At 47.4% G+C, this 57,671-nt stretch carries 46 protein-coding genes and 1 riboswitch (2 of these 47 running past the window's edge); of the genes, 23 read left to right on the top strand and 23 right to left on the bottom strand.

From position 1 onward, the window contains the following. The 6 genes from H8710_RS10425 to H8710_RS10400 all read right to left on the bottom strand — a co-directional run. Positions 1–21: the 5' end (the start) of an energy-coupling factor transporter transmembrane component T family protein gene (locus tag H8710_RS10425; protein WP_249295460.1), read on the bottom strand. The gene continues 705 nt to the left of window position 1, outside the view; the window shows 21 of its 726 coding nt (coding positions 1–21); the start codon lies at positions 19–21; its stop codon lies beyond the left edge, outside the window. After that, entirely contained in the window at positions 18–1,508 is a 1,491-nt protein-coding gene (locus H8710_RS10420; RefSeq protein WP_249295459.1) for an ABC transporter ATP-binding protein, read from the bottom strand. Before H8710_RS10420 ends, H8710_RS10425 begins: the two co-directional genes overlap by 4 nt. Continuing rightward, positions 1,505–2,107, bottom strand: coding sequence for an ECF transporter S component (locus tag H8710_RS10415; RefSeq protein WP_249295458.1), 603 nt, complete (start codon positions 2,105–2,107; stop codon positions 1,505–1,507). The genes H8710_RS10420 and H8710_RS10415 overlap by 4 nt, the downstream gene beginning before the upstream one ends. Positions 2,108–2,119: 12 nt before the next feature. Continuing rightward, complete coding sequence (locus H8710_RS10410) at positions 2,120–2,740, bottom strand: YkoF family thiamine/hydroxymethylpyrimidine-binding protein (protein ID WP_249295457.1); 621 nt, start codon at positions 2,738–2,740, stop codon at positions 2,120–2,122. A gap of 40 nt (positions 2,741–2,780) precedes the next feature. After that, positions 2,781–2,890, bottom strand: a riboswitch (TPP riboswitch). Between the two features lie 201 nt (positions 2,891–3,091). Then, positions 3,092–3,865 (bottom strand): type III pantothenate kinase, encoded by a 774-nt coding sequence (locus H8710_RS10405; protein ID WP_249295456.1) that lies wholly within the window; start codon positions 3,863–3,865, stop codon positions 3,092–3,094. Positions 3,866–3,890: 25 nt separating this feature from the next. Next, positions 3,891–4,538, bottom strand: a complete 648-nt coding sequence (locus H8710_RS10400) for an ECF transporter S component (protein ID WP_249295455.1) — start codon at positions 4,536–4,538, stop codon at positions 3,891–3,893. A gap of 325 nt (positions 4,539–4,863) precedes the next feature. On the opposite strand from H8710_RS10400, the gene coaBC reads away from it, so the two are divergent. The 5 genes from coaBC (at position 4,864) to H8710_RS10375 (ending at position 12,370) form a co-directional block, all read left to right on the top strand. Then, complete coding sequence (gene coaBC / locus H8710_RS10395) at positions 4,864–6,066, top strand: bifunctional phosphopantothenoylcysteine decarboxylase/phosphopantothenate--cysteine ligase CoaBC (RefSeq protein ID WP_249295454.1); 1,203 nt, start codon at positions 4,864–4,866, stop codon at positions 6,064–6,066. A gap of 158 nt (positions 6,067–6,224) precedes the next feature. Beyond that, positions 6,225–8,030, top strand: a complete 1,806-nt coding sequence (lepA, locus tag H8710_RS10390; protein WP_249295453.1) for a translation elongation factor 4 — start codon at positions 6,225–6,227, stop codon at positions 8,028–8,030. Between the two features lie 51 nt (positions 8,031–8,081). Continuing rightward, the gene (gene hemW / locus H8710_RS10385; RefSeq protein ID WP_249295452.1) at positions 8,082–9,173 is read left to right on the top strand and encodes a radical SAM family heme chaperone HemW; all 1,092 of its coding nucleotides are present in this window, start codon (positions 8,082–8,084) and stop codon (positions 9,171–9,173) included. 224 nt (positions 9,174–9,397) lie between these two features. Then, positions 9,398–11,185 carry a M23 family metallopeptidase gene (locus H8710_RS10380; RefSeq protein WP_249295451.1) on the top strand — a complete coding sequence of 596 codons (1,788 nt, stop codon included), beginning with the start codon at positions 9,398–9,400 and terminating at the stop codon, positions 11,183–11,185. A 180-nt stretch (positions 11,186–11,365) separates the two neighbouring features. Then, a complete protein-coding gene (locus H8710_RS10375) occupies positions 11,366–12,370 on the top strand; it encodes a CPBP family intramembrane glutamic endopeptidase (protein ID WP_249295450.1) in 1,005 nt (334 codons plus the stop codon). A gap of 119 nt (positions 12,371–12,489) precedes the next feature. Here the strand turns inward: H8710_RS10375 and H8710_RS10370 are convergent, their stop codons facing one another. From H8710_RS10370 to mtaB, 3 genes are all read right to left on the bottom strand, one after another. After that, entirely contained in the window at positions 12,490–13,785 is a 1,296-nt protein-coding gene (locus tag H8710_RS10370) for a cation:proton antiporter (protein ID WP_249295449.1), read from the bottom strand. Between the two features lie 332 nt (positions 13,786–14,117). Then, positions 14,118–17,834 (bottom strand): phosphoribosylformylglycinamidine synthase, encoded by a 3,717-nt coding sequence (locus tag H8710_RS10365; protein ID WP_249295448.1) that lies wholly within the window; start codon positions 17,832–17,834, stop codon positions 14,118–14,120. A 50-nt stretch (positions 17,835–17,884) separates the two neighbouring features. Further along, positions 17,885–19,174 (bottom strand): tRNA (N(6)-L-threonylcarbamoyladenosine(37)-C(2))-methylthiotransferase MtaB, encoded by a 1,290-nt coding sequence (gene mtaB / locus H8710_RS10360; protein WP_249295447.1) that lies wholly within the window; start codon positions 19,172–19,174, stop codon positions 17,885–17,887. A gap of 281 nt (positions 19,175–19,455) precedes the next feature. Here mtaB and H8710_RS10355 point away from each other — a divergent pair, with 281 nt between their 5' ends. The 4 genes from H8710_RS10355 to H8710_RS10340 all read left to right on the top strand — a co-directional run bounded on the left by H8710_RS10355 (position 19,456) and on the right by H8710_RS10340 (position 23,047). After that, a complete protein-coding gene (locus H8710_RS10355) occupies positions 19,456–19,686 on the top strand; it encodes an HPr family phosphocarrier protein (RefSeq protein ID WP_249295446.1) in 231 nt (76 codons plus the stop codon). Between the two features lie 200 nt (positions 19,687–19,886). Continuing rightward, complete coding sequence (locus H8710_RS10350; protein ID WP_249295445.1) at positions 19,887–21,074, top strand: D-alanyl-D-alanine carboxypeptidase family protein; 1,188 nt, start codon at positions 19,887–19,889, stop codon at positions 21,072–21,074. Positions 21,075–21,219: 145 nt separating this feature from the next. Further along, positions 21,220–22,560: a glucose-6-phosphate isomerase gene (locus tag H8710_RS10345; protein WP_249295444.1), complete on the top strand. Its 1,341-nt coding sequence runs from the start codon at positions 21,220–21,222 to the stop codon at positions 22,558–22,560. A 76-nt stretch (positions 22,561–22,636) separates the two neighbouring features. Then, positions 22,637–23,047 (top strand): hypothetical protein, encoded by a 411-nt coding sequence (locus H8710_RS10340; RefSeq protein WP_249295443.1) that lies wholly within the window; start codon positions 22,637–22,639, stop codon positions 23,045–23,047. 50 nt (positions 23,048–23,097) lie between these two features. On the opposite strand, the gene spoVG is transcribed toward H8710_RS10340, so the two are convergent. Further along, positions 23,098–23,403, bottom strand: coding sequence for a septation regulator SpoVG (gene spoVG / locus H8710_RS10335; RefSeq protein ID WP_249295442.1), 306 nt, complete (start codon positions 23,401–23,403; stop codon positions 23,098–23,100). Between the two features lie 242 nt (positions 23,404–23,645). On the opposite strand from spoVG, the gene H8710_RS10330 reads away from it, so the two are divergent. From H8710_RS10330 to H8710_RS10295, 8 genes are all read left to right on the top strand, one after another. After that, the gene (locus tag H8710_RS10330) at positions 23,646–24,197 is read left to right on the top strand and encodes a DUF6106 family protein (RefSeq protein WP_249295441.1); all 552 of its coding nucleotides are present in this window, start codon (positions 23,646–23,648) and stop codon (positions 24,195–24,197) included. An 81-nt stretch (positions 24,198–24,278) separates the two neighbouring features. After that, positions 24,279–25,811 (top strand): NAD(P)H-hydrate dehydratase, encoded by a 1,533-nt coding sequence (locus H8710_RS10325; protein WP_249295440.1) that lies wholly within the window; start codon positions 24,279–24,281, stop codon positions 25,809–25,811. Between the two features lie 70 nt (positions 25,812–25,881). Then, complete coding sequence (locus tag H8710_RS10320) at positions 25,882–26,430, top strand: hypothetical protein (RefSeq protein WP_249295439.1); 549 nt, start codon at positions 25,882–25,884, stop codon at positions 26,428–26,430. A 281-nt stretch (positions 26,431–26,711) separates the two neighbouring features. Beyond that, on the top strand, positions 26,712–27,410 hold the full coding sequence (locus H8710_RS10315) for a response regulator transcription factor (protein WP_249295438.1): 699 nt from the start codon (positions 26,712–26,714) through the stop codon (positions 27,408–27,410). Positions 27,411–27,555: 145 nt separating this feature from the next. Further along, positions 27,556–29,094 carry a sensor histidine kinase gene (locus H8710_RS10310; RefSeq protein WP_249295437.1) on the top strand — a complete coding sequence of 513 codons (1,539 nt, stop codon included), beginning with the start codon at positions 27,556–27,558 and terminating at the stop codon, positions 29,092–29,094. A gap of 95 nt (positions 29,095–29,189) precedes the next feature. Next, positions 29,190–30,671 (top strand): S1C family serine protease, encoded by a 1,482-nt coding sequence (locus H8710_RS10305; protein WP_249295436.1) that lies wholly within the window; start codon positions 29,190–29,192, stop codon positions 30,669–30,671. A 233-nt stretch (positions 30,672–30,904) separates the two neighbouring features. Then, the gene (locus H8710_RS10300; RefSeq protein WP_249295435.1) at positions 30,905–31,408 is read left to right on the top strand and encodes a flavin reductase family protein; all 504 of its coding nucleotides are present in this window, start codon (positions 30,905–30,907) and stop codon (positions 31,406–31,408) included. Beyond that, entirely contained in the window at positions 31,405–32,271 is an 867-nt protein-coding gene (locus H8710_RS10295) for an RluA family pseudouridine synthase (RefSeq protein WP_249295434.1), read from the top strand. The genes H8710_RS10300 and H8710_RS10295 overlap by 4 nt, the downstream gene beginning before the upstream one ends. A gap of 53 nt (positions 32,272–32,324) precedes the next feature. Here H8710_RS10295 and tadA read toward each other — a convergent pair whose 3' ends face one another. Both tadA and H8710_RS10285 read right to left on the bottom strand, forming a co-directional pair. Next, positions 32,325–32,819: a tRNA adenosine(34) deaminase TadA gene (gene tadA, locus H8710_RS10290; protein WP_283242860.1), complete on the bottom strand. Its 495-nt coding sequence runs from the start codon at positions 32,817–32,819 to the stop codon at positions 32,325–32,327. Between the two features lie 24 nt (positions 32,820–32,843). Continuing rightward, positions 32,844–33,902: a CPBP family intramembrane glutamic endopeptidase gene (locus tag H8710_RS10285; RefSeq protein ID WP_249295433.1), complete on the bottom strand. Its 1,059-nt coding sequence runs from the start codon at positions 33,900–33,902 to the stop codon at positions 32,844–32,846. A gap of 529 nt (positions 33,903–34,431) precedes the next feature. On the opposite strand from H8710_RS10285, the gene H8710_RS10280 reads away from it, so the two are divergent. Further along, a complete protein-coding gene (locus tag H8710_RS10280; protein ID WP_249295432.1) occupies positions 34,432–36,432 on the top strand; it encodes a fructose-1,6-bisphosphatase in 2,001 nt (666 codons plus the stop codon). Between the two features lie 31 nt (positions 36,433–36,463). Next, entirely contained in the window at positions 36,464–36,883 is a 420-nt protein-coding gene (locus H8710_RS10275) for a DUF2871 domain-containing protein (RefSeq protein WP_249295431.1), read from the top strand. Positions 36,884–36,915: 32 nt separating this feature from the next. On the opposite strand, the gene H8710_RS10270 is transcribed toward H8710_RS10275, so the two are convergent. Both H8710_RS10270 and H8710_RS10265 read right to left on the bottom strand, forming a co-directional pair. Further along, a complete protein-coding gene (locus tag H8710_RS10270; protein ID WP_249295430.1) occupies positions 36,916–37,380 on the bottom strand; it encodes a hypothetical protein in 465 nt (154 codons plus the stop codon). Between the two features lie 121 nt (positions 37,381–37,501). Further along, on the bottom strand, positions 37,502–38,869 hold the full coding sequence (locus H8710_RS10265; RefSeq protein WP_249295429.1) for an MATE family efflux transporter: 1,368 nt from the start codon (positions 38,867–38,869) through the stop codon (positions 37,502–37,504). A 648-nt stretch (positions 38,870–39,517) separates the two neighbouring features. Here H8710_RS10265 and H8710_RS10260 point away from each other — a divergent pair. Then, positions 39,518–40,744 carry a YibE/F family protein gene (locus tag H8710_RS10260; RefSeq protein ID WP_249295428.1) on the top strand — a complete coding sequence of 409 codons (1,227 nt, stop codon included), beginning with the start codon at positions 39,518–39,520 and terminating at the stop codon, positions 40,742–40,744. Positions 40,745–40,837: 93 nt separating this feature from the next. Here H8710_RS10260 and H8710_RS10255 read toward each other — a convergent pair whose 3' ends face one another. Next, the gene (locus H8710_RS10255) at positions 40,838–41,581 is read right to left on the bottom strand and encodes a M23 family metallopeptidase (protein ID WP_249295427.1); all 744 of its coding nucleotides are present in this window, start codon (positions 41,579–41,581) and stop codon (positions 40,838–40,840) included. Between the two features lie 326 nt (positions 41,582–41,907). Here H8710_RS10255 and serC point away from each other — a divergent pair, with 326 nt between their 5' ends. Together serC and H8710_RS10245 are read left to right on the top strand one after the other, a co-directional pair. After that, on the top strand, positions 41,908–42,993 hold the full coding sequence (gene serC / locus H8710_RS10250; RefSeq protein ID WP_249295426.1) for a 3-phosphoserine/phosphohydroxythreonine transaminase: 1,086 nt from the start codon (positions 41,908–41,910) through the stop codon (positions 42,991–42,993). Between the two features lie 35 nt (positions 42,994–43,028). Next, entirely contained in the window at positions 43,029–44,192 is a 1,164-nt protein-coding gene (locus H8710_RS10245; RefSeq protein ID WP_249295425.1) for a phosphoglycerate dehydrogenase, read from the top strand. A 73-nt stretch (positions 44,193–44,265) separates the two neighbouring features. On the opposite strand, the gene H8710_RS10240 is transcribed toward H8710_RS10245, so the two are convergent. From H8710_RS10240 to H8710_RS10225, 4 genes are all read right to left on the bottom strand, one after another. Further along, positions 44,266–45,243, bottom strand: a complete 978-nt coding sequence (locus H8710_RS10240; RefSeq protein WP_249295424.1) for a CPBP family intramembrane glutamic endopeptidase — start codon at positions 45,241–45,243, stop codon at positions 44,266–44,268. A 19-nt stretch (positions 45,244–45,262) separates the two neighbouring features. Further along, entirely contained in the window at positions 45,263–48,241 is a 2,979-nt protein-coding gene (locus H8710_RS10235; protein WP_249295423.1) for a bifunctional diguanylate cyclase/phosphodiesterase, read from the bottom strand. 28 nt (positions 48,242–48,269) lie between these two features. Continuing rightward, positions 48,270–49,736 carry an extracellular solute-binding protein gene (locus H8710_RS10230; protein WP_249295422.1) on the bottom strand — a complete coding sequence of 489 codons (1,467 nt, stop codon included), beginning with the start codon at positions 49,734–49,736 and terminating at the stop codon, positions 48,270–48,272. Positions 49,737–49,867: 131 nt separating this feature from the next. After that, positions 49,868–50,275, bottom strand: a complete 408-nt coding sequence (locus H8710_RS10225) for a DUF3783 domain-containing protein (RefSeq protein ID WP_249295421.1) — start codon at positions 50,273–50,275, stop codon at positions 49,868–49,870. Positions 50,276–50,619: 344 nt separating this feature from the next. Here H8710_RS10225 and H8710_RS10220 point away from each other — a divergent pair, with 344 nt between their 5' ends. Then, on the top strand, positions 50,620–52,515 hold the full coding sequence (locus tag H8710_RS10220) for a hypothetical protein (RefSeq protein ID WP_249295420.1): 1,896 nt from the start codon (positions 50,620–50,622) through the stop codon (positions 52,513–52,515). A 473-nt stretch (positions 52,516–52,988) separates the two neighbouring features. Here H8710_RS10220 and H8710_RS10215 read toward each other — a convergent pair whose 3' ends face one another. From H8710_RS10215 to H8710_RS10200, 4 genes are all read right to left on the bottom strand, one after another. Next, positions 52,989–53,582 carry a rhomboid family intramembrane serine protease gene (locus H8710_RS10215; RefSeq protein WP_249295419.1) on the bottom strand — a complete coding sequence of 198 codons (594 nt, stop codon included), beginning with the start codon at positions 53,580–53,582 and terminating at the stop codon, positions 52,989–52,991. Between the two features lie 134 nt (positions 53,583–53,716). Next, positions 53,717–54,190: an LURP-one-related/scramblase family protein gene (locus H8710_RS10210; RefSeq protein ID WP_249295418.1), complete on the bottom strand. Its 474-nt coding sequence runs from the start codon at positions 54,188–54,190 to the stop codon at positions 53,717–53,719. 50 nt (positions 54,191–54,240) lie between these two features. Then, positions 54,241–55,599 carry a 23S rRNA (uracil(1939)-C(5))-methyltransferase RlmD gene (gene rlmD, locus H8710_RS10205; protein WP_249295417.1) on the bottom strand — a complete coding sequence of 453 codons (1,359 nt, stop codon included), beginning with the start codon at positions 55,597–55,599 and terminating at the stop codon, positions 54,241–54,243. A 172-nt stretch (positions 55,600–55,771) separates the two neighbouring features. After that, positions 55,772–57,671: the 3' portion of a transglycosylase domain-containing protein gene (locus H8710_RS10200; protein ID WP_249295416.1), read on the bottom strand. 353 nt of this gene lie beyond the right edge of the window; the window shows 1,900 of its 2,253 coding nt (coding positions 354–2,253); its start codon lies off the right edge, out of view; the stop codon is at positions 55,772–55,774.

Raw genomic sequence — 57,671 nt, 5'->3', positions numbered from 1 at the left:
TTCCAGGTAGGGCTTCTTCATGCGGAAACCACCTCGCTTTCGATGCTGATACGTATTGGCGTCAGCTTACCGTTTTCCAGCCGGTAAATTTGGTGGGCCCGGCGACAAGCCATCTCTTCGTCGTGTGTGGACAGTATGACCGTCAGATTTTGCTTGCGTACCAACTCTCCCAGCAGATCCATAATTGCTTCACAAGAGCGGTCGTCCTGTCCGTAGGTGGGCTCATCTAAAAGTAGGATCTGCTGGCCGCCCGCAAGCATGGAAAGAACCGCTAAACGCCGTTGCTGTCCCTGACTAAGCATAAAGGGGGAACGATTCCGAGCATTTTTCAATTGGAACTGTTCCAGAAGGGACAGTGCGTTTTCTTCTAACTGTCGCGGTGGCGCCTTTTTACCGGTTCGTTTGAGGCTGAACAATATTTCATCCAACGCGCCCTGAGTTACAAATTGGTTCATGGGATTCTGAAATACGATGCCTGCATTGGTGAAAAGTTCTTTTTTCTTATAACTCCGGACTTCTTTGCCTTGAAACAGTATGTTGCCCTCATATTGACGCAGGCCCAGCATCGCTTCAAACAGTGTGGTTTTGCCCGCTCCGGATTTTCCCAGAATGGCGGTAATGCCTCCGGTAGGGAAGGCAGCCGATGCACCGGAAAGCAACGGCACATCTGCACAAGAAGATTTCCTTCGATTGTCCGCATAAAGGGTCACTTGTTCCAGAATGAATGCCGGCTTACCTGTATTCAATGTGTGTGGTGCCTCACATAAAATATCCTTTTTCCGTTCCGGCACAAAGTCCGTATGCCGCGGCTGAGATAACAGAGAGATGGAGTTGTTTTCTTCCAACCGGACAATTCGGTCGGCAAGGCCTTCCCAGCGCGGCCAATGATGGTCGATGGCCAAAATAGTCAATGTCTTATCCCGATGGAGTTTTTTCAAAAGAAGGATGATTTCCTCGGCTGAGGCCGGGTCCAGGTTGGCAAACGGCTCGTCCAAAATAAGGCAGGCAGCATCCAATGCCAAAATACAGGAAAGCGCCGCTTTTTGCTTTTCCCCGCCGGAAAGGGAGTGGAGAGGGCGGTCAAGAAAGGCATCCATACCGGTCTGGCAGGCGGCCTCCCATGCCCTTGCATCCATACATGCTGGGTCTGCCGCGATATTTTCCAGGCAAAAACGCAGTTCTTCCCGCAGCGTTTTCATACAAAACTGCAGATCGCAGTTTTGAAACATTATGGATAGATGCCGTACCCGCTTGTTTTCCGGCATCTCCAGGATGTTTTCCCCGCGAATTGTGACTGTCCCACTTTGCAAAAAACCGCCATTTTTTGGTAAAAGCCCCGCTAAAATGGACGCTAAAGTGCTTTTTCCGCATCCACTGTCCCCAGTGAGCAAGGTGACGCTCCCTTTGGGGAGTTCCAGCGAAATGTTTTCCAAAACCGGCCGTTTGGACTGTTCACAATATCGGAAGGTCAAGTGTTCGGCGGCAAGCAGTATTTCCTTTTCCATCATTCTTCCTCAATAAGAATGTTTTTTTGGCCCAGGGCGTAACTTCTCAGCACGCCCGCCTTATTAAGGCCGTCAGCGAACAGCTTGGACCCGACAGTGCAGAACAGCAGCGAGCTGAGAAGGCGGATCACAAACATGACAACGAGAAGGGAGGGAGCTAAATCAAAGAATCCGGACCGGACAAAGCCCCATCCAAAGCTCAGTACCGTCGCCCCCAGTGCGGAAAGGCTCATAGAGAGCCAGTCATAGCGTTTGTAGCGAAAGATAGTAAAGCCTATCTCAGCACCTAGCCCCTGCAAAAAACCGGACACAAATACGATAGGACCGTACATATTGCCCAAGAGTACCTCGATAAGGGCGGCCAGCATTTCAGAAACGATGGCGACGCCAGGCTTTTGCAGCACGTAGGCGGCGAAGGTGGACGCCATAAACCAGATGCCAAAAATAATTTCATTGCCAAGCGGGGCCAGCCCCAAAGGGGTGAGTGCCGTCGTCAGAGGAATGGATAGATATACCGCACCAAGGTAAACCACGGCAAAAAACACCGAAACAATTCCTACCATGAGAATATCTTTTAACTGCCACTTAACGTTTATTTTCATCCTTTTTCTCCTTTACTTTGTCGGACTATTGACAGACAGAGTCGCTTCTAATATGTAGTGGGAAATATTCTGCTCGGCGTATTTCATCACTTCGTCAAAGTAATCGAAAATATCGTGGACGTCGCCCTGCAAAACGGTGGCGTAGTGGCTGGATTCCAGGTATACGCCCCGTTCAATGGCAAGGTTTGCAATATGAGCGATATGGCGGATATAATCGTCCATCCCCATGGGATAGAAGGCAAATTTGCAGAGAACCGGAAAGTGTTTATCTGCAATACGTGCCTGGTTCATAAGGACGTTGTCTTCCGAAAGGAAACTGTCAGCGTCGGTGTCGCCGGGGCAGCCTTTAGAAAAAGTCGCTTCCATGACCATGTGGACATCTTGTTGATATGCATTTACAAAACATGCCTTTACGGCGTCGGTCACATGGATCCGTTTGCCCCGATAGATAGTGGAGAGCTTATCAGTAGTGTGCCAGATCTTCCTCGTATCCACCTGTTTGACCGCGTCGAGAATGATGTCAATGTACCGGCCGCTCATGGGACAGAGCACGAATCGGCATCCAGTAATGTCGAGACTGGCGCCTCTGCCGCACCACGGGCAATCTAAATCTTCAAGTTTTTTGTTAGACATAAAAAAATAGCCCCTTTCCTGTACCCGGAAAGAGGCTATTTGCCGCTCACTGTTACACTCCCTTCGCCGGTATTATCCGTATCAGGTTATGCGGGTTAAGGCAAGTTGCCTCTCTCAGCCAGCGTTTCGCCAGCACCCCGGGTTTTTTGTATTCAATTGTACAAAGCAGTCTCCCGCTTTTTCCAACAAATTGTACCATGGTTTTTTTTAATCGTCAACACAGTAACTGTAAAAAAAGCGCCTCGTTTTTCATCATTTAACTGTGCATATTGGCAAATAGCAGTAACGTTTTCCCCATTTTCCCCTGCAAAACGGGAAGAACTCTCCAGCGCACCGGAGAGTTCCTTTCTTTTACTTTTCTGGTGTATTTTTTTGATAAATGAGCCGCAGACCCTTGAGCAGCAAATCGTCGTCCACGATAATTTCCCGCTTACAGTAGGGAACAATACATTTGCTGAGGCCTCCGGTGGCGATGACGGTGGCCTTTTCCCCCAGTTCCTCTTCCACCCGGTCAATGATGCCGTCTAAAGTTGCGGCATTGCCGTAGATGGCGCCGCTTTTCATGCAGTCGATGGTGTTGGTGCCAATGATGCGCTTGGGCGGTTCCAGACTGATGCTCTGAAGCTGAGAAGTACGGGAGGTGAGTGCCTCCTGGGATACTTTTACCCCGGGAACAATCATCCCGCCCAGGTAATTTTTGTTTTTGTCGATAACCGAAACAGTGGTCGCTGTCCCCATATCAAAAATAATAAGGGGCGTCTGATACTGGTGAAGCGCCGCCACGGCATCCACCACCAAATCACTCCCCAGCTGGGCTGGGTTGTCGATTTTGATGTTAAGGCCGGTCTTAAGGCCAGGCCCCACCACCAAGGGAGTGCACCCAATCGCTTTTTCCACCGCCAGTTCCAAAATCTGGATCAGCGGCGGGACCACCGATGAAATAATACTGCCGGAAATACGGCCGGGATCAACGCCGTTTAATTCCATCAGGTTTTTAAAGCTGATGGCGTATTCGTCGTCAGTCCGGCTCCGGTCGGTTGCCAGGCGGCCCACAAAGTATATTTTTTCGTCGTCGAGACAGCCGATGACAATATTGGTGTTTCCTACATCTAATGCTAAAATCATATTGTGTCCATTCCTTTTCTGATCATTATACTCCTGTTTTCCGTTTCTGTACCTTGAACAGTGCCTTGCAAATGGCCACTGTCAAAATTGCTGCCAAAATTGCCTCCGGTACGCCGTTAATACCGATGACTGTCAGGATCACTTTATAAAGAGTGTCCACTTTGACGCCTTTGGCTGCAGCGTAGCTGTCCCCAAAAAGGAAGTATATCAGATTCATGACAAGCAGGGTATTGACCAAAGAACCTGCGAGGCCTGCAATGGTCAGGGACAGCGTTTCTCCGCCTTTACGCTGCTTCATCAACTTTTTGAGTCCAATGTAGACAAAATAAGGTACAATGCCGACTAAAATACGGGGAATAAAACAGATAATGAGGCTCAGGGGATTGCCGGCCCCGTCTCCTACACTGTAAAAAGGCGAAAACACAAAGGAAGTCGCCGTCGGGGAAACGGTGTTTTGGATCAGGCTGGTGACGCCAAAGAGTGCGCCTAAAATGGCGCCTTTTTTCGGTCCCAGCAGAATGGATCCCACGATAACGGGGATGTGGATGATGGTCGCCCTGGTTACTCCAAGCGGGATGTACCCGATAAACGGGGTAAAAGCCAGGATGAAGATGATGGCTCCAAGCAGAGCAAGCTGAACTAGTCCCAAGGTCTTTTCCGATGTTTTTTTCATATAAAATTCCTCCTGCTATTGTTCCAATCTGGATACAATGCAATTTTAGCAGTTTTATTATACCTGCCCCTAGGCGCGAATGCAAGGATTTTATGGAAATCCATAAAAATGTTGTACAAGATTTTTGAATCTGGTATAATAACCTCACAAGCAAACGGCAAAGTGGTTTGCAAAACACCTGAAAGGTGCTTTTTTACCGTTGAAAACGGCATACAGGCCCCTAGGAGCTTGGGAATATGGCGTAATAATCCCAATCCCCAAAGGTTTGATGGAAAATCTTATCATAAATGCACTATATGGCCATCCGGCAAGGGAGAGTGGAGAAATGTTTTATAAGAAAAATGTGCTATTAGGCGTTACCGGTGGGATTGCTGCCTACAAAATTCCCAATCTGGCCAGCATGCTGGCGAAACAAGGGCTCAATGTCCGCGTCATGATGACACCGCATGCAGCTGAATTTATCACGCCTGCCACCTTTGAGGCGCTGACCGGCAACCACTGCCTACTGGACACCTTCGAGCGGACCCAGCCACCGGAAATCCATCATATCGCCTGGGCCAAAGAAGCCGATTGTGTGCTGATCGCCCCCGCTTCCGCTGATGTGATCGGAAAAATCGCAAACGGTATTGCAGATGACATTATCACGTCAACTTTGTTGGCCTGCAGGTGTCCAATCTACATTGCGCCCGCCATGAATACCCGAATGTTCGAAAATCCCATTGTACAGGACAACATCCAAAAACTCCGTCACTACGGCTATCATATCATCACCCCTAATGCCGGCTATCTTGCCTGCGGAGACACAGGGGCGGGAAAAATGCCGGAACCTTCGGAACTTTACGCCTACCTGGAGCAAGAATTGGCCTGCGAAAAGGATATGTCTGGCCTGAAGGTACTGGTGACGGCGGGGGCCACACAGGAGGCTCTTGACCCAGTCCGAATCCTCACCAATCACTCCTCCGGAAAAATGGGCTACGCCGTGGCAAAAGCCGCCGCCCTCCGCGGCGCGGAAGTCACTCTGATTTCGGGTAAAACCAATCTGGCACCGCCCCTTGGCATAAATTTTGTCCCCATTGCCTCAGCAAAAGAGATGTTTGAGGAAGTAAAAAAATTTTATCGAGAGCAGGATATTATTATAAAAGCGGCTGCTGTGGCCGATTACACGCCGGTTTCATTCAGCGAAGAAAAAATTAAGAAATCAGACAACGATCTTTCTATTGAACTAAAACGCACCGACGACATTCTCAGGTTTTTAGGCGAACACCGGCAAAAAGGCCAGATACTCTGCGGATTTTCAATGGAAACGGAACGGATGCTGGAAAATGCGCGGACAAAGCTTCAAAAGAAAAACCTCGATTTAATCGCCGCTAACAATGTCAAAGTGCCGGGAGCGGGATTTGAACGCGATACCAACGTCCTTACACTGATCACCAAAGCACAGGAGACTAAGCTGCCGCTGATGGACAAGGAGGAGGCCGCCCGCTATGTGCTGGATGCTGCTTTGCACCTTTACCGGGAGAAAAAATAGCAATGCTAGAATAGGGAAACTGTTCATACAGTTTCCCTTTACTTTTTTAAAAGGATTATGTTATACTATAGCGTGAAATGTTATTATAAAATGAGACCAGTGGAAAATTCCAATTTTCTTCTTTTAATAACAACATCAGAAACACGAGGTGCATCGATTTGTCAAATAAAACTGACCATATCCGCAATTTCTGCATCATCGCACATATTGACCACGGAAAATCCACTCTGGCCGACCGTATTCTCGAACGGACAAGCACCGTCGCCGCCCGGGAGATGGAAGACCAGCTGTTGGACAACATGGATATCGAACGGGAGCGGGGAATTACCATCAAAGCCCGCGCCGTCAACTTAAATTATACTGCGAACAACGGAAATGTCTACGCCTTTAATCTCATCGACACCCCCGGTCACGTAGACTTCAACTACGAGGTATCCCGTTCCCTCGCCGCCTGCGAAGGGGCGGTTTTAGTAGTGGACGCCTCACAGGGTATTGAGGCGCAGACTTTGGCCAACACCTATCTGGCCGTGGATCACGGGTTAGAGGTGGTGCCGGTCATCAACAAAATCGACCTGCCCTCTGCCGACCCGGAGCGGGTTGCCCATGAAGTTGAAGACGTGATCGGCATTCCGGCGCTAGACGCACCTAGGATTTCCGCCAAGGTAGGCATCGGCATCGAAGAGGTGCTGGAACGCATCGTTACAGATATTCCCGCTCCACAGGGAGACGATGAAGCGCCTTTGCAGGCTTTGATTTTTGACTCCTATTACGACAGTTATAAGGGTGTCATCGTATACATTCGCGTCAAGGAAGGAACTGTGGAACCCGGTGCACGAATCCGGATGATGTCCTCCGGCGCGGAGTTCGACGTGGTGGAAGTTGGGCACATGGGAGCTAAAAACCTCATCCCGTGTGAGGGCCTCTCTGCCGGGGATGTTGGATATATCACCGCCAGTATTAAAAGCGTGGGTGATACCAGTGTGGGCGATACCATCACTAATGCCCTGAATCCCGCTGCTGAGCCGCTTCCCGGCTACCGGCAGGTGAACCCCATGGTCTTCTGCGGCATCTATCCTGCTGATGGTGCCAAATACCCCGACCTCCGCGACGCGCTGGAAAAGCTGCAGCTCAACGACGCTGCCCTTTCCTTTGAACCGGAAACCTCCATCGCGCTGGGTTTCGGCTTTCGCTGCGGATTTTTGGGGCTGCTCCACATGGAAATCATGCAGGAGCGGTTGGAGCGGGAATTCAACCTGGACCTTGTCACCACCGCGCCTTCGGTTATCTATCGCATTACAAAAAGCGACAACTCGGTGGTCTACATCGACAACCCCACCAATTATCCTGACCCTTCCCTGATTCTAGAGGCGGAAGAGCCTATCGTCAAAGCGGATATCCTCACCCCCACCGATTATGTGGGCAGCATTATGGAACTCTGCCAAGAGCGGCGAGGATTTTTCAAAGACATGACCTACATCGAGGAAACCCGTGTGGAAATGCACTACGAGCTGCCCCTCAATGAAATCGTTTACGATTTTTTTGACGCTCTCAAGTCCCGGACCAAAGGATATGCCTCCTTCGATTATGAGCTCATCGGCTACAAGCCGTCAAAGCTTGTAAAGCTGGATATTCTGCTCAATGGAGAAATTGTGGACGCTCTATCGTTTATTGTCCACGAAGACAAAGCCTACGCAAGAGGCCGGAAAATTGCCGAAAACCTCAAGGAAAACATTCCGCGGCAGCTGTTCGAAGTGCCAATTCAGGCGGCAATCGGCGGCAAGATTATCGCCCGAGAGACGGTCAAGGCACTTCGCAAGGATGTGCTGGCCAAATGCTATGGCGGTGACATTACCCGGAAGAAGAAACTTTTAGAAAAACAGAAAGAGGGAAAGAAACGAATGCGCCAGCTGGGCAGCGTGGAAGTCCCTCAAGAAGCCTTTATGGCAGTGCTCAAACTGGATTAATTACCCCGGGCAGGAGAATTTCCTGCCCGTTTTTGTTGGGAGGGAAAAGTTTTGCAGCCCATTGGAATTTATATTCACGTGCCTTTTTGTCGATCCAAGTGCGGTTACTGTGATTTCTATTCCCTGACCCGGGAGGATTTGCGGGAAATCTACGTGAAACGGGTCATCGAAGAAATTTACACTTATGAGAACAAGGGAATTACAGCCGATACCCTGTTTCTCGGCGGAGGAACGCCTTCACTGCTCACTGAATCGGAGGTGGGACGCCTCGTTGACGCCTGTCGACAAATTTTTTCCCTCCGGGGCGAAACTACTATGGAGGCAAACCCGGACAGCGTTTCCCTCAGCTATCTAAAAGCAATTCAAAACGCTGGAATCAACCGGATTTCCTTCGGTGCCCAGTCCGGCGTTGACCAGGAATTGCAGGCGCTGGGCCGGCGGCATAGCACTGAGCAAATTAAACAAGCCGTTATTTGGGCGCGGGAGGCTGGGCTTGACAACCTAAGCCTTGACATTATGGTGGGAATTCCGTACCAAACTTCCGAAACTTTAAAAACAACACTGGATTTTATGACTGAGTTACAGCCAGAGCACCTATCCTGCTATCTGCTTAAAATCGAGGAGGGTACACCCTTTTACCGCCAGCATGCGGAGAATCTATGTGCCGACGAGGACCGCACTGCGGATTTCTACCTGCAAACCGTTGAAATGCTGCAAAACAGCGGCTACTTTCAGTATGAAATCTCAAACTTTTCCAAAATTGGGTATAAAAGCCAGCATAACTTGAAATACTGGCGGTGTAAGGAATACCTTGGGTTTGGTGCCGCTGCCCATTCATTTTTCGGCGGCAAGCGATTTTATCATTCAGCCTCTATTGAGGAGTATCTGACCTTACCGGATTTTGCCATTGTCCCGGATGGAGATGGGGGCGGCATTGATGAGCAAATCCTTTTGCAGCTTCGTCTGTGCGAAGGAGTAAATGTCGAAACTATACCGGATCATACATGGGCAGAACAGCTTTTAATCCGTAGCAAGAAATATCAAAAGGCGGGTTTCATGCAGCTCAACGGAGGTCGGCTTGCTTTTACTCCAGAGGGTTTTTTGGTATCCAACAAAATTTTAGCAGAACTTTTGGCTGATTAGGAATCGAATTGTTACAATTTGATTACAACTCAAACCGTTTACAACGGATTATCCATGGTTATTATGCACAAATTATTGTTCATATTTTGTGCCTCCTGTTGAAATTTTGCATTTATTCCTCCAAATCGGTAACAAAGTGGTTGCAAAAATTAACTTCTATTGTTATAATAATAAAGGTTTTATCGGTGTTACCATTTTGTAATACCAGAAAGGAGATGGTTCCAATGGCTCTCCACTCGAAAGATGGTTGGAGCAAAGCAAAGGAAAATTTAATTTCCGCATCTAAATCCGCAAAAGAACACACCAAGAAATGGTTTTTATATATTAAAGAAAAAACAAAAGCTACTTGTATTGTAGCAGGTACAAAACTCGGTGAGCTCTGCGCCTTTACCGGTGAAGCTGCTTTGATGGACTTGGAAAAAGTACAAGCTGTTTCCCAAAAGAAGGCTCATGTGGTCAAAAAGGTGGCAGCACCAAAGGTTCATATCGCTAAGCATCATGCCAAGCAGAAATGGACTGCAGCGAGCAAAAAACTTTCCGCTCCCTTTGCAAAGCTGAAAAGAGTTCCGCAAATCTTATTGGAAGGTTATCAAAACAATGGATTTTCCGGCGTTTTTCATTCAGTAAAAAATGGTATTCGGAACAACCCCTCTGTCCTTAAGACATTTATCAATTACGCGGCCCCAGTGGTGGGCATTTTCGTACTTGTTCAGGTCGTCGCTTCTTCGATGAACGTGACCTATGCCCTGGCTGTAGAGCAGGATGGCAAAGTCATTGCTTATGTGCAGGATGAGGCCATTTACACTGAAGCACGGAAAGACCTGCAAAATCGTATTGTTAGCACCTCTGACGATCAGATTTTCGAGTTAGATCCCAGTTTTACCGTCGTCAAGGTGGAAAAAGACAGGGTTTCCGACGTACCGGAAGTAACCGATAACTTGATTCAGATGTCCAGTCAGGACATTATGGAAGCACAAGGTCTTTATATTGACGGCGAATTTTATGGCGCCGTTACTGACCAATCTTTGATTCGTTCTATTCTCGACAGCACATTGGACAGCTATCGTTCCGACAATGCCAAGGAAAAGGTCGAGTTTACAAAAAATATCGAATTGAAGGAAGGCCTTTATCTGACAGATAGCATCGTATCCGATGCAGATATGGAAGATCTCCTTCTTTCTGATGTACAGGCGGAAAGAACTTATACCATTCAAAAGGGCGACAGCCCCACGTTGATTGCCGATAAAAATGGTGTTCCTTATGAGCTCTTCAAAGCAATGAACCCCACCATTGAAGAAGAGTGTATGATCGGCGATGAAGCTATTATTGCAAACCAGGAGCCCTTTCTTTCGGTGCGGGTCACCAAAGAAATCACTTATACCGAAGAAATTCCCTACGAAACCGAAGTAACCGAGGATGCCAACAAAAACAAAGGTTATTCCGAAACTGTCCAGAAGGGAGCAAAAGGCTCCAAGGAAGTTACCGCTTCGGTTGAATATGTAAACAACATTGAAGAAAGCCGTGAAATTCTATCTTCTACCGTCACCCAAGAACCGGTAACCGAAAAAATTGTAAAAGGCACTAAGGTTCAAACTGTAGGCCGTTCTTCTTATGTTCCTTCTTCCACCGGGAGCGGAAAGGTAAGCGGAAACTTTATTTGGCCGGTGGGTGGAAATGGCGGCAGAATCAGTTGCTACTATGGCAGTGGCGGCCATCGCGGCCTCGACATCGCGGCAAGCTATGGAACCCCTGTAAGAGCTTCGGCAGCTGGTAAGGTCGTAGTGTCTGGCTGGTATTACAGCTATGGTAAATGTGTTGTTATTGATCATGGAAACGGTGTCCGTACTTTGTATGGCCACAACTCCAGCCTAAATGTATCGGTTGGCCAGTATGTATCCCAGGGACAGCAGATTGCAGGAGTTGGAAGCACCGGTTATTCTACCGGAAATCATTGCCACTTTGAGGTGCAGATTAACGGTGGAACCAGAAACCCTTTAAATTATATTGGATAAAAAAAGCGCCGACACTAAGCTCGGCGCTTTTCAATTATTGATAGTCTTTTTACTGTCTGGCGGGTCAGGAATTGTGTCCGTCGGATTTTCTGTGATGTTCCAGTTGAACCTGCAATAAAATCATAATGGTAAAGTACATATGCTAAAATGGGTCCAAAATACTAAAAAGGCTGGATAAAAATGAAAAAATTATTAAGTAGCCCGATAATCAAAAATAAAAAGGGGCAGGTTCGTTCCGGCTGGATTATTCTATCTGTAATGACAGTATTCTATGCAGCTAATTCTCTGATTCCGTATCTTATTATAGAAGTCTTAAGATACACACTGATATTAACCGGAGATATCAACCCCGTCACTGGATATTATAGCGCCACGGTGGACTGGCTCAATGACACGGTGCTACCGGTGGCTTTACAGATCCTAATGGAAATCATCATGATTGTGGTACCGCTTATTGCCTGGCGCTTTGTTATGAAGCGGCGTATCAAGGAGGTCGGACTCCCCTCGATAGAATCCGGATACAGGGAGGGCGTTGTAGGGATGCTCCTAGGCTTTATTTGCTGTACACTAGTATTTGTTGTCCTTGTGCTGACAGGCCAGGCCACGGTTGAGTCCTGGAAGCCGGAATTTAGCCCGTTGCACTTCTGGTGGCTCTTAACATTGTTATTGGTTGCATTTGGCGAAGAGATTATGAACCGCGCCTTTTTGATGTCCGTGCTAAGGAGAGTGGGCAACATCTACTTTGTTGCACTGGTTCCGTCTATCGTTTTCGGCTTCATTCACTTGTCTAATCCCGGCGTCACGGTTCTTTCTGTACTCAATATCATTTTAATAGGGATTGAATTTTCCTACATGTTCATAAAATCGGGGAATATATGGATGTGTATTGGATACCATCTGACTTGGAATACCTTTCAGGGAATCGTATACGGCATGCCGGTAAGTGGATTGAATATACCTGGGATCATTACTACGAATTTTCCTTCAAACAATTTCCTTAATGGCGGAGAATTTGGGATTGAGGGCGGCTTACTAACAACTGCAGTGAATGTATTGGGATTTTTATTTATTGTATTTTATTACAGAAATTCCAAATATGACTTCATTTCCGACACCACTGTGACAGAATCCTATCATCTCTTTCGGCCTAACAGTAAACATCATGAAGAAATGGAAAAAGAATAATGTGTTTTTCTATGAAAATTTGGAGTATCCATAAAATGCAACTTATGTAGAGATTATAATGGTACGAATTTTCTTCCAGCAAAAAAGCAGGCAGCCCATAAAAAGCTGCCTGCTTCTATTTACTTGGCGTTTTTATCCTTCAATTGGTGATGGGCCTCCAGCAACGATTCTTCCATATAATCGAGCTGTTCCACCTCCTCGTAACTTTCGACCAAAGGACTTTCCTGCAGTTCTGTATATTCCTGTGCACTTGGTTTAAAGGCCAGTTTCAAGAGAATCGGAGTCAAAATGGTCACTAGTACAACGGTCAGGATAACGGGCCCCAAAAAGGCTTCTGGCATGAGATCCATGGCGATGCCTTTATTGGCGACGATCAGCGCTACCTCGCCGCGGCAGATCATGCCTACCCCGATTTGAGTACATTTCAAATTGGAAAAACCGCAGATTTTAGCACCCAATCCGCAACCCACAAGTTTGGAAATCACCGCAACCACTACGAGTAGAATAGTGAAGAGGATAATTTGTGCGTCCATCTTCGGTAAAACCACCTTGATGCCTACACTCGCGAAAAAAATGGGAGTCAGCAGTAGATAAGACAGTGAACTGAATTTCGATTCTATGTACTTCGCTTTCGGTGTATTGGCGATTACAAGGCCGGCTCCGAAGGCACCGATAATATCGGCGACCCCAAAGAAATGCTCCGCACAAAAGGCCATAATCAAGCAAAGGACAAATGCCAAAACGGGAAAGCGATGCAGATCCTTTTTAACCTTGTTGGAGTACCAGGTGAGGAACTTATAGGACAGCAATCCAAAGAGGATAGCAAAAACAAAGAAGCCTATAATTTTAGCAAGCACAATCCAAATGCTGACCTGAGCACCTGCCAAACTAGTGATAATAGTGAGCGCAACCAAGCCTAGCACATCGTCGATTAAAGCAGCAGCCAGAATAGTATTTCCCACCTTGGTGTTCAGTTTGCCCATCTCTTTCAGGGTTTCTACTGTAATGCTGACAGAAGTCGCCGTCAGGATGACACCAATAAAGATATTCTGCAGCAATGTATTGCCGGGATGGGCAAATTCACCTCGATTGAAGAAATAAGCCAATCCTGCACCCATGATGAGCGGTACCAAAACACCGCAGAGGGCCACCCAGAAGCCCGCTTTCCCAGAATTTTTAAGCTCCCGGATATCGGTTCCCATACCGGCCGTGAACATGATGACAATTACGCCCAATTCGGAAAGCTGAGTCAAAAAATCTGTTTCCTGCAAGACATTCAAAACGGCAGGGCCTAAAATAAGGCCGGCAATCAGCGCACCGACCACCTGAGGCATCTGAAATCGCTTGGTAATCAGCCCCAAAATTTTGGTACTGATTAAAATCAGCGCAATATCCAATAAAAATTTGTAGGACATCTCTGTTATTCCTTCCTCTCATCTCCATTATTTTACCACCATATATTATAGCGGAAATGAAAAGTTTCGCAATGGATACCCTTACAAATATTTGCATATATTTCGTAAAATATTGGGATGTTTGCGCTCATATAAACAAAATATGGGGATATATAAAAATAAATATGCAAAAAGAGGAATTCCTAACTTTTTCCTTTTATAATTATGGAAAAAGAACCGATACTACAGTTACACAAAAGATTTCTCAATAAGCGTTTGCAATTTTTTGTGTACTCTGTTTTCTATTAAACAGATGAAAAACCGGCCTCCATTGGGAGGCCGGTTTTATATGGTTATCTGAAATATTCCACACCGCTTTTAAAGATCATCTGGTCTTTGTTGCCGTCAATGTTTTTGGCGATATCGCTTCCGATGCGCTCGCTGTGTGCCATCTTGCCGAGAACGCGGCCATCCGGTGAAGTGATACCCTCAATTGCCATCATAGACTCATTGGGATTGAAACGGATATCATAGGTAGGCTCCCCGTCAAGATTTACATACTGGGTTGCGATTTGACCGTTTGCCGCAAGACTAGCGATCTCTTCAGGAGAGGCAATAAAGCGGCCCTCGCCGTGGGAAATCGGCACTGTATGGTAATCGCCCACATGAGTGTTGTACAGCCAGGGGGATTTGTTAGAAGCGATTCTTGTCGTCACCATCATCGACTGATGCCGGCCAATAGAGTTAAAGGTCAGGGTTGGGGAACTGTCCTCCATTTCAACGATTTCGCCGTAAGGAACAAGTCCTAACTTAACCAGTGCCTGGAAACCGTTGCAGATGCCCAGCATCAGGCCGTCCCGGTTTTTGAGCAAATCGTGGACGCCGTCCTTGATCCGGGGATTGCGGAAAAACGCTGTAATGAATTTGCCGGAGCCGTCCGGCTCATCGCCGCCGGAAAAGCCACCGGGAATCATTATGATCTGGGATTTCTGGATCCGTTTGGCAAACTCTTGAACCGATTCTTCGATGTCGGCGCTGCTAAGGTTCTTCACCACAAACACATCAGCCACGGCACCCGCCTTTTCAAAGGCCCGCTGGGTGTCATACTCGCAGTTGGTGCCTGGAAATACGGGAATCAGCACCCTTGGAGAGGCCGCCTTGACAGCAGGTGTCAGCCTTGTTTTATTTTCGCAGCTAAAAGTCTCAATGATTTCTTTGCTGGTCTCGATGTTGCAGTGGAACACATTTTCCAATTTATTTTCATAAGCGTTTTGCAGTTCAGCCAGAGAAATACGGGTTCCGTCTGCCAGGCGAATGTCAGCGTCCAAACTGGTGACACCAATGACATCCAACTCGTTGACTGCTTTTGAGTTACCATCAAGTTCCACTAAAAAGCCCCCATAAACCGGGTTAAAAAGCTGGGTTTTCTCCACATCTCTGGTGAATTGGAAACCAATCCCGTTTCCAAAAGCCATTTTGGTGACGGCCTCCGCAACGCCGCCAAAGCCTAACGTCCAAACGGCTACAGCCTCTTTGCTGTCAATAAGTCTTTCCACCTTGGAGAAAACTTCTTTAACGCTGTTAAAGTCAGGGGTTCCGTCCTCATTATATTTAGGGAGCAGCAGAACTACAGGGCTGCTGACGTATTTAAATTCAGGGGACACAACCTTTCTAGAGTCTGCCAGAGATACGGCAAAAGAAACAAGAGTAGGGGGAACGTCAATATCCTCGAAGGTACCCGACATGGAGTCTTTTCCGCCAATTGCGCCGATTCCCAGCTGCAACTGCGCTTCAAAGCCGCCCAGAAGGGCGGAGAGGGGCTTGCCCCAACGAGCAGGATCATTATTGGTGCGCTCAAAATACTCCTGGAAGGTGAGCCAGCACTGCTCATAGCTGCCGCCTGCGGCGACTACTTTCGCCACCGACTCAACCACCGCATACATAGCGCCGATGTAAGGGTTCTGTTCAGTAATATAAGGATTGTAACCCCATCCCATCACGGAGCAGGTAGTGGTTTCGCCGCTGAGGACGGGAATTTTCGCCGTCATAGCCTGAGTTTTCGTCAGCTGATTCTTGCCGCCGAAGGGCATGGTGACAGTTCCCGCGCCGATGGAGCTGTCGAACATCTCGACCAAGCCCTTCTGAGAGCAGATATTCAAGTCGGAAAGGTGGGAAATCCAGCCTTCCTTGTTATTGGGACGGTCATTGACAGGTTTAACTGCGTCGACATGGATTTTAATGTCAGTGTGCTTTTCAGCACCGTTGGAGTTTAAAAACTCCCGGGACAGGTCGACAATTTGATTTCCACTCCAATTCATCCGGAGGCGGGGTTCTGCGGTGACAGTGGCTACCACAGTGGCTTCCAGATTCTCGGAGTGGGCCAGTTCAATAAACCCGTCCACATTTTCCGGGGCGACCACAACTGCCATACGCTCCTGGGATTCGGAAATAGCAAGCTCGGTGCCATCCAACCCGTCATATTTCTTCGGGACAGCGTCCAAATTTATTTTGAGACCGTCGGCCAGCTCGCCGATGGCGACGCTGACGCCGCCTGCGCCAAAGTCGTTGCAGCGGCGAATCATCTTCGTCACCTTTGGATTTCTGAACAACCGAGAAATTTTCCGTTCAATGGGAGGATTACCCTTCTGCACTTCTGCACCGCAGGTTTCAAGGGAGGAGAGGGTATGGGATTTGGAAGAGCCGGTGGCCCCGCCGCAGCCGTCACGGCCGGTGCGTCCGCCCAACAAAATGACGATATCGCCTGGAGAAGGTACTTCTCGGATGACGTTGCCGGCAGGGGCCGCGCCGATAACGGCGCCGATCTCCATTCGCTTTGCCACGTAATTCGGGTGATAAATTTCGGCGACTTCGCCGGTGGCAAGGCCGATCTGGTTGCCGTAGGAGCTATAGCCGTGGGCGGCGGTGGTGACGATCTTTTTCTGAGGGAGTTTACCCTTTAAGGTATCCTTTCTCGAAACAGTCGGGTCGGCAGCGCCGGTAACCCGCATAGCCTGATAGACGTAGGAACGGCCGGACAGTGGATCACGGATGGCTCCGCCCAGGCAGGTAGCTGCACCGCCGAAGGGCTCAATCTCAGTGGGGTGATTGTGGGTCTCATTTTTGAACATCAGGAGCCATTTTTCCTTGACTCCGTCGATGTCTACATCGATTTTGACCGAGCAGGCGTTGATTTCCTCACTCTCGTCCAAATCTTTTAAAAGGCCGTCTTTTTTGAGTTTCTTGGCTGCAATGGTTGCGAGATCCATCAGGGTAACCGGCTTGTTGCGGCCCACATAGAGCTCACCCCGGGTTTCCATGTATTTGTCAAAGGTATTGCTGACTGTTTCGTCGTCAATTTCCACATTGTCGATAATGGTGGAAAAGGTGGTATGGCGGCAGTGGTCGGACCAATAGGTGTCGATCATACGAATTTCGGTAATAGTTGGATCCCGTTTTTCGGTGTCCTTGAAATAAGCCTGGCAGAATTTGATGTCGTCCAAGTCCATAGCAAGTCCGTAGTTTTTCACAAACTGATCCAGTGCATCCTCATCAAGGGTGATAAAGCCCTCCAAAGTCTCCACAGTAGTGGGAATATCATATTCTGTCTGAAGGGTTGACATTTTTTCAAGGCTTGCCTCTCTCGCTTCCACCGGATTGATGAGGTGATTTTTGATAGCAGCCATATCGTCGTCGGAGATCGCACCGTCCAGCAGGTAGATACGGGCATTCTTTACCTTAGGACGCTCGCCCTGGGTCATAATCTGGATGCACTGTTCACAAGAATCGGCCCGCTGGTCGAACTGTCCCGGTAGGTACTCCACCGCAAGAATCCTCTCGTTGGCTTTGAGGGTGGGAAGCTCTTCGGAAGTCACATCCACAGCCGGCTCCGAAAAAATGGTGCTCTGGGCGGTGGCAAAAGTTTCCTCATCTATGCCCTCTACATCGTAACGGTTAAACAGACGCAACCCATCGAGGGCGATTCCCAGGGAATTTTTGATATCCCGCAGGGTAGCCTTTGCTTCTACGGCAAAAGCCGGTTTTTTCTCTACATAAATTCTGAATACGGACATATTTTGACCTCCATTTTTCTCAACATCCCACGGTGACATTCCGTTTTAGCCTATATGAGTACGCCGACGCACCGGTCTCCCAGCACAGCGGTGATTTTTACTTTAATGATGGAGCCGCAGAGAGCGTCGTCGCAGTCCACGGCGATAGGAGTATAATTTTTCGTAAATCCCTCATACCCCAAATGGTCTCTGGTCGTTTCCAGCAGGACTTCCTCCACCTTTCCGATCTGGGAACCGAGGAAAGCGTCTCGCGTCCTGTTTGTGGCCTCAATCATCCGTCGGCTCCGCTCTTCCTTGACTGGTTTTGGAACCTGATCCGTCCGGTTGGCCGCCGCAGTGCCCTCGCGGCGAGAATAGGCGAAAACATGGGTTTTTGCCAGACCGATTTCCTGGGCAAACGCCATGGATTCCACAAAATCCTCCTCTGTCTCCCCGGGAAATCCCACCATGATGTCTGTGGTAATAGAAGGGTTTTGAAACACCTCCCGAATTTTATTCACGATGCGGCGGTACTCTGCGCAGTCGTAATGCCGGTTCATGGCTTTGAGGGTTTTATCGCAGCCGCTTTGCAGCGACAGGTGAAACTGGGGGCAGAAGTGGGGAAGCTCTGCCATCTGAGCTAAGTCTTTATCGGAAAGCAACTCTGGTTCCAGGCTTCCCAATCGAACGCGCTGGAGCCCTTCCACTGAGCAGGCCAATTTCACGGCATCAATGAGCCTGAGGCCTAAATCTTTTCCATAGGACGAAAGGTTGATTCCAACCAGCACCACCTCTTTGTAGCCGTTTTCCACTAAACTCATCAGTTCCGTGCGGATGTCCTCTAAGGGCTTCGAACGAATAGGTCCGCGTGCAGTGGGAATAATGCAGTAAGAACAGTATCGTTCACAGCCGTCTTCAATTTTCATAAAAGCCCTCGTCCGACCTCGGAGGCCTCGGACGCTCATCTCCTCAAAAGCTTCTTTTCGATGATGAGGAGTGATATCGATGACTCGTTCGCCGGTAGCCAAAGCTTTTTTAACAGCCTGCAAAAGGCCTTTACGGTTATAGGAACCGGTGATGATGTCCGCCTCCGGTATCTGCCCGGCAGCATCAGGGAAAGCCTGTGGAAAACAGCCGGTCAGCGCTATTTTGGCCGCAGGGTTCTGCTTTTTGAGGCGGCGGAGAAGCTGCCTAGACTTCTTGTCTCCGGACGAAGTAACCGTGCAGGAGTTTACCACATAGACGTCTGCTTCTTCCTGAGGCTCCACCACGTCGAAACCATCCCGCAAAAACAGCTCCGTCAAATTTTCAGTCTCATACTGGTTCACCTTACAGCCCAGTGTGGCAAATGCAATCCGCATCCGATTCTCCTTCCAATCCTTTTAGAGCCCTGATTTTAAGGTGTTTTTTCAAGGGCTTGTATAAAATACCCAATTATAGTCCTATACTATTGTTATTATAATGGATTTGAGAATTTTTTACAATTAGCAGTTGACTAAAAGTTCATCTGCTGTTATATTGTAAATATAGTAATTATGGATAGTGAGCTGTTCATTCCTTCCAGGAAAACTGGAAGTCTCGCCCTCTAGTACAAAGGGGCGGACGTAATTGCCAAATTCAAATTTTATGGAGGTCGATACCAATGAAAACTTGTAATATCATGCTCGATACCATCAATGACGTAAAAGCGTTTGTCAACACCGTTTGCAAATGCGATTTTGACGTAGATTTGATTTCCGGAAGATACGCTGTCGACGCAAAATCCATTATGGGTATTTTCAGCTTGGATTTATCCAAACCCATCAAGCTGGAAGCCCACACCGATGACGCTGATGCTTTTCTCAATGAAATCAAGGATTTTATTGTCGAGTAGAACTTAAAAATAAAATATCCATTCCGCAATTTTGCTAATGAACACAGGAAAAGACACCGTTTTCGGTGTCTTTTTTTTGTTTTGTCCGCATAAGCATATACCAAAATAGCGGCGCTGTTTTGGGTCATTTTCCACACCCGGCGCCACATGTTTACGTGGCCCCAAGAGACATTCTCCGGGCCGGAAAGGGATGAAACCGAATGTTCAAGAAAATAATCAGCACTTTGCTTGCCCTGTCCCTCTGCGCCTTTTGGACGGCGCCTGTTTTCGCCGACGGCAACCCTATGGAAGTCCTATCCGACGAAGTGGTTCCGACCGCCGCGGACGTGGCCGATATTCCCGCGAAATCCGCTATCCTCATGGATGCCGGCTCGGGCCGCGTCCTGTTTGAAAAAAATCCCGACGAGCCCATGCCGCCCGCCTCCATTACCAAAATTATGACATTGCTGCTGGTCTTTGAGGCTATGGACGAGGGAAAACTCGCCTACACCGATATGGTGACCTGCTCAGAAAACGCCAACTCCATGGGCGGTACCCAGATCTGGCTGGAAGTTGGGGAGCAAATGTCGGCAGAGGATCTTATAAAGGCTACTGCCATCAACTCCGCCAACGACGCTGCTATGGCCCTGGCGGAACATGTAGGCGGCAGTGAAATGGCCTTTGTGGAGATGATGAACCAGAAGGCGAAGGATTTGGGGATGGCAAATACACATTTTGTAAACCCCACCGGCCTCGATGCCGACGGCCACGTATCCACTGCCCGGGATATCGCCCTTATGTCCCGAGAACTGATTAAACACAAAGACATCACCAAGTTTTCTACCGTCTGGATGGACAGTCTGCGGGACGGCAAAACAGGTCTTACGAACACAAATAAGCTGGTCCGTTTTTACAAAGGCTGCACCGGGCTGAAAACCGGCACTACCGATGGGGCGGGCAGCTGCCTTTCCGCCACCGCGGAACGAAACGGATTGAATCTCATTGCTGTTTCCATGGGCTCCACCACTTCTGACGAACGATTTTCTTCCTGCCGCACCATGCTGGACTACGGTTTTTCTGCCTTTGAGCATTTTACCCCCGAAATTCTGCCGGAAGACCTTACTCCTGTAACCATTATTAAGGGTGTCGACAAGGAGGTGGAGCTCAGCTTTGAAACACCGGAACCTATCCTCATCCCCAAAGGACGGGGCGGCGATATTGAAAAAACCATTGCCATCCAGCCAGACGTGGAAGCCCCTGTCTTACAGGGGCAGGCGGTGGGTGAGGCTCGCTTTGCCCTGGACGGCGAAAATATTTGTGAAATCCCCATTACCGCCGCCAAAGAAGTACAAAAAATGACCTTTGGCAATGCTTTTGGCATCCTCCTTCGGAATTTGCTGGCATTTTAGCCAATTTAGCTCAAAGACGGGATGTTTGTGTAACTTTCCAGAAATTCACTGTCTGCCTCAATAAAAATTAACAAAAATCTCTTGAAAAAGACCTGGATTCTGTAGTACAATAGAACCAACAAATAGAAAAGATGGAGGCAGTATAGTGGCTGTTACATTTAACGGTAATTACCTCAAAGACTTTATGTCTGAAGAAGAACTCTGGGCCCTCGCCCCGGCTGTCAAGGCGGCTCATGATGCCCTGCACCAGAAAACCGGGCTGGGTAACGATTTCTTGGGCTGGCTGGACCTTCCGACGAATTATGACAAAGAAGAATTCGCCCGCATCCAAAAAGCGGCGGAGAAAATCAACACCCAAGCTGACGTGCTCATCGTCATTGGCATCGGCGGCTCCTATCTGGGAGCAAGAGCGGCAATTGAGCTACTCCGTTCGCCCTTTTACAACAACCTGAAAAAAGACACCGCTGATATTTACTTCGTCGGCAACAACGTGAGTCCGTCCTATTTGCAGGAAGTTCTCTCCATTTGCGAAGGTAGGGACGTAGCGGTCAACGTCATCTCCAAGTCCGGCACCACCACTGAACCCGCTCTGGCGTTTCGGGTGTTTAAAAACCTGCTAGAGAAGAAATATGGTGAGGAAGGCGCAAAAGAGCGCATCTACTGTACTACCGATAAAGCCCGCGGCACTTTGAAGGAATTGGCCGACAAAAATGGCTATGAGTGCTTTGTCATTGCCGACGACGTGGGCGGACGGTACTCCGTCCTGACCGCCGTGGGACTTCTCCCAATCGCCGTTGCAGGCTGCGACATCAAAGCCATCATGGACGGCGCAAAAGAGGCGGAGAACGCCCTCTCCGACAGCAATATCGAGCAAAACGACTGCTACAAATACGCGGCTACCCGTTTCGCCCTTTACCAGAAAGGCAAAGGAGTAGAAATTATGGTCAGCTTCGACCCTTGTTTTGGCATGATGGCCGAGTGGTACAAACAATTATTTGCAGAAAGCGAAGGCAAGGACAATAAGGGAATTTACCCCTCTTCCGCCACCTTCTCCACTGACCTGCATTCCCTGGGCCAGTTTATCCAGGATGGCTCCCGTATCATGTTCGAGACCTTTATGGATATCAAGAAGCCGAAACAGGATTTCTTTATCGATGCCGATCCGAACAATTTTGACGGACTCAATTTTCTTTCCAATCAGGAGATGTCCAAGGTGAACGGCAAGGTCATGGAAGCGACCATTCTGGCACACACCGAAGGTGGTGTACCCAGCGTGGTTTTGGAACTGCCCGAAATCAATGAACACGAATTTGGCTACATGGTTTATTTCTTCGAAAAAGCCTGTGCCATCTCTGGCTACCTGCTGGGAGTGAACCCCTTCGATCAGCCCGGCGTGGAAAGCTACAAGAAAAACATGTTCGCTTTGCTGGGCAAACCCGGCTATGAAGCCCAGAAGGCAGAGCTGGAAGCCCGAATTTCAAAGTAAAAGACGTATTTTAGACATTGGGTCTGAGATAAATAAAAGGCGGGCTCCCCGCCTTCAGAAAGTGGAGGTTCTCATTATGATTAAACTGATCGTAGGCAAAAAGGGCACTGGAAAAACCAAGATCCTCATCAATATGGTCGAGGAGGCAGTAAAAGCTTCTAACGGCAACGTGGTCTGCGTGGAAAAAGTCCCGAAGCTCACATATGACATTCCTTCTTCCGCCCGATTGATGGAAACCAGCAAGGACAATATTGAAGGCTACGACGAGTTTTATGGATACATCACCGGCATTCTCTCCGGCAACTTTGACATTACCGACCTGTTCATCGACTCTACCCTGAGAATCGGCGGCAGAGATTACGACAAGCTGGGCAAGTTTTTGGAGAAATTGAACACCGCTGTGGCGGACAGAGAAGTAAACATCGTGTTTACCATCTCCGCTGATAAAGAGGAACTTCCCGCATCGGTTCAGGCTTTTATTGGCTAACAAGCAAATTAAAAACCTCCCTTTGAACAAGGGAGGTTTTGTTTTTCATACTAGTTGGCGTGGACAGAACCGTGGGTTACGGCACTATGGAGTGACTGGGCTTCCACCTCGTGCTGGTAGGCGTTTAAAATTGCGTCCTCGAACTGGTGACGCGCGGCAGGCGAGATGGGGTGGGCAATATCCCTGAAAATACCGTTTACTTCCTTGCGGCTGGGCATCGCCACAAATAACCGCTCCGGCCCTTCGATGACTTTTATGTCATGAATGGCAAGTTCATCATCCACCGTGACGGAAACCACGGCCCGCAGCCGCCCTTCCTGCAAAAGTCTTCTCACCTTAATGTCTGTGATGTTCATAATAAAACCATGCCTTTCCGGCCGAACAAATCGGCCATTTCAAATTGTTAACTTCCGGGAGGACCGGAGTTCTGGGATAATTTTTCTCGCCTAAAGTCTAGGCAAAAAAAGCCGCCTTATTCATGTAAGATAAAAATTTCCAGCTGTTAACTTTACATGAAAACTAGCTTGCTTCCCTTGCTATTTATGGGCAGGTGTGATATGCTTAACCTGTATCAAAAGACGACAATGGAGGAATTTTAATGGACGTTTTCGTAGAGCATATGGTTAAGCGGCGGCCTACAGGCAAAGACATCTTTTTGATGAGCCTGTACGCCCTGCTTGCTGTCATTGTATTTGTTTTCGGCGTATTTTTCACCGGCCCTCTCCTCGGTCCTTTTTCTTTTGTGGGGGCGTTTATCGGGGTGGCTGCTCTTTTTGGCGCCTATTACCTTATTAGCAACATGAATATTGAATACGAGTATATCGTTACAAACGGCGAAATTGATGTGGATAAAATCATGGCCAAACGGCGGCGCAAACGCCTTTTGACTGCCAATGCCCGAACCTTTGAGTCCTTCGGCCTTTTTAGGCAGCAGGATCACGCCGGAAAAGATTATACGAGCCGGGTGTACGCCTCCGAGAGTATGGATGAAAGCACTTCTTACTACGCCGTGTTTACCCATGCGAAGCTGGGAAAAACCCTGCTCGTTTTCACCCCGGACGACCGGGTGCTGGACGCGCTGAAAAAATATATCCCGCGGCAGGCAGGCGGCAACGCCAACTACCCAGTAAGAGAACCCGCACAGCTGTAATCAGAATGTTTAAAAACCCTCGTGACGAAAACGGGGGTTTTTTCGAATCATTTTTTCGACTGCAAAGGAGGATGACTAATTTTGAAGATACTGACTTCTTCCGCAATGAAAATTGCCGAAAGCATTGCCGTTGAAAAAGGGAGCTCCTATATGGAGCTGATGGAACAGGCGGGAAAAGGCACCGCCGACCGAATTTTGGGGCTTGCTGATGTTTCCGGCAGACAGGTGGCCGTCCTCTGCGGCAAGGGAAACAATGGGGGGGACGGCTTGGTAGCTGCCCGCTATCTGGCGGAGGCAGGCGCAGAAATTACCGTGATTTTCGTCATGGGGCGGGAACTTTCCGCCCTGGCCCGAGCTAATCTCTATGAACTGGAAAAGCGGCGGGTGCATTTTCTCGAACCGGATGCCCCTCTGACCCGGCGGCTGGAGGCCATCCGGAAAAGCGATGTCCTCATTGACGCCGTCTTTGGGACAGGCTTCAGCGGTGAACTACCCGCCGCCTGCAAGGAACTTGCCGAAGCCGCCAACAACTCCCGGGCCATCAAAGTTGCGCTGGACGTGCCCTCTGGAATTGACTGCGACACCGGCCTTGCAGACAAGGACACTTTAAGAGCCGACTATACCTACACTTTTGCCGCACTGAAACCCGCTCATGTCCTGAAAGCATCGCTGCCTTTGTGTGGAAAAATTGAGCTGATCGACATCGGTATACCGGCGGCCGATATCGCAGCCATTCCAGACGGCATCACTCTCTTAAGCGCAGAAACTGCCGCCGGCTGCATTCCCAAACGGCAGGAGGACAGCAACAAAGGCGATTACGGTAAGCTCTTAAACGTTGGCGGATGCGTTCACATGACCGGGGCGGTAATTCTCTCCACTCTCTCAGCTATGCGCTGTGGAGTAGGCCTTGTTAAGGTGGCTGCACCACAACCCGTCCTTTCCGCCGTAGCTTCCCACATCCTCGAATGCATCTATTCCCCCCTGCCAGTAAGCGAATCTGGTTCCATTTCTATCGACGGAGTGGAGCAGCTACGCACTGAAATGGGCTGGGCAACCGCCGGACTCATCGGATGCGGTTTATCGGTCTGTGACGACACCCGCCTACTGGTGGAGGAAGTCATCTCTTCCTTTGGAAGGCCCCTTGTCATTGACGCTGACGGTTTAAACTGCGTAGCTGAGAACCCTGCCATGCTCCGAAAAGCCCTGGCGCCTGTCATCATTACCCCACATATCAAGGAAATGTCCCGACTCACCGGCCTTTCGGTGGAAATCATTAAAAACCGCCGGTTCGACGTGGCGGCTCAGTTTGCCGAAAAGTACGGTGTTACAGTTGTCTTGAAGGACAGCAATACCGTCATTGCAACTCCCAAGCGGGAGCTTTTTATCAACGGAAACGGCAATTCTGGCCTAGCCAAAGGGGGCAGCGGCGATGTACTGGCCGGAGTGATTGCGTCCTTTCTCGCCCAAGGTGCTTCTCCGTTGGCCGCGGCAGTGGCGGGGGTATTCCTCCACGCCGAGGCCGGAGATATGGCGGCTCAGACTTTCACTCCTTATGCCATGCTCCCCTCAGACGTCATTGAGTCTATTCCTTTTGTGCTCAAACAGCTCCTGTAACATAAATACCTGGTTCCCCGCATAGAGTAAGTTGAGAAACGACTTCCGATTCGAATAGGGGGAAAATTATATGAAAAGGTCGCTGAGAATTATCGGCGCGTGCCTGGCGCTGTCTCTGATGCTCTCGGGCTGCGGTGCCGGAAACGGTGGACAGCCATCGGAAAACGAACAGGAAAAGGTATCGTCCAGCCTAAACCGCGGTTTTGACGCCAAAGCTACCATAAAAATGGGAGACATTGAGGCGGAAGCGGACATTAACCGCACCAAAGAAGGCGTCTGTACAGTACAGCTGACCAGTCCAAAGGGCCTTTCCGGCATGACATTCTCCTTTGACCAGGAAAACGTCACTGTCAGCTACATGGGCCTCAGTTTGGAGCTGGATAACAACTCGGTACTCACCTCTTCCATGACCAAGGCGGTGGTCGCCTCCATCAACATGGCGGCAGAGCCCCACGGCGTGACTATGGCACTGGAGGGGGAGGCCCTTGTCATTAAAGGGACCACCGAGTCCGGAGATTTCGCCCTCAAACTGGACCGCAGCAATTATTCTATTCTGACTTTATCAATTCCCAACCTGGATTTGGAATGCAATTTTAACCCCTTTAGCTATCAGGAATAAAAAATGCCGCTAACGAAATCCGTTGGCGGCATTTTTTGTACGAAAATTGAGATTTTCTCCCTTTCATAAAAGTTATGTGCTTTTTTCAATTTTTTTGGTATGATTGTTCATATTCCGTCCACCTTTCCATTTATGAATATGTTATACTAATGTTACTAATTCAAGATTGGAGATTTGGGCAGGACACTCTACCCGCCCGGCGACAGGTTTTTCGCATCTTAGGCGGACAAGTGGAAAATCTATGCATAAAGGCGTCCGCGCAGTGGAAAGGAGCAATTTTTATGGCTTTGGGTAAAATTTTGGTAGTAGATGACGACAAAAACATCTGTGAGCTTTTGCGGCTTTATCTGGAAAAGGAAGGATACAGCGTCATCCTTGCCCACGACGGGGAGGAAGCGCTTTTAAAATTTGACACGCTCCATCCAGAGCTGATTTTGCTGGACATCATGCTTCCAGGCTTGGACGGCTGGCAAGTCTGCCGTGAAATCCGCAAGAAAAGCCAGGTGCCGATCATTATGCTGACGGCAAAAGGGGAAACCTTTGACAAAGTTTTGGGTCTGGAACTGGGCGCCGACGACTATGTGGTGAAACCCTTCGACACCAAAGAGATTATCGCAAGGGTCAAGGCCGTTCTCCGCAGAATCGGCCAAAACACACAGACGAGTGACGTTAAGGAAGTAAGCTACGACAAGCTGGTGGTCAACATGACCCGCTATGAGCTGAAAGTGGATGGAAAAGTCATCGACACCCCACCCAAAGAGCTGGAGCTCTTGTTCCACTTGGCGTCCAACCCCAACCGGGTCTATACCCGTGATCAGCTGCTAGACGAAGTATGGGGCTTTGAGTACTACGGCGATTCAAGAACTATTGACGTACACGTCAAACGCCTCCGCGAAAAGCTGGAGGGCGTTTCCGATAAATGGTCTCTCAAGACTGTTTGGGGCGTCGGCTACAAATTTGAAGTGACCGACCTCCTGTAAAACGACCGCAAGAGGGCGGACGATTGGAACAGCCTGCATATTGACGGCGGGCTGCCCGTCTGAAAAATCCGCATGGGATATGCGGATTTTCGGGCTTCCAAAGCGTCCGCCCTTCTTTATTCCTTTAAAAAGAAGGGCAGGCCTTATGCAAAAAAGCATTTTCAGCAAGTATTTTAGAGTCTGCGCCGCCGTGGTTATCGCATCCATCGCGGTACTGGGTTCTCTGTTTATCACTTTTTCCAGCAACTATTTTTCATCGGAAAAGGCGACTTTGCTGAGGAAAAACATCAACATTGCCCGTAGGGTGATTTTGAATACTTCTCAGTTTGATTTAGAAAACAACAGTGTCCAGCTGGATATTGTGACTCTCCAAAACAGCTTTATTCTCTTTGCGGAGCCCTCTGACTCCGTCATCTTCTTCACCGATATGAACGGCAACACACTTATCTGTACTGAGGGGGACAACTGCAACCATAAAACATATCAAGTTCCTCTGGACATCCGGACAAAAATCACTCAAAAAGGTGAATACTTTGAAAAAGGCAAACTGGGTGGTTCCATTTATAAAACCTCTCAGTACACTCTTGGCATTCCTGTAATCGTAGAAGGTAAACAGTTCGGATACTTATTTATTTCCACCTCAGCGCAGGCGCTGAATACCTTCCTCATAGAGATGAGCAAAATATTCGTCCTATCTGCCATTTCGGTCCTGCTGCTTGCTTTTATTGTCACCTATTTCGCCACAGCCAAAATGGTCCGCCCGTTGCGAGAGATGTCCCAGGCAGCCAAAAACTTCGGAAAAGGCGACTTTACTGCCCGCATCAATATTGATACAGACGACGAAATCGGGCAGCTGGCATCTTCGTTTAACAATATGGCTAAATCATTATCCGCTTTGGAGTCCATGCGGCGCAGCTTTATCGCAAACGTCTCCCATGAGCTGAAAACACCCATGACTTCAATCGCTGGTTTCGTAGACGGGATTTTGGACGGAACCATTCCCAGGGAAAAACAAAACGAGTATCTCCGCATTGTATCCGACGAAGTGAAACGGCTTTCCCGTCTGGTGAAGAGTATGCTGAACCTTTCCCGCATTGAGGCCGGGGAACTAAAAATTCAGACTACACAGTTCAATGTGGTGGAAACGATATGTCAGACAGTGTTCAGCTTTGAGCGGCAGATCAATGAAAAACATCTGGACATTAGAGGGCTTGATCAAGACAAAGTCATTGTGGAGGCCGACCCTGACCTCATTCATCAGGTGGTGTACAACCTAACCGAAAACGCCGTAAAATTTGCGAACGTCGACGGCTACCTGGAGTTCAGCTTTACGGTAGAGGGCACCATCACCTATATTGGTATCAAAAACAGTGGAGAAGGCCTTTCCAAGGAGGAAATACCCCGGGTGTTCGACCGATTTTACAAAACAGATAAGTCTAGGGGCATTGATAAAAACGGGGTTGGGTTAGGGCTATATATCGTTCGTAGTGTCATCAATCTTCACGGAGGGGACATCATTGTCCGCAGCGTTCAGGGTGAATACACCGAGTTTGTATTCTCTATCCCCACCGCAAAGGTCAAAAACTCCGCCTTGGTCAAGGGAAAAGAAAAAGATTACAATGAACTTAAGGAAAAACGGGAGAAAGAGTCCCTTCCGCCGACAAATTCCTCTCAAAAAGATTAAAAAATCTTTTGAATTTCATTGGGAAACCTTTTAAAGAATGCATATTAAAACTTCATATTTCTAGGGTAAGATAGAGACAACAAGGAGGAATACCTATGGATGAAAACAACAAAAACTACGACAATCAATACACCGGCGGAAATGATGGTTCTTCTAACGGACCAGACCCGACAAATACCTGGAACACTCCTTCCGATTCTCCCAGTGGAAACGGATCTTCCGGCCCTTATGAAACACCTCAGAACTCTTCAACCAGCCAAGGCCCTTCTCAAACGCCGCCGACTTACAGCAATACGGAATACCAATGGAAATTTGAGGATTATGACCAGATTTCTAATCACAACAACGGCTACAAACCCAAGAACAATACTGGCCTCAAAGTCTTCGCAATTGTAATCAGCGTGGTATTCGTGCTGACAGCGGCAGCATTTGCAGGATTTGTTTTGTATGAAAACAATCACAGTTCGTCCAGCAGCGTTTCTTCAAATGATTCTGAAGTCAATATGTCCGGACCCGACATTACTTTAAACAATCGTCCCGCTCCGGAAGACACTGATTATGCAGAAGGAGTTCTATCCACCGAAGAAATCGCTGCCAAGGTTCGGCCTTCCGTCGTCGGTATCGTAACATATGACGTTGGCACATCTCTGACAGCCACTGGAGCAGGTAGCGGCATCATTATGAGCAGCGACGGTTATATCCTTACAAACGCCCATGTGGTCAGCGGTTCAAGCGGAATTGTCGTCGTTTTGGACAACGACGAAGAATATGAGGCAAAGGTTATCGGTATTGATGAAAAAACAGATATCGCTGTCGTCAAAATCGAAGCTTCTGGCCTGACAGCCGCGGAATTTGGAAACTCGGACGAACTGGTAGTGGGTGAGCGTATCGTCGCCATCGGCAACCCCACCGGCCTGAACCTGGCCGGCAGCACTACTCAAGGCATTGTCTCCGGTTTACAGAGGAATATTACTGTCCGCACAGAGGATGGAACCATTTCGATGGAAGCTATCCAGGTAGATGCTGCTATCAACCCCGGCAACTCCGGCGGTGCGCTCATTAATAAATACGGCCAGGTAGTGGGTATCAACTCGTCTAAGCTCTCTTCTACACAGATTGAAGGCATTGGCTTTGCTATTCCCATGAACACCGCAAAGCCCATCATTGATGATTTGGTTTCCTACGGATATGTCAAAGGCCGGGTCAAATTGGGCATTACTTACTACGGCATTAGCGACGTGACCGGTGCGATGACCGGCTATACCCCCGGCCTGTTGGTCAGTGCCATTGATGAAACTGCTGACGTTTACACCAAAGGTGTGCGGGTCGGCGATACCATAACACAAATCGACGGCAAGGATGTGCGGGATGCAGAAGACATCAAAGAAGTCCTAGATGGAAAAGTGCCGGGCGATAAGGTAAAACTGACCGTTTATCGGGTCAGCGTCACCGGAAAGCAGTCTACCTTTACCGTTGACGTTCAATTGGAAGAGGATAAGGGCAACTCAACCAATGTCCAGCAGCAACAGCAAGTATCGGAACAGGCCCCTGAACAAGGCAACGGTTTTTTCCGGTAGTTGCTCAATCCCTTGACTCTCTTGGGCGCACAGGAAAGCTTCCTGTGCGCTTTTTCTTGTCATTAGGGTTCTGAAATCTTTATTTTTATGATATAATAACCTCATAGGCAAAGGGCCTTGCTGTTTGCAAAGTACCTAAAAGGCGCTCTTATTCCGTTGATGCGAGATTGGTAAGAACTTTGATCATAATTGAGCGGAAACCTTAGTAACTACACATTAAGGAGAGATTTAAAATGGCTTTTCAAGAAATCGATGTAACTAAGTTAACACAAAACCCGTTTCAGCTTATCGGGAGGGATTGGGCGCTGGTAACGGCCGGTACTCCGGAAAAATACAACACCATGACGGTCAGCTGGGGCAACATGGGTGTTATGTGGAACAAAAATATTGTCACCGCGTTTATCCGTCCGCAGCGGTATACCCATGAATTTTTGGAGACAGGAGAATTTTTCACCTTGAGCTTTTACGGGGAAGAAATGCGCAAGGTATTGGCTCTCTGCGGCAAAGTATCCGGACGGGATGTGGACAAAATAGCGGAAACAGGCCTCAACCCGGTAGTGAACGGGGAGCATATCTACTTTGAACAGGCAAAGCTTGTATTCTTCTGCAAAAAGATTTACAGAGACCATATTCGGCCGGAAGGTTTTTTGGCAGACTATATCGCCGATTCCTATCCAGAGAAGGATTACCACGATATTTATATGGGTGAAATTCTGAAAGCCTACATTCAGGAATGAGAAAGCACCGATACACCGTTTCCGCTGCCGACTCCGGACTGCAGCTCCAGACCTACCTGAGAAAACGGCAGGGATATTCCAAACGGCTCATTATCAAACTCAAACATGGCGGGATCTCGGTAAACGGGGCACATCGCCGCATGGTAGATACGGTAAATGCAGGAGACGTTGTAGAAATCGAGCTGTCCGGAGATAAAATAAAGCTTATTCCCAATTCGGAGCTGCAGGTTCCTGTCGTCTACGAGGATGCTGATATCATTGTGTTTGATAAACCTGCAGACATGCCCGTACATCCTTCTGCCACCTATTACAACGACACCTTGGGCAATTATTTTGCTGCGTTGTTTCAGAAGGAAAAAATTGCCTTTCGACCAATCAACCGTCTGGATCGAGATACCACTGGGCTCTGCCTGTCCGCCAAAAACACCCTTGCGGCTGCAAAGGTGGCAGAATGCCTTGAAAAGGAATACATTGCCATCGTGCAGGGACAATTAGAGGAGTCAGAGGGCACTATTGACGAACCTCTGATCCGAGTTCCCGGCTCCATCATCAGCAGAAAAGTACATCCGAAAGGGCAACGGGCAGTCACCCATTACCGGGTAGTGCAGCAATTTTCTGACTACGCCCTCGTTGCCATCCGGCTGGAAACCGGTCGAACCCACCAAATTCGTGTCCATTTTGCCTACATTGGCCATCCGCTGGAGGGGGATACCCTTTACGGCGGACGAACTGAGCATATCAGCCGGCACGCCCTGCACTGCGGGAAACTGGCCTTCCGTCGTCCCGAAGACGACTCCCCTGTTGCCCTTTTGTCCCCGCTGCCACAGGATATGGCCATTCTTGCCGGCCGAGACTTCTGGTAAAACACTGATAAAATCCAAAACACCCTGCCGCAGATTTACGGCAGGGTGTCTTTTTATTCTGTTGGAGCGACCGTTTTCATCGCCTTTCGTTTGGCACGCATCTCTCGGAAAAAACCTGTGAGAAGTTCCCGGCATTCGTCCTCTAAAAGTCCGCCTTCCACAATGGGCCGGTGGTTAAACGGCAGTGAAAACAGTTCAGTAATACTCCCGCAGCAACCGGCTTTCGGATCTTTAGCCCCAAAAACAACCCGGGCAATTCGAGCGTTGATGATCGCCCCCGCACACATGGGACAGGGTTCCAGCGTCACATAGAGAGTGGCTTTATGGAGCCTCCATCCCCCCAACTTCCGGCAAGCCTCATTGATAACCAAACATTCTGCGTGGGCCAACGCACTTTTATCCGTTTCTCTTCGGTTATGGGCCGCAGAAACAATTTTATCTTCCCAGACGAGCACCGCACCCACCGGAGTTTCATTGTAGGCATATGCCTCTTCGGCTTGCCGCAACGCCTGCCTCATAAAAAGTACATCTTGTTCCGAAAAAGTCAAAAGAAGATTCCCTCCACTCTAAAGTCAAAAAATCTGTACGCTGCGGAACATCTGCCACGCCCATAAAAGCAATACGATAATAAACGCCCCGTTGCTTAGGCATAGTTTTAGTTTATGGGCCGTAGAAGTGGTATTATTGGTATCACTTATAATAAATGCGTTACTCTCCCTGGTGCAGAGAAAAATAAAGGACACAATACCGACTGCAAGGATAGCGATAAACAGGATATTCTCCACCAGTTCATAGTGAGATGGCAAAAAATGCTGAACGAGCACAATAACGGATCCAACAGCGCTTGCACCAAGATGACAAATAACTGCTGTAAGGACGGAACCTGTGCGCAGCACAAAATATCCCAGTACAATCCCAAATACAAAGCCGCTTAAATTACGGGTCACCGTATACTGCATCATGCCGTAAAAAACCGATGACAGTACAACGGCAAAGGTGTCCCCATGCCGGCGGAGAGAATTCAGGATCAGGCCCCGAAACAAATACTCTTCTAAAACGGCCGGTAAAAACATCACTCGCACCAGATAGAATGCCAGAGAAATATTGTTTCCAGGCAGCATATTGTTTGGAGTGAGGGGTACGATATGAAGCTGGAAAAGCAGACTATTGATAAATTGGGAACCGACACCTGCCAGTGCGACTACCGTCAGGGTCAAAGGCACTGCATAAATCCACGTTTTTTTGTCAGGCAGCTTTCGCACTGCCGCCTCTATACTTCCATCTCGGAGGAAAAATCGCAAAAAACATATGGGCAGCAAAACAGATAAAAGATAAAGAATCAATTCCCGTGCTTCCTGGGCAAGGGTAGCAATGAGCACAAACTGATTGGTAGTTTTACTCAGGGCGCTTACAACAGTCTGCATCACAACGGTCACTGGAACCAAAAAAAAGGTGGGGAGAAGGATAACACCTACCATTGCCACCGCAATGACCGCTACATTCTTTTTCAGATGCTGTTCCTGCAGCATTCTTGGATCCGTTGCGACAAATCCGTACCCGCTAATATAAGTGTTATCGTCCGAATGAACCTGGTCCTTTTTCGGAGGCTGATCATTTGGTGTATATGCCATACAAAAACTCCTCAATATAAAAAGCATCTAGCCCACCACCTAAAAGTTAAAAGGCTTTAATGGGTACAAAGCTACCTTAAGTCTTTTACAGCGACGCAATGGGTAGAATTGATCATAAATATTTCGCTGATGCCGCTTAAACGGAACAAAGCGCCTTTGGCGCTTTGTTGTTTCCTCGTTTTGTTGTATCATAAATTACGTGGACACAGTCCACAATAGCGGGCATGGTCCACACAAAAGGCTTTGCCTTTTGTGAATTTAATATTAAATTATTCTCACATTTCCCGCGCCAGCGGGAAAAAGCGCCTTCGGCACTTTTCAAACAGATTAGTTATTTCCTGTGAGGTTATTATACCACATAAAAAAACAGCAAAGCATTAGATTTTTGTAAACAAACACAATTTTGTCAAGGGGATTCTTCAGTTTTTTACAAAATCCGCCTTTACTAACACCTACAAAAACGGTATACTGGATTTATATCGACACCCCAAATGAGATTTCGAGCTTTGAAAAATATACAGGAGGGCTTATGAGCTGCGACAACAAGAAGGTTGAAAAGGATCTGCGTTACCTAAAAATTTTATCCACACAGTATCCCACTGTTCAAGCTGCGGCGGCAGAGATCATCAATCTCCAAGCGGTTATGAACCTGCCCAAAGGCACCGAGCATTTTATGTCAGACCTTCACGGGGAATACGAAGCATTTCTCCATATTCTTAACAACGCTTCTGGCGTCATCAAAGAAAAGGTGGAGGTTCTTTACAAAAACACCCTCCCTGAAAAAGAACGAGCGATATTGGCAACCCTTATCTATTACACCGATGCAAAATTAAAGGAAATCAAGGAAACGGTTTCAGATTTGGATGAGTGGTACCGCATTACCCTTCACCGTCTCTTAGAGGTATGCCGTCTGGTGGCCTCCAAATACACACGGGCCAAGGTGAGGCAGGCCCTGCCGAAGGACTTCGCCTACATCATTGATGAGCTTCTTCACACAAACTACGGAGAACTGAACAAAGAAAACTATTACGCCAATATATTATCCACTATTATTGAGGTGGAGCAAGCTGACGAATTTATCATCGCCGTCTGCACTACAATTAAGCGTTTGGTGGTAGACCGGCTCCACATCGTGGGGGACATTTTTGACCGGGGCCCCCGGGCGGACATTATTATGGATTCATTGATGGAACACCATTCGGTGGATATCCAATGGGGAAACCACGACATCCTCTGGATGGGGGCGGCAGCAGGCAGTCGGACCTGTATCGCTAATGTATTGAACAACTCGATGAACTACAGCAATCTGGAGGTCATCGAAACTGGCTACGGCATTAATCTGCGTCCTCTAGCTCTTTTCGCAAACGAAGTCTATCAAAACGTCAACACTGACTGTTTCCGACCGAAAATCAGCGATGAAAACAGCTATAATCCAAAAGACGTGCTGCTTGTTTCCCGGATGCACAAAGCCATCGCTGTTATTCTCTTTAAACTGGAAGGACAAATCGTTTTGAGAAATCCTTCCTTTCAAATGGAAGACCGGCTGTTGCTGGATAAAATCGACTATGGGAAGAGACAAATTGTTATAGGCGGCACTGCCTATCCGCTTGCGGACACTGAATTCCCGACAGTAGACCCGCAAAATCCCTATCAGCTGAGTCCCGAAGAGTCTGAACTCATGAGCCAGCTCCGCTTTTCTTTCCAGCAAAGTGAAAAACTCCAGCGACATGCAAAATTTCTCTACTCTAAAGGCGGACTTTACGCCTGCTGTAATGGAAACCTGTTGTTCCACGGCTGCATCCCCATGAATATGGACGAAACCTTTATGGCGTTTGGCGTAAATGGAGAAAGCCTCACTGGGAAGACATTCCTCGACTACGCTGAATCGGTTGCCCGGCAGGGGTATTACGCAAAGCCTGGTTCACCGGAACGGCAGCTGGGCAAAGACTTTTTGTGGTTTTTGTGGTGTGGAAAGCATTCACCCTTGTTCGGACGGGAAAAGATGGCTACCTTTGAACGGCTGCTCATTCCCGACCCTGCCGCATGGACCGAGTCCAAAAATGCCTACTATATCCACAGCAAAAAGGAAGAGGTTTGCCTTAAAATTCTTCATGAATTTGGCCTGTACAGTCCCCACTCTCATATTGTGAATGGCCACATCCCCGTCAAATCCAAAGATGGGGAACTGCCCGTCAAAGCTGGAGGACGGCTCATTGTTATCGACGGAGGATTTTGCAAAGCCTATCAACCCACCACCGGCATTGCGGGTTACACTCTCATTTACAACTCTTATGGTATTCGCATTTCTTCTCACGAGCCTTTCGGCGGCGTCGAAAACGCGATTCGGAATAACAAAGATATTTTATCCACTGCAGTTGTCTTTGAAACCATGGAGGATCGTATTAAAATATCCGATACCGATGTAGGTATTCAGATACGGGAAAACATTGAAGATTTGAAGCTGTTGCTCACTGCCTACCGTACTGGACTTATCAAAGAGCGGCACAACAGCAACACCGACAAAATGTAACACCCCCGACAAAGAAATCCAGGAGGATGAAATGAAAAAATTATTATATTGGGCTTTCGGATATGCAATTGCTGGAATGGCAGGAGGCGTATTCTATCGGGAATTTACAAAGTTTAACAATTTTACCGATCGGACGGCTTTGGGAGTCGTCCACACCCATCTATTTTTATTGGGAATGATTTTTACACTGGTGCTGTTGGCCCTGTCAAAACTGTGGCCGCTTTATCAGAGTAAGCTTTTCGGAAAGTTTGTCGCTATCTACAACACCGGCGTGATTATTACCGCTATGATGCTGACTGCTAGGGGAATCGCTCAGGTATTGCAGGTTTCTCTGCCAACAGGAATCGATGCTGCTTTATCCGGCTTGGCGGGAATCGGTCATATCCTGACAGCAATTGGCATAATTGTGTTTTTTGTTCTGCTCAAAAAACATATTACTGAAAATCAGTAAAAAATCGGCAGGCGATTTTGCCTGCCGATTTTTCAATCCGCATTCCAGATATATTGGATCTGGCTGGAGCCGTTCATAGCGTCGTCCATCAGCTTAAGCATTTCAAAAACACTTTTGAAATTACGGGAGGTTTTATCCTGCATCCAGGTAATTCGTCCCTGCCAAGTATTGTACTGGCGGTAAATAACATGAACCAGAAAAGTTGCCTGATCCGCTTCGACACTTTTTCTGTGCCCTGCACGGCTTTCTATCATCCGATCATCGCCGTTTTTTTTCGCCCGTTTTAAGGGATGGAAAGCCTGATTTTCACAAGATGCCTGCGGCATATCCAGCGTATCATAGAGTGACTCCATCGCCCGCAAAAGCTGTGCTACACCGCAAAAATCCATAAAAGCGTTATAGTAGACGCTGTAAATTTGGCCACAAACCGGCTCTCTGGGGGAATTGGACAAATAAATAATTACCTTGCTGGTAATTGGAAAAGAGATAGGTTCCACCAAATTACCTCCTTTGTTTTCAAGTATACCTCCATAATACCCAACCATAGTCACACCGAAGTCACAACCCCCTGCCAGTATGGCAGGGGGTTGTGACTTCGAAAAAATATTTTTTATTCCCCTATGCGATAGTGTTCTGATCCAGTTTTTTGATATGTGTCTCGTAAAGGTGCAGATAAATAAAAATACTGACTATAAAGGAAACCGCCTCTGCGATGGGAAACGAATACCATACATAAACCAGCCCTATTTTGGACAGGAAATAGGCTACGGGCAAAATAAGGATCAATTGGCGAAGGAGGGAGATGAGCAAGCTTTTAAAGCCCATACCCACCGCTTGAAAAATTGTCGAAAAGGTAATCCCCATCGCCGCCGGTATAAAGCAAAGGCTGATAATCCGCAGGGCGGGAATACCGTCTGTCATCATCTGTGCATCAGCTCTGAATATGCTCAGCAGAGGCTCTGTCAGCCCCCAGAAAAGGAGCGTTCCCACCGCCATTATAATCAAAGCAATGATGGACCCTAGTTTGAGGGAGGAGACGAGACGTTTTTTGTTCCGGGCACCATAGTTGTACCCCATAATCGGCATCATTCCCTGTGTCAGGCCGAACACCGGCATAAACACAAAGGACTGTAGTTTGTAGTAAACGCCCAGAATAGCCACGCCGGTCTCAGAAATTGTTCCCAAGATGGCGTTGAGGCCCATGACGAGCACTGAGCCGATGGACTGCATGATAATAGACGGGAAGCCGACGGCGTATATGTCCTTTACAGTTTTTGCACGAAATCGGAAATTTTTAAACCGAATATTGACTGCGTGGTTGCCAAACAGCAAAATACCCAGCAGAAAAATCATTGAAAGGATCTGGCCGGTAACAGTGGCAATAGCCGCACCGGCAATTCCCATAGAGGGGATCCCCATCCATCCAAAAATAAAAATAGGATCGAGGATGATATTGGTGATGGCACCGATGAGCTGGGCGATCATAGGGAAAATCATGTTTCCGGTGGCCTGAAGCGTCTTTTCAGCCGCCACTTCTATGAGGATCCCAAAGGAAAACACACAAGCAATGGACAGGTACTGATCGCCCATGGCAATAATCGTGGGGTCATCGGAAAATGCAGCAAAAAAGGGCCTTGTAAAAAACAGGCCGAAAATGAGAAAGAGCAACCAGCTGAGTGCTCCCAAAATCAGGCCGTGGGTAGCCGCATGGTCAGCTTCCTCCTGCTTTTGTTCTCCAAGCCGCCGGGAAACTAAGGAGTTGATGCCCACACCGGTACCAACTCCTACAGAAATCATCAGCATCTGAATGGGAAATGCCAATGATACGGCCGTCAGAGCCGACTGGGAGTACCAGGACACAAACATGCTGTCTACAATGTTATAAAGCGCCTGTACCAGCATAGAGAGCATTGCAGGCAGAGACATAGTGACGATCAGTTTCATCATCGGGGTGGTCCCCATTTTGTTTTCCTTAAATCCTTCCATATTCACACTCCTCAAAATGTCATTTCGACAACAGAAGGGCAGGTCCAAAACCTGCCCTTGAATGATTGTTCCGATCCATTCTCGATGTTATCTATTATAGAAGAATGAAAAAATATTTGCAAGTATCTGTCCTTTGTTGTCAAGGATTTCTCCCAATCGGTGAATACAAGAAGGAGAATAAAACGAATTTTATGCACATTGTAACAAATAGTTTTCTTTTCGATTGGCGTGCGGTGTGGTATAATAACCTCAAAAGCAACAGCGAAAGCTGTTTGCAAAGCGCCTTTAGGCGCTTTTGTCTTGCTAGCGCAAGACTAGTAAGAACATTGTATCATAAATCCCGGCCGCTGCACGGCCGACAAAGTCGCTTCGCGTCTTTTGGCCCGCTAAAGCGGGCGAATTTATGGTATAATAACTTCACGGCGTGATCCAAAGCCTTATTTCACATGCCTTTAGCTCACATCTGGGAGAATACTCTTTCATAGATTGGGACAACTGTGCCCTTGTACTTCGCGCAACAAAATTGTGTTATAGTGCCCACAAACAGCAAATAAAGTGTACATTGCATCATAGACGTAGGAGTTTTGAAGAGCAAAATAGCTTTAACCGGTTTGACGCTGAAATTTTACGAACGGGGGGGCTGGGACTATGAAAGCCATACAGAAAAAGACGCAACAGTTCCTATACGCAGCAGTCATCCTGCTGTCAGTAGGGTTTATCATCCTAGGTTACCGATTCTGTACCAGAAGTGGAAACATCCTGGGACAAGAACAAACCGGGAGCGCGGAAATGACCTGCAAGGCCCGCGCGGAGGAAATTATCAGTGATAATGAAATCTACAGCAAATACACAAATGAGGTGACAGAACGCCGCATTGTTTACTATGCCACCGTCTTAAACGGGGAAAACAAAGGAGAGCGCATCGTCGCTACCCAGGTCATGGATCAGACGCAGATGGAGCTGGGACAACCGGTGAGGCCCGGAAGCATTCATTTTGTTTCCCTTGTCACCAACGAATACATGGAAAACCAGTGGATGGCCGGAAATCCGGTCCGCACTGCATGGCTGGCGCTATTAGTATTCGGATTCTGCGGCCTGGTCATCCTGTTTGGACGGGGAAAGGGCGTTAACACTATCATTGCTTTGGCCTTGACATGTCTCGCCATCTTTTTTGTGATGATTCCCGCCATCGCCAACGGTTTTAATATTTATGCTTCCGCCCTGATCATTTGTGCCTTTACTATTCTCACGACCCATGCGCTGGTCAGCGGGTTTACTTTTAAGAGTCTGGCCGCCATTCTTGGCTGTATGGGCGGCGTGGGGATTGCCGGAATTATCACTGTTGTCAGTTCCCGCATGATGCAGATGACCGGTATGACCGATGACGATTCGCTGCTCATCTACGTCATGAACCCGGATAAACCCATTGATTTGAGGGCGATTTTATTTACCGGCATTATCATTGGCGCTTTGGGCGCTGTCATGGATGTGGGTATGTCCATCTCTTCTTCGCTGGCGGAAATCATAGTTCAGGTGCCCGACATTACTTTCGGTGGCATCCTCAAATCCGGATTTGCTATCGGACGCGATATTATGGGGACTATGGCCAACACCCTTGTGCTGGCCTACATTGGAAGCGGGTTACATATGACGTTGCTGCTGCTCACCTATCGGAGCAATCTGGAAGAGATTCTCAATATGGAGATGATCGCCTCGGAAGTTTTGCAGGCCATGGCGGGTAGCATTGCCATATTATTTACCATTCCCACAACAGCTATTGCCACTGCCTTTTTCCATAAAAAATTTGCTGTGGGGAACACGCTGTCCGAAGCTGAAAAAACTGTTCAGCTTTTATCCGAGGCAGACCCAGATTAAGAAAAAACTTCATTTTTTTATGAGAAACGCAAAAAATCAGGTTCATTTATGTAACAACAAAAAAGCACGGGAATATTCCCGTGCTTTTTTTGATTAGTTTTGCGTAATAATACTCATGGGGTCGATCCACTTGTTGTCTTTTTTCATCGCCAGGTGCAGATGAAACTCATCGGCATTTTCTACCAAAGAAGTATTGCCCACTTCGCCGATTACGTCACCCAGCTTCACTTCCTGCCCCTTTTTGACTTTTACGGTATCAGCAAGGCCGCAAAAATAGGTCGTACAGGAAGGGTACTCGATTTCCACCATAATGCCCCATTTACCATCGTTTGTCACGTTTGTCACCGTGCCGTCAAAGCAGGATTTCACTGGAGTACCTTCTGCCGCTTTGATGTCGACACCGTCATGAGTGCGCCACTCACCCAAGGTTTTGGATTTCACAAGTTCCCCGTTGCTGTAGGGATTCATGATTTCGCCGCTGAGGGGCATAATATAGGCGCCGTTTGTGTTGGCTGCAGGGGGAGTGCTTTCTTCCGAGCTGGTGCTCTGTTCCATGGTGGCCGCAGACTCGCTGCTGGAGCCTGTGTCGCTCTCCTCGGGAGCGGAGCTCTCTAAAGGAACACCCGGCTGGCTCTTCGCCACATCTTCCAGTTCGGGGACTGACCAATCTGTGCCATTTTGGAGCTGAGCCTGGGGATTGGGCTCCTGGTTTAAGCTGCTGTTCAGTCTGGAAATGGTCAGGTACGCCACGGTACCTACTGCTACTACGCTGATGGCAAGGGCGATGTAAAACCCTTTTCCCAGCGACTTTTGTTTGCCAAAGGCCGACTTTCTCATTGTTTTTGTAACCTCCCAAATTAAAATCCATCCGACTTGCATCGGCAGTATCTGTTCTGTTGAAAAAGAGGCAAATCGCTTTCTTTCAAAACTAGTTTTCACGGAATTTATTTTTTTATTCTTATGGCGTCCATGAAAATCTCTTTTGCGAAAAATCATTTTAAAAAAATTATGCATTTTACAAAATGGAAGGCGCATCTTTGATGGATTGTGAAAAGTTTTGCAATCCGCTTTCGATTTTCCAAAAAATCAATTGACTATTACATGCAAAAGAAATATAATAAGAGGTAATAGTTACCCTTAAAAAATATTTGGAGGTATCGCAAATGAGCAGAGTAATGAACTTTAGCGCAGGGCCGTCCATGCTGCCGGAGGCAGTACTGAAAAAAGCGGCGGACGAGATGCTGGATTATAACGGAAGCGGCCAGTCGGTCATGGAAATGTCACACCGTTCCAAAACCTATCAGGCAATTATCGATGAGTGTGAGTCCCTTCTCCGCGAAGTGATGAATATCCCTGACAATTATGAGGTGTTGTTCCTCCAGGGCGGCGCGTCCACCCAGTTCGCCATGCTTCCCCTAAACTTGGCCACAAAATCCGGCAGCGCCGATTTTGTTCTCACCGGCCAATGGGCTAAGAAAGCGTTTTCTGAGTGCAAAAAGCTGGCTAATGCGCATGAAGTTGCTTCTTCCGCCGATAAAACCTTTACATATATCCCGGAGTTGGATCCTTCCACATTTGACAAAAACGCCGATTACTTCCACATCTGCATGAACAATACCATCTACGGTACCAAATATGTGGAACTCCCTGACACAGGGGATGTTCCGCTGGTAGCAGATGTGAGCTCCTGCATTCTGTCTGAGCCTATCGACGTGTCGAAATTCGGCGTTCTGTACGCCGGTGCGCAAAAAAATATGGGGCCTGCCGGTCTCACTGTTGTCATTATCCGCAAGGATCTGATAGGTGAGCCCAAAGAAGGTACTCCCACTATGCTCACCTATAAAACCCACGCAGAAAACGGCTCCATGTACAACACTCCTCCCACATATGCCATTTATATTTGCAAATTAGTGTTGGAGTGGATTAAAAATGACATTGGCGGTCTTGAGAAGATGAAAGAACGCAATGAGCGGAAAGCCAATATGCTTTACGACTTCCTGGACAGCTCCAAGATGTTTAAAGGCACCGTTGAGAAAAAATACCGTTCTCTCATGAACATCCCCTTTGTCACCGGCAACGAGGAATTGGACGCCAAATTCGTTAAAGAGGCTGCTGCTGCTGGTTTTGTGAACCTCAAAGGCCACCGCACTGTCGGCGGTATGAGAGCTTCTATCTACAACGCTATGCCTGAGGAAGGTGTCAAGGCTCTCGTCGACTTCATGAAGGATTTTGAAGCTAAAAACGCTTAATTTTCCGCACAATAAAACAGAAAGAGGTCATCTTTATGTTTCATATTAAAACTCTGAATAAAATTTCCCCTCTTGGCATGGAAAAATTCGACCGCAGTACCTACGCTTGGGGCGACGACATCGAAAATCCAGACGCAGTTATGGTGCGTTCTGCTTCGATGCACGATATGGAAATGCCGGAGTCCCTTCTGGCAATCGCCAGAGCTGGTGCAGGTGTCAACAACATTCCGTTGGATAAATGCGCAGAAGAGGGTATTGTCGTCTTTAACACCCCCGGAGCAAATGCCAATGCTGTAAAAGAAATTGTCTTGCTGGGTCTGCTGCTCTCTTCGAGAAAAATTGCTCCTGCTATTGAGTGGGTCCAGTCCCTCAAGGGTCAAGGTGCCGAGGTAGGAAAACTGGTAGAAAAAGGGAAATCCAATTTTGTCGGTCCTGAACTCAAAGGCAAAAAACTTGGCGTTATCGGTCTAGGTGCCATTGGTGTGCTGGTGGCCAATGCCGCCATCTCCCTGGGGATGACTGTGTATGGCTATGATCCCTATTTAAGTGTAGATGCTGCCTGGGGTATGCACACCAGTGTCATTCATGCTACTTCTCTCCGTGACATTTACGAGAACTGCGATTATATCACCCTTCACGTGCCTTGCAACACCGAGACGAAAGGCATGATCAATGCCTCTTCTATCAGCATGATGAAGACTGGTGTTCGGATTCTCAATTTCGCCCGCGGCGAGCTGGTAGTCGAAGAAGATATGCTCAGCGCATTGGACGAAAAGAAGGTGACCGTTTACGTTACAGATTTCCCCACCGAAGCACAGCTGGGGCACAATGGTGTTGTCGCTTTGCCGCATCTTGGAGCTTCAACCCCTGAGTCAGAGGATAACTGTGCAAAAATGGCTGCCGAAGAGCTGATCACTTATCTTGAAAGCGGGAACATTGTGAATTCGGTAAACTATCCCAACGTTTCGCTCCCTAAGAGCGGTGAGATGCGTTTTTGTGTGCTTCATAAAAATGTGAGTGGTACCTTGTCCAAAATTTCAACCGCATTTTCTGATGCAGGCATCAATATCGAAAACATGATCAACGGTTCTAAAAAGGACTACGCTTACACTATTGTGGATTTGGCACAGAAGGTGGACGCCGGTTTTGCTGAAAAGCTGACAGCTGATCCCGATGTCATCAAAGTCCGCGTTATCTAAATGAATTAAGTGCAATTGAAAAAGGCTGAAGGAAATCCTTCAGCCTTTTTTGTTGCGAATCTTGACTACCTACCTAAAATACAAGTATCTTCGTAATAATCTCGTACAAATAAACCAACAAAAGCAGAATCCAGGTAGGGGAGAGCAAAGCCGCCCCAAACACCTTTGTTTGAGCTAATTGTCCCTCCAAAGCAGGCCCCCGCCGCTTTCGGAATTCCCCCCGGCATACTGAAATCGCAATAATCAAAGAAACAAGCGCCAAGGCATATAAAATGATATTGAGGGTAAGCACAATCGTCGGAGAGAGAACAGGAAGCAACGTGCTCAGCAAAACAGCAACCACATTATTGAGAACATGGACTGCTATCACAGGAAGAAGCGAGTCAGAGCGCACCGCTATATATCCGAAAAGACAGCCCATGACAAAGGCGGGTAGTAGCTGGGTCAAGTCATAGTGATAAAAGGCAAATAAAAGTGCTGAAAACAGGATAGCAAACCCGGTTCCAAATCTGCGCAGCAACCGTAGAACATAACCTCGAAAGATCACTTCTTCTAAAACGGGAGCAATTAAACAAGAGTAAACGAGCAATGCGCAGGACCAAAACGGCGTTTCATTAGAATAAGAAAAATCCGGGGGAGTCACTACGGCTCCACCTTTATTGAGCCATTGGGCAAACAGCTCTGTAACAAGAGAAGTGACGAGGTTAAGGCCTATGCACAGCCCAAACCCCACAACAACTGTTTTCAAATGTTTTTCAGACCGGTTAAATAATTCCTTTATCTTAATACCGGTGAGTTTTCGCGCCACTAAAGTAGCTGTAGCCGCTCCCAAAATAGTTGGAAGGATGCTAGCAAAAATCTGATACAGCTCTAAATCAATCTGGATACCAGTAACCTTAAAAATAAGGCTATCAAGCCCCCATACAGCGTAAGACAGTAAAGTGGCGGCAAATAAGGCGATAATTACCAGGCCTGAGGCCCATCCACTCGCTTTTCGCACGGCAGAGACAGGTTTGACACCAGAAACCGAATTATTGGAAGATCGGCTCATAAAAAACTCCTTTGAGGGGTTATTTCTGCATAGTCAGCAACTCAAAATGGATGGAATCCGCTACTTCCAAAGGAATAGGGGATGGCCGCCCCAGATAAAATCCCTGCAAGTAATCAACCCCTGTCTCAACTAGAAGAGCCATTTCTTCTCTGTCTTCAACACCCTCGGCAATAACCTTGATGTTTCGTCCGTGTGCGTAAGAAACTAGGTTTATGAGAATTTGCTGACGGTTAGGATCCCTGTGTATATTGCGAACAATGGACATGTCTACCTTAATATAATCCGGTGCCACGTTCAAAAGCATCGTTTCACTGTTATAACCGGTTCCAAAATCATCCAGTGCCATCTGGCCGCCGTATCTGGCCAGCCAATCCCGTTTATTCACTGTATAAACCTGTTCGCTTTTTTCACTTTCAGTAATTTCAATGACTACACGGCTCAGCTTGTCGCCATACTCTTCCTGGAGTTTCTGTTTATCAATATTTGAGAGCTCCTGATTGGCCACCGAATTGATAAACAGCTTGCAGCAAGGGGGAACCGCTGGGAACCGTTCGAAAAACTGTATGGCCTCAAACCAAGTCAGCTGCTCAAGTTGGAGCAGTTTTGACTGCGACCGGGCCAGTGAAAGGATTTCCATTGTGGACTTCAGCGTCTCCAGTTTGGATCTCATTAACGCCTCGTAGGCAAATACTTCACCAGTTTTAACATCTACAATGGGCTGATAGTAGTATTCGACCAGCCGATTGTCCAGCAAATTATTGAGCTCTTCCCGTTTGCGCAGCAGATAGGAATTCTTTTGGTACTCCGCTAAATCAAATTCACTAAACTCTCCTTTTACCGAGTTTTTAACCGTATACATGGCGAAATCCGCATACCGAATCAGCTCCTGATAGTTTTCCGAATCGTCAGGATACCAGGCTATACCTGCGGAAGCCCGCAAGCGGATAGCCGTATTATCAGGAAGCGGTAAAATGGTTTTTGCCATATGTGCTTTTAGGTTTGCAAGAATACTTTGAATCGGTTGCCGTTCTTCATATCCCCACAAAAACAGGTAAAACTCGTCTCCGGACATTCTGGAGACAATCGCTGCAGGAGGTGCGGATTCCTGCAATACCTGGGCGGCTAGCTGAATGTATTGGTCACCATAATCATGGCCGTAGGTGTCGTTGACATATTTCAAATTGTCGAGATCCATCATCAATAGCGCTGCGGTTTTGATTTTTTGAGGGGAAAAAAATAAATATTCCATCTCCGAATGAAACGCCCTGCGGTTCAGAAGATTTGTGAGAATATCATAATCTCTTTCGTACTCAATTTTCCGTTTTTCCAGGATCTCTTTCGTAACGTCTTCTGCCACACCTAGGACTTTATTTTCGTCTTCCAACACTCGAAGCCGTGCCCATTTGGTAGCGTCGTCCGGGCAGAACAAGACCTCCCATCGACTGTCAGCGTGGGCTTCTACGGTGTAAGGTATTTCGTTAAGGATACGGCGGAATTCTTCCAAGGTCATGTATCCATCGGTTACACGACCCTCAACCTGAAGGACACCAAAGAACCGCTTGGTGTAAAACACCTGTCGGTCCCCCCTATGTATTTCAAATGCGCCGATGCAGTCACTGGTCATCTCAATGATTTGAGAAAGTTTAGAGGCAGATTCTGCTACATCGCTGCTGAGCTTCTCAATAGAGTCAGAAAGCTCATCTATTTCGCGGATATTAATTTTACCAAAATGCACAGGCAGCCGTGGATTGCTTTTCCGGACTTTACCTGCCAGAGTAATAATTGGCTGGCTGACAATACGGCTGATAATCATAAGGCCAATAATACCGACTAACAGGCTAATTACAGCCGCCGCTAAAATCGAGAGAGTTACTTTATGAGAAAATGCAAACAGTTGTCTCTTATCCACAATCCCCAGAAGCACCCATTGCTCTTCCTCAAAAGGCGTATGGGTATTGTATAGATGAAATTGCTGTACACAACCGTAGGGTTCTCCCCGAGAGCTCTCATTTTGCTGAAATTCATATACATTGACAGCACCGTAGTGCTCCAGCGGATAAATAATTGACTCATCGCCAAATAATTGCATGTATTTCGGTCCGGTTGTTGCGATTCTTAAAAAGCTGTCGCCGTCTTGGATGCCCAAAAAGTAGCTGCCGCCTTTGTCTTTGTTGGTTGTGATTTCACCGTATGGAAGCTGCTTTTGCAGATAGCGCACTGAAATTTCTACTCCTAAAACCCCATAGGGGGACCCAGACTCGTCTTTTAAGGGGATCGAATAGGTAATTACAGGGTTGCTTTGGTCCTTTTCGTCGAGACAGAAGGGCGGACTCCAATATCCAAGATCCTGTGCGTCCGCATCAGGATAAGCCTGCGCAGCCTCAAACGGTTTGCAATAATAACGACTATTTTCCCCGTCCTCGTCAAAGACAAAGTAGGGGCTCCAATAGCTGTCCAAAGAAATGCTTTTTTCTTTATTGAAATGAGAAGAGCCCCGTTCCAGCAACAGATCTGAATCGTTCTGTGGGGTGGATACCGGGTCTTGATCCCGTATATACAGCCCCAGCCTTCTGATATCTCCTTCTTCGACAGAGTTGGTCTCTAAAATCAAAAAAGCACCGGTTACGGAATTTTTTCTTAAAATATATACCAGCTCATCATAGGAGCGGTTGAGTATTTCATTTGCAAGGCTGTCATCGGTCCGCAGGGCTGAAATGGACGTGTGCCGGTTTTCCAAAAGATCCTGAACAACTGCCTCGATCGTAGACTGTGTTCCAGATAAAGCAGACCATCGCTGGAGCATTTCGCCCTGCAGATAATTTTTTCGGTTAATGACTCTTTCGTTTAAAATATCCTCGGCATTCTGGCTCAGCTTATTAACGGTTCCCGCCGCAAAAATGGTGCCGCAAAATAAGACCGCCTGCACAAGAAGCAAAACAGTCATCGGCAGCAATATTTTCTTCACGATAGAATCGTTTTTGACAATAACTTTTTTCATTGCTGTCCTTCCGCCTCAGTTGTCATGCCTATTGCATTGCTGACGTCAGCCGATCGACAAACTGATTATACCACGAATCAAAGTATTGATCGGTTGTGAATGAAGAGGCTGCTTCCTCCAGAGATAAGCCGTCTTTAAGGCTCTCTATCACCTTTTCCCGGTCGGCATCTGCTTGATCCTGCATGGAATGCTCCAAAATATTCCGGGCATCATTGCCGTTTTTGAAGGCTTTATTGGTATAAAGTTTAAAGTCCCTCACGCTCTGAAACGCCACTGGCAATGATTCTAAAAGATTTGCCGAAATATTTTTTTTGATACCATCTATGGCCAAAATTTGCTGCAGATATTCTTCGGTATTCGCCCCCCGTTTGACTGGAAGATACCCGGAAGAAATACTAAACTCCACATTTCGCTCCTTTTCGGTAAACCACTTCAGGAATTGCACAGCAGCGTACTCTTTCTTTTCATCGGATTTTACGACAGCCATCCCCGCTCCTTGCTGCACGTTATATTTTTCGCCGCCTTCAAAGACAGGTATAGGCAGCGACAAAGCTTCAATAGGGTAACTTTCACCATCGTTCACCGTTACCATCTCCGGAAAATAAGCAGCCCCAGAAGTAGAACCCACTAGTGCTATAATATCACCGGTTTTTGCGTCATCAGAGCGAAAGTTGCCGTAAGCGCCAAAATACCCGCAAATATATGGAATATAATAATTATTCCATAGCTTTCGAATCACATTCTTATTTACGTTAAGTTGGACACTTTCATCTTTTATATCAAAAATTTCAGTTCCCAGCTGTTTGCAACCGATAATCATGTAATTTGCCATTGCATCTCGCCCAAAAAAGGCCTTTCCATCATTGGATTCCGGTGTCAGACTGTCCGTCCATTCATAGTACTGTTTGGCGGTTCGCACGACCCCTTCCACAGTTTCAAGCTGGGATAAATCGACTCCCTCAGCTGTGGCAAACCGATCCCAATCGGTCTTATTGAGCATCATAACTTCAACCGACTTGGCGGTGGGAAATATTTTGAGGCTCCCACTCTCGTCAAACCTTCCCTCTTCAATATAAGAGGGGACATATTCGTCCAGCTCTTCTTTTGTAAAATATGGGGAAAGGTCTGCCAGTAAGCCCAGTTTATCGATTTCGTAAGCAGTGTCCGCATAACATGCAAACATGTCGGGCACTTCGCCGGAACCTACTTTTTGATTGGCGGCGTCGGCTACCTTGGTGATGAGCTCATTTACATTCCCTTGGCTGAACGCTTCCACAATAATCCCCTGCTCCATGCCCACTGTTTCGTTGAACTCAGTAACCATTTCATTGAAAGAATTAAGCTGCTGCCCATTGTAGTAATGCCAAATCTCAATTGCCGTAGGATCTTCCGGATCTAGCTTTATATCGACTTCCTTATCCGCCTCACATCCAGCCAAACACATAGAAAATGCCGTTAAAACTGCCAGGACCCCGGTACATACCTTTTTCATCATGGTAAACAGTCCTTTCCCGAAACAGGCCATGCTGTTTTTTCATGGGTCGTTATTGATTATATTTTACTGCATGCAGAAGGAAAAGTCCACCATTATTTGGGGAAGCGGCACCACGTATTTAAACGGTTTCGCTAACGCATAGCCTCCAGTTGAGCCCGTTCCTCTGCAAGGTGTTGCAGCAAAAGTTTCAGCGTCCAGTATCGGTTAACTTCGGTTATCACTGCCTTTAAGGGGATATACCCCGCACCGCATTCTCTCATTTTCAAAAACAGCTCGTCTATGCGTTTGCCCGTAAACCCGCGCAACAGCATCGCCGGCAGGGGAGGAACCTGAACTTCCTGCGCCGTTTCTGATTCCTGTAAAATACTCATTTCCGCCAATTTCCCTACATTGCTATCTAAATCTTCCTCGGTCAAATACTTGACAGGGATGTCCATTTCCCGACAGAGGGCATTTATTTTTTGGCCCTGCTCGCTGTTTTGGTCAACTCGGTACAAAAGCACCATTTCACTGTAAAGAGATTTTTTAGAGCGTTTCATTGTATCTTTCCTTTCTATTAATGGTATTTTTCATTAAATTCTGGCGCGTTAATTGAAGGTTTATACAGACATCCATAAAACCAGATGATTTTTTAAAATATATTTTTCATCGCCTTAATTCCTTAATATAATTACTTTTATTTTTCTACGATATATTTATACATTTTATAATTATCATATATTTTATTTTTACTTTATAGTTTTATTATGATATAAGGTGTTTTATTTTTAAATTTTTCGTTAATGTAATAATAAAATATGTTGTATTTTTGGTCTTTATCCATTATACTTACCTTGTTGTGTTGTTTTTTGATATTTAATCTGAAAAAAGGACGGATAACGGTATGAAACAAATCATTGCAGTGGTCACTGCCGAAAAAAGCGATTTTAGCCTTTTGTTAGAGGCTCTCCCTAATTTTACAGTAGAATACATATTACCGGAGGAAGTAACCGCTTACGATCTATCTATTTACACAGCGCTGGTATTGCTGGGAGGCACAAAAAATTCCCCCCTTGCTTTAGAAGCAGCGGCCCGTATCAAAATTGAAGAGCAAATTCAAAGCGGCAAAAAGGTTTTCAGCGAATACTTGTACAGCATTGATGACATCTATACGCCAGAGCCAGCTTCTACACGATTTAAACGGCTAATTGTCAACCAGGAAATGGGCGGCCTTTCCAGAGGAGACATTCTGGAGGACCAGTGCAACACTTTTATTCTGCCCCACTTCAGTAAAAAGTTAGAAGAGCCTATTCTTTATTATAAAGAGTTCATAAACGCTCATGACAAAACGGAAGTCCTCGATGAAGACGTTAAAGAGCTTTCCAACTGGGCCTTGTGGAAAGAACGGCCAAATTTAATGGTTTGTTCTTTCCGACTCTGCAATTTCATTAAAGCTAGATTTGCACCTTTGAATGGGTGGAAAACACTTATTCGTTCTATAATAGCGTGGATTTCAGGGGAATCCGCGGCGGACCTGCCCATTGGGCAAGCATATGCTCTTGTCCAGGAGGTGGACGACTCCAAGTTTGACTCTCTCCTGCGGGAATGTTTCGCATCGGGTATTCGTTGGTACCACGAATCCAAAATGTTGATTGAAAATGGAAAACGGGGTATCTACGAGGGCTTTATGACTGAAATTCAGCCCGATGGCTCTCAGGCCCGTGCTTTAAGTATCCGCACCGATTGTACCGCTGAAGCCTCACTGGCGTTTTTTGCCGATTATTTGCTGACCGGAAATGTGGCCAGCCTAAAAACTTCTGATGAACTGGAGGCTTTCTGCTTTGAAAAAATGCAGATTGAGGGTGGACTCTATGACGGCATGATTCGCTGGACCAACATCGCCTGGAATGTTTGCTATCAGGACGACAACGCCCGAGTCATGATTCCCAGTCTGCTAAAAATGATGTACACCGGCAATTACCGTTACTTGGATGCCTGCTGCAGAGCATTGGATTTTCTGGTAAAAACTACTGGTCCCGATGGACTCCGCCCTTCCCGAACCGATAATTTTGTATTGGATGAAGCAGAAATAGAACGTCTCCATACAACTCCCGCCAACTTCCCCTGCGCCCACTACAACGCATTTTATTCGGCAACCTTGCTTCTTTGCGGCAAGCTGGCCAAACGGGATGACTATATCGAGGTAGGCATCAAAGGCCTCGAAAGCATTATGGCAGTTTATCCTAAGACAATCCGAGAACAAAGCGAAACGCAGGAACTCTGCCGCCTGATACTGCCCTTGGCATGGCTTTACTGGGTTACCGGCAATCCCAAACACAAGGATTATCTCTATCAAGTGACAAACGACCTGCAGAAAATGAAGCATCCCAGCGGTGCCTATCTGGAGTGGGATTCGGATTATTCCGCCGCTTGCAGTCAAAAAGAAAACGCCGAGTGCTCCCTGCTCACCAAAAACGGGGATCCGATTGTCGATCTGCTCTATTCTCTCAACTGGCTGCCACTAGGCTTCTGTCACGCTTACCTCATTACAGAAGATCCCTATTTTTATGATCTTTGGAGGGAGATTGCCTCCTTTATGATCCGTTCACAGATACACAGCGGCAACCCCGTGATCGACGGAGGCTGGGCGCGGGGATTTGACGTAAACAGAATGGAAGTCTACGGCCTTCCCAATGATGTGGGATGGGGGCCTTGGGCCATTGAAAGCGGCTGGACTGTCTCGGAAATTCTCGCGGGCCTGGGATTTGGCCTGCTGGACAAAAATATTTTTAAAGAATAATTGGAAGCCGGCATCTTTTAGAGTGCCGGCTTTTTGCATCTCCGGGCGGAGGAAGCATTCCCTCTTTTCTCCAGAAGCCCCACCTGACTATCCCGCTCCGGCACTGATGATTTAAACAAAAATCCCCGTATTCCGTTTAATTGTACCATATGCTTTACCCGACACCGGGCTCGGTTAAAGCAGCTTCCATAAAGCCGCAAAAATCATCATCCGTTACCTGCAGATAAGATAAACTGGCACTTATCAGGAAACATCAACCCGATTGGAGGTAACAAGCCTTAAAAGTCCCTCTGTCGTTTGTTCCAAAGCTCCTTTTGCAAGCCTGCTACCCATAAAAGTCCCATCATTATATGTAATGGGCAGATCAGAAATACGGACACATTTCCTTCATAGGAACGTTAAATCGATTCTAATATTCTGCGTTCCTCATGTGATTATTGTATATTTTATCCCTCCGGTCATTAAACCTGAAACTATTCACCTGAACGATAACTTGTCTTTCTGTAACAGCTGTTAAAAAGCAGGCCGAATCCACCGCCACACAGGCCTCCAATGACATGAGTCAAGTGGGAGATACCGTCCTGCACCAAGATTGCGTCTGCGATCTCCTTTCCGAGGTAAACCAGGACAACGATTAAAAAAGTTAGAGGAATCCGTCCTTTATCCCCACTGACAACCGATGTGAGAATAATAGTCATAAAAACCACCCCACTAGCACCTAGCAGAATTACATGCATAAATAGTACATCTGCAAGTCCGGTAATCAGCGCCACTGCAGCAACCATCAAAAGTAAGCTCTTGCTGCCGTATTTTTCTTCTAGAAGTGGACCTAATAACAAAAGCAAGACCATGTTCCCCGCATAATGGTCAAAGCTTACATGCCCCAGCACATGGCCAAACAACCGGATGTACCCCAACGGATCCGTCCACGAACACGGATATACGCTGAACAAAAGCCGATTTGCAGTGCCCCCCGTTACCCAATTAAGCAAAAGTGCAGTGCCAGACAACAGAGCATAGGTCAAAACCACTGGAGAATTGTATTGGATTTTTTTAAAAAATCCCATTACCATCGACCTTTCCTAACTTATTGCGTTTTTGCAGATTTTATCCGCAAATTCTTTTTGGAAAAGGGTTTCTGTTAAAATTTTCTGTTTGGTTTTTCTAATTTAGATACAAAAAGGCTAAAACCGTGCTCTATTTATTGTCCAGAAGAACATTTTGCAGCGTCAATGGCCAGCACCACCATTAATGGCAAAAGGGGATTCATCCCATCAGAAATGTCAATGATATAAGTATCAGTCCAATTTAAGAGCTGCTTGGAGATCTGTGCCACCCTGCCTCCAGTTTCGCTGGTAATATCATACTCCCATTCCAGCCAATTTCCTGTAACCTGCCAGCCATTGCAGTCCAGATGAAAAGAGGGCCTAAAAAAGGTAAATTCTTTCTGGAGCTGCCCGATATAATTTTCCCCCACATACATCCGAAAACGGGGGAGAAACGTGAGCACCTCTTCCTTAACAGTGCCTACGTGGTTCCCAGCAGCATCCAATATCTGGAGGCAATGGCCCCAGGAGAGTTTACCTTCCACTGTGAACATAGTCTTTCCCGATTCATCGTACACGTCATAACTGTCAAGCCAGGAGAAAAAACGCTGTTTAAATAAAAGTTTCATGACAAACCTCCCATGACATAAGAGTCTGTACCGGCGGATTACCGAACCATTTATGGCATCTTGTGCATCAACACCACACATTCTACATGCCCCGTCCGCGGGAACATGTCGACACTGCGGTATTTTACAAGCTCATATCCCTGCTCTGAAAGGATTTTGCAGTCCCTGGCGGCAGTAGACGGGTTGCAGGAGACCATTACGATCTTCTGGGGAGCCATGTCCACAATGCTCTGGAGAACTTCTCTGTCGCAGCCTTGACGAGGAGGATCCACCAAAATTACATCTGGCTTGAGACCTCTCTGGGCCAGATCCTTCGCCGCTTTTTTCGCGTCGGCGCAGATAAACTCCGCCCGTTCAGCTCGATTGAGGGACGCATTTTTTTTGGCGCTTTCCACAGCGGGAGCCACAACCTCTACTCCTATAAGGCGGTCAACCTTGGAATAAGCGGACAACCCGATAGAACCGATGCCGCAGTATAAATCCAAAAGCAGCTCTATCCCTGTAAACTGGGCATACTCAAAGGCCAGGGAATAAAGCCTTTCCGCCTGCTCCTTGTTAACTTGGTAGAAAGCCGGCGGCGCAATGTGCAGTTCTTTACCAAGAAAAACATCCTTGATGGCATCATCTCCGCTGAGCACATAAAATTTTTCGCCTAAAATCACATTGGTATTCTTGGCGTTCTGGTTTAAAACTATGCTGGTGACCTGCGGAAACTGCTTCTGCAGTCCCTGCACAAATTCCCGGCAGCAGGGGAGTTTTTTCCCCGTTGCCACCAGGCAAACCATCATTTCACCGGTGCTTCTGCCCACTCTCAGATAAATGTGGCGCAGAAGCCCTTTTCCGGATTTTTCATCGTAAACGGATATCTTATATTCGTTGATAAACCCGAGTATCCATTGAATAATTGGGGCAAACCGCTCATCCTGTATCTGACAACAGCTTGACGGAACAATCCGATGACTCCTTTTGGCATAGAAGCCTGCTACGGCTTTGCCGTTTTCATCGACTCCCAGCGGATACTGGGCCTTATTACGGTAATGTATGGATTCCGGCGCGCCCAAAATAGACTCAGGCGGCAGGGTAAACCCTCCGATCCGCTGAAAGGCGTCCTGAACTGACTTTTCCTTGATTCGAAGTTCTGCCTCGTAGCTAATATGACGAAAAGAACAACCTCCGCATTGCTTAAAGGCAGAGCAGTCTGCTTCAATTCGGTCATGGGACGGTGTGAGTATTTCCTCTAAGATGCCATACCCGTAACTTTTCAGCACCTTAACGGCCTTGAAGCGGATTTGGTCACCTACCGCCGTCATGGGAACAAAAACGGCAAATCCATCGATCTTGCAAACACCGCTGCCATCCAAAGTCAGGTCTTCCACCAAGGCGGTATAACTCTGATTTTTTTTAATCATAGGAACCACTGCCCTTGCTTACAACCACGAATTGTCATTGCAAAGGCCCTTTCATTAATTGGAATTTGTTTGTGCTGGCTAACCTATGTATGCAGCCACTCAAAAACGCATAAGTCTTTGCTGTATACGACAAAGGACGGGAAACCCGTCCTTTGTTATTTCTTTTCCTGTTTTAACCGATTACCGGCGCATCCATAGGCCCACTAGCCGCTCCTTGTCCGCCGGAATCAGGCCCAGAAGGGGTAGAGGACTCGTCTCCGTCATCACCATCACCGCCTGAGGATGCTCCATGGGCGATATCACAGACACCGGGTTTTGCATTTGCCTTGTAATATCCTACAGCCGTATGCGGACAGGAAGAGGACTTGAGAAGCCCCGACTCAGTGCAGTATTCTAACTGAACGATATTCGAACTCAGATCGAACTGCTTGTTTTCTAATCCTTTGTGAATATCCTCCATCACATTCTTCCAGATGGTGTCCGGATCATACATGGACTTGTAGGGAAGTGATTTGGGGGTGTCATATCCCGTCCAGACACCTCCAATGTAATACGGTGTCATACCTACAAAGGTGAGATCGTTATAATCCTGCGTAGTACCCGTTTTACCGATAACCGGCATCTTGCTGTTCAGCCGTGCTTCCCGTCCGGTACCGCCTTCGCCGTTTACTACCTCGTATAGCAGCCGATTCATAATGGACGCAGTATCCTCACTGATGGCCCTGGTCTTTTTGGACTGGTTATCCAGAATAATATTGCCGTTTGCATCCTCAATCCGGGTATAGGTAATGGGAGAATAATAATTTCCCCCGTTTCCGAAAGGCGCATAGGCGGCTGTCAATTCTTTGAGGTATAGTCCGTCGGTCATCGAACCAATAGACAGAGAAAGGCCAAAGTCGTTGTATTTCCCGGTTGTTACCAGTGTGGTGATACCGAATTTTTTCTGCAAAAATTCCACACTGCGCTCTGGAGTCAGCTGCTGCATGAGCTTAACAGGAATGGTATTCCTTGATTTTCGCACGGCCTCCACAATTGTTGTATCGCCGTAATATTTGTTTTCGTAGTTTTTGGGCCAATCCTTTCCGTCAATCTTAGTCGCCGGTCCATCTACCAGCACTGTCGACCAGTTAATAAGATCATACTCCACTGCAGGCGCATACACGGCGAGGGGCTTCATAGAAGAACCGGGCGGACGCTTTGCCATAGTGGCGCGGTTAAAGCCGCGGCTCTCGGTTTTCTCTCCCTTGCCGCCAACCAGAGCTAGAATACGCCCATCATAGTCCATCAGGACGAATGCTGCCTCTGGAATATTTCCGTCGGCATCCGGTTTGATCTGCTTCGAAGAAAATGTACGCCAATCGGCAAACTTCTTCTCCAATGTGGTCTGTAAAGCAATATCTTCGGTGGTGTAAATCCGGTATCCACCGTTTTTAAGCCTGTCATAGGCGTAATCTCTGGACCAGCCGTATTTTTCCATCAAATCGGCTAAAACATCCTCAATAACGGCATCTACAAAGTAGGAGGAGATACCTTCCTTGACGGCAGAATCTCCCGTGTCCACATCATCTTGGTCATTTCCTGAGTGGTCAACTGTGACAACAGGTTCCTGAATGTACTGCTCATATTCCTCCGGTGTAATCATACCCTGGTCACGCATGCATTCCAGTGAATAATCACGCCGTTCCTTATTTTTTTCGGGGTGCAGGTCCGGCCGCCTGTTGTTGGGCGAGCGGGTCATTCCCGCGAGGGAAGCTGCCTGGGGTACTGTCAGTTCCCATACATGGCACCCAAAATAATACTGGGAAGCAGCCTCGACGCCATAGTTGCGTCCCCCGAGAAAAATAATATTCAGATAAGATTCCAAAATTTCCGCCTTGGTATAATTCCGTTCCAGATCCAGAGCTCGAAAAATTTCACGAAGTTTGCGAATCGGGGTAACTTCATCGTCGTTTGTGGCATTTTTAACCAGCTGTTGAGTAATGGTCGATCCGCCCTGGCTGCCGCCCTGCAATATGGCCTTCACTGACACGCTAATGGTACGGACCCAGTCCACTCCTTCATGGTCCATAAAG

Source organism: Fumia xinanensis (assembly GCF_014384905.1).
GTDB lineage: Bacteria > Bacillota > Clostridia > Oscillospirales > Ruminococcaceae > Fumia > Fumia xinanensis.
The sequence above is the reverse complement of the archived record's forward strand: the minus strand, read 5'-3'. Positions and strand labels throughout refer to the sequence as shown.

Bases quoted from the DNA above. Each gene is read 5' to 3' on its own strand.
- H8710_RS10420 (WP_249295459.1), bottom strand. From the start codon at position 1,508: ATGATGGAAAAGGAAATACTGCTTGCCGCCGAACACTTGACCTTCCGA.
- H8710_RS10415 (WP_249295458.1), bottom strand. From the start codon at position 2,107: ATGAAAATAAACGTTAAGTGGCAGTTAAAAGATATTCTCATGGTAGGA.
- H8710_RS10410 (WP_249295457.1), bottom strand. From the start codon at position 2,740: ATGTCTAACAAAAAACTTGAAGATTTAGATTGCCCGTGGTGCGGCAGA.
- H8710_RS10405 (WP_249295456.1), bottom strand. From the start codon at position 3,865: ATGATTTTAGCATTAGATGTAGGAAACACCAATATTGTCATCGGCTGT.
- H8710_RS10400 (WP_249295455.1), bottom strand. From the start codon at position 4,538: ATGAAAAAAACATCGGAAAAGACCTTGGGACTAGTTCAGCTTGCTCTG.
- coaBC (WP_249295454.1), top strand. From the start codon at position 4,864: ATGTTTTATAAGAAAAATGTGCTATTAGGCGTTACCGGTGGGATTGCT.
- H8710_RS10380 (WP_249295451.1), top strand. From the start codon at position 9,398: ATGGCTCTCCACTCGAAAGATGGTTGGAGCAAAGCAAAGGAAAATTTA.
- H8710_RS10375 (WP_249295450.1), top strand. From the start codon at position 11,366: ATGAAAAAATTATTAAGTAGCCCGATAATCAAAAATAAAAAGGGGCAG.
- H8710_RS10370 (WP_249295449.1), bottom strand. From the start codon at position 13,785: ATGTCCTACAAATTTTTATTGGATATTGCGCTGATTTTAATCAGTACC.
- H8710_RS10365 (WP_249295448.1), bottom strand. From the start codon at position 17,834: ATGTCCGTATTCAGAATTTATGTAGAGAAAAAACCGGCTTTTGCCGTA.
- mtaB (WP_249295447.1), bottom strand. From the start codon at position 19,174: ATGCGGATTGCATTTGCCACACTGGGCTGTAAGGTGAACCAGTATGAG.
- H8710_RS10355 (WP_249295446.1), top strand. From the start codon at position 19,456: ATGAAAACTTGTAATATCATGCTCGATACCATCAATGACGTAAAAGCG.
- H8710_RS10350 (WP_249295445.1), top strand. From the start codon at position 19,887: ATGTTCAAGAAAATAATCAGCACTTTGCTTGCCCTGTCCCTCTGCGCC.
- H8710_RS10340 (WP_249295443.1), top strand. From the start codon at position 22,637: ATGATTAAACTGATCGTAGGCAAAAAGGGCACTGGAAAAACCAAGATC.
- spoVG (WP_249295442.1), bottom strand. From the start codon at position 23,403: ATGAACATCACAGACATTAAGGTGAGAAGACTTTTGCAGGAAGGGCGG.
- H8710_RS10330 (WP_249295441.1), top strand. From the start codon at position 23,646: ATGGACGTTTTCGTAGAGCATATGGTTAAGCGGCGGCCTACAGGCAAA.
- H8710_RS10320 (WP_249295439.1), top strand. From the start codon at position 25,882: ATGAAAAGGTCGCTGAGAATTATCGGCGCGTGCCTGGCGCTGTCTCTG.
- H8710_RS10315 (WP_249295438.1), top strand. From the start codon at position 26,712: ATGGCTTTGGGTAAAATTTTGGTAGTAGATGACGACAAAAACATCTGT.
- H8710_RS10310 (WP_249295437.1), top strand. From the start codon at position 27,556: ATGCAAAAAAGCATTTTCAGCAAGTATTTTAGAGTCTGCGCCGCCGTG.
- H8710_RS10305 (WP_249295436.1), top strand. From the start codon at position 29,190: ATGGATGAAAACAACAAAAACTACGACAATCAATACACCGGCGGAAAT.
- H8710_RS10300 (WP_249295435.1), top strand. From the start codon at position 30,905: ATGGCTTTTCAAGAAATCGATGTAACTAAGTTAACACAAAACCCGTTT.
- H8710_RS10295 (WP_249295434.1), top strand. From the start codon at position 31,405: ATGAGAAAGCACCGATACACCGTTTCCGCTGCCGACTCCGGACTGCAG.
- H8710_RS10285 (WP_249295433.1), bottom strand. From the start codon at position 33,902: ATGGCATATACACCAAATGATCAGCCTCCGAAAAAGGACCAGGTTCAT.
- H8710_RS10280 (WP_249295432.1), top strand. From the start codon at position 34,432: ATGAGCTGCGACAACAAGAAGGTTGAAAAGGATCTGCGTTACCTAAAA.
- H8710_RS10275 (WP_249295431.1), top strand. From the start codon at position 36,464: ATGAAAAAATTATTATATTGGGCTTTCGGATATGCAATTGCTGGAATG.
- H8710_RS10265 (WP_249295429.1), bottom strand. From the start codon at position 38,869: ATGGAAGGATTTAAGGAAAACAAAATGGGGACCACCCCGATGATGAAA.
- H8710_RS10260 (WP_249295428.1), top strand. From the start codon at position 39,518: ATGAAAGCCATACAGAAAAAGACGCAACAGTTCCTATACGCAGCAGTC.
- H8710_RS10255 (WP_249295427.1), bottom strand. From the start codon at position 41,581: ATGAGAAAGTCGGCCTTTGGCAAACAAAAGTCGCTGGGAAAAGGGTTT.
- serC (WP_249295426.1), top strand. From the start codon at position 41,908: ATGAGCAGAGTAATGAACTTTAGCGCAGGGCCGTCCATGCTGCCGGAG.
- H8710_RS10245 (WP_249295425.1), top strand. From the start codon at position 43,029: ATGTTTCATATTAAAACTCTGAATAAAATTTCCCCTCTTGGCATGGAA.
- H8710_RS10240 (WP_249295424.1), bottom strand. From the start codon at position 45,243: ATGAGCCGATCTTCCAATAATTCGGTTTCTGGTGTCAAACCTGTCTCT.
- H8710_RS10235 (WP_249295423.1), bottom strand. From the start codon at position 48,241: ATGAAAAAAGTTATTGTCAAAAACGATTCTATCGTGAAGAAAATATTG.
- H8710_RS10230 (WP_249295422.1), bottom strand. From the start codon at position 49,736: ATGATGAAAAAGGTATGTACCGGGGTCCTGGCAGTTTTAACGGCATTT.
- H8710_RS10225 (WP_249295421.1), bottom strand. From the start codon at position 50,275: ATGAAACGCTCTAAAAAATCTCTTTACAGTGAAATGGTGCTTTTGTAC.
- H8710_RS10220 (WP_249295420.1), top strand. From the start codon at position 50,620: ATGAAACAAATCATTGCAGTGGTCACTGCCGAAAAAAGCGATTTTAGC.
- H8710_RS10215 (WP_249295419.1), bottom strand. From the start codon at position 53,582: ATGGGATTTTTTAAAAAAATCCAATACAATTCTCCAGTGGTTTTGACC.
- H8710_RS10210 (WP_249295418.1), bottom strand. From the start codon at position 54,190: ATGAAACTTTTATTTAAACAGCGTTTTTTCTCCTGGCTTGACAGTTAT.
- rlmD (WP_249295417.1), bottom strand. From the start codon at position 55,599: ATGATTAAAAAAAATCAGAGTTATACCGCCTTGGTGGAAGACCTGACT.